This is a genomic window from Lysobacter sp. DMC104 (assembly GCF_056313665.1).
In genome coordinates, this window is sequence record NZ_JBQUZW010000006.1 from 171009 (window position 1) to 228679 (window position 57671).

The window sequence follows — 57671 nt, forward strand, 5'->3', positions numbered from 1 at the left end:
CTCAGGCCAGTGTCGCTTCCAGCGTCACCGGCACGGCCAGCGCGCGCGAGATCACGCAGCCGGCTTTCGCGGCTTGGGCGATCTGCTCGAACTGCGCGGCGTCGATGCCCGGCACTGTGGCATCGACGACCAGGTGCACGCCGGTGACGGTCGGGCCCGGGTCCATACCCGGTTCCATCGTCGCCTCGGCGCGGGTCTCGATGCGGGTCGGGGTGAAGCCGGCGCGGCCGAGCACGGCGCACAGCGCCATGCTGAAGCAGCCGGCGTGCGCAGCGGCGAGCAATTCTTCCGGATTGGTGCCGGTCTCGTCGCCGAAGCGCGTCTTGAAGGAATAGTTCTGGTCGGCGAACAGCCCGCTCTGCGGCGTGCTCATCGCACCCTTGCCGGACATCAGGTCGCCCTCCCAGCGGGCGGTGGCGATGCGTTTGAAAGCCATGGCGAAGCTCCTGTGAGGTCGACCGAGTCTACGCCGGAAAATGCGCCACCGCGTGCTCGATGAAGGCCCGCACGCTGGGGGTCAGGAAGCGCGCGCTGGGGAACACCGCGTGCACCGGCACGTCGTCGCCGCGCCACGCCGGCAGCACCGGCACCAGCCGGCCGGCAGCGATGTCGTCGGCGGCGATCGATTCGAGCAGGTCGGCGATGCCCAGGCCGTCCAGCGCAGCGTCGCGCTGGGCGAAGCGGCTGTCGACGCGCAGCCGCGGCGGCATGTCGATGTCGACGCGCTCGCCCGCCGGCCCGCGCAGCCGCATCGGCGCCACACGCCCGCCCGGCGCGAAGGCCACGGCGACGTGCCCGGCCAGCGCCACTGGGTCGTCCGGCGTGCCGCGTTCGCGCAGGTACGACGGCGCGGCGTACAGGCCGTAGCGCAGCGTGCCCAGCCGCCGCGCCGCCAGTCGGGAATCCTGCAGCGGCCCGACCCGGATCGCCAGGTCGAAGCCTTCGTGCACGAGATCGACGATGCGCGTGCTGCTGTCGACCTCGATCGAGAGCGCCGGATGCCGCGCCAGCAGCGAGCGCACCCATGCGAAACCGCCGAGCAGGCCGAACTCCATCGGCATCGTCACCCGCAGCAGGCCCTGCGGCTCGCCCCGGGACGCCTGCGCGACGCGTTCGGTGTCCTCGACGGCGGCGAGGATGCCCACCGCCCGCGCATGCACCTCGCGGCCGATCTCGGTCAGGCGCAGCGCGCGCGTGGTGCGCTCCAGCAGGCGCACGCCCAGCTCGGCCTCCAGTTCGCCGATCTGGCGGCTGACCCGCGCCTTCTGGGTGCGCAGCACGTCCGCGGCGCGGGTGAAGCTGCCGCTCTGGACGACGGTGACGAAGGCACGCAGGCGGGACAGCTCCATTGTTGTCTTTTTCGGCAACGAAATGTCTTGATGATCCTGATTTATCAGGAACCCGGCAACCCGGATGCTGCGCGCATCGCCTGCACCGGAGCCCGACCATGTCCTCGTCTTCGCACGCACCCGCCATCCTCGTCGACGAGCCGGCAATCGACGCCATCCTCGCTGACTGGCGCGACGCGATCGGGCCGGCGTTCGACGGCTACCGCGGCCACGTCTACCGGGTCTTCAACGTCTGCCTGCAACTGCGCGCCTGCAACGACGAAGAACGTCGCAAGCTGGCGATCGCCCTCGCCTTCCACGACATCGGCCTGTGGTCGGCGCAGACGGTCGACTACCTGCCGCCGTCCGAGGCCGAAGCCGCGGCCTGGCTCGCGCGCAACGGGCTGGCCGCGTGGACGGACGAGATCCGGCTGATGATCGGCCTGCACCATCGGCTCCGCCCGTGGCGCGACCCGGCGACGCCGCTGGTCGAGGTGCTGCGGCAGGCCGACCTCGTCGACTTCTCGCTCGGCGCGGTGCGCGCCGGGGTGCCGCGCGCGTTTCTGCGCCGGCTCTCGGCGACGTTCCCGAACGCCGGCTTCCACCGTTTCCTCCTCGCCCGCGCCCTCGGCTGGTGGCTGCGCCATCCGCTGCGGCCGATGCCGTTCCTGCGCTGGTGACGCCAGCGCGGGCGACCCTTTCTCCTTCCACGACACGGACTTCCGCCATGACCACTGCGTCCCGTCCCATCGCCATCCTCGGTGCTGGCAACGTCGGCACCGCCCTTGCCCGCAACCTGATCGCGCTCGGCGAGCGCGTGCGTTTCGGCGTGCCCGATCCCGGCAAGCACCGCGACCTCGCCGCCGCGCTCGGCGCGGACGTCGGCAGCGTCGCCGACGCCCTCGACGGCGCCGACATCGTCATCCTCGCCGTGCCCTACGCCGCGGCGCTGGAGATCGCCGTCGCCGTGCCGGACTGGCAGGGCCGCATTCTGGTCGACGCCACCAATCCGCTGGCGCCCGGGCTGTCGGGCCTGACCCTCGGCACCACCAGCTCGGCCGGCGAGCAGATCGCGGCACGCGCTGCCAACGCCCGCGTCGTGAAGTGCTTCAACGTCACCGGCGCCGAGAACATGGCCGACCCGCGCGCGCTCGACGCGCCGGTGTTCATGCCCGTCGCGTCCGACGACGCGGACGCGCGCGCGACCGTGCTCGCACTGGTCGCACGCATGGGCTTCGACGCGGTCGATGCCGGCGCGCTGCAGACCGCGCGCTGGCTCGAACCGTTCGCGATGACGTGGATCCATCTCGCCTTCGCCGCCGGCCACGGCCGCGCGTGGGCGTTCTCGCGCACACGACGCCACGCCTGAGCGCGGGCATGAAGCGATCGGCCACGCCGATTGACATCGATCAATTCCGCGACGCGTCGTGCCGCGGCGCGGCTTGACCCGCATCGACGAACTTCCGATGCTTGTCGGGCGCCAACAGGCGCCCCGCCATGACCGCCCGCCGAGCGCCGCTCGGAAGGCCGGGCTCCCACCGCGGACAGCCATGACGGCATTCCTTCACCGCCTTCGCGAAAGGAGCGTCGCTCATGTCCTACAGCACAGCACAAATCCGCAATGTGGCCCTCGCAGGCCACCCCGGCGCCGGCAAAACCACGCTCTTCGAAGCCCTGCTGCATGCCGGCGGCGCCGTCCAGACGGCAGGCACCATCGAACGCGGCACCACGGTGTCCGACTTCGATCCGATCGAGAAGGAACGCGGCCATTCCATCGACGCCGCCATCGCCAGCACGGATCACGCTGGCATCCATGTCAACCTGATCGACACCCCCGGCTATCCCGATTTCCGCGGCCCCACCCTGTCCGCGCTCGCGGCGGTGGAGACCGTCGCCGTGGTGGTCGATGCCGACGCCGGCATCGGCTACGGCACCCGACGCATGATGGAGTACGCCCAGGCCCGCCGCCTCTGCCGCGTCATCGTCGTCAACAAGATCGACCACGACGGCGCCGATCTCCGCGCCCTGCTCGACGAGTTGCGCGAGACCTTCGGCAACGAAGTCCTGCCGCTCAACCTGCCCGCACACGGCGGCAGCGCCGTCGTCGACTGCTTCGGCGCGCCCATGGGCGACAGCGACCTCGGCCCCGTCGCCGACTGGCACCAGCGCATCATCGACCAGGTGGTCGAGATCAACGAACAGGTGATGGACCATTTCCTGGAAGTGGGCGAGGAAGGCCTCGCCGGCCAGGAACTGCACGACGCGTTCGAGCAATGCCTGCGCGAAGGCCATCTCGTGCCCGTGTGCTTCGTGTCCGCGCGCACCGGCGCCGGCGTGAAGGAACTGCTCGACATCGCCGAGAAACTGTTCCCGCATCCGGGCGAAGCCAACCCGCCGCCGTTCGTGAAGGGCATCGGCGACGCCGCCGAAGCCATCACCGCCATGCCCGATCCCGCCGCGCACGTCATCGCCGACGTGTTCCGCATCGTCAACGATCCCTTCGTCGGCAAGCTCGGCATCTTCCGCGTCTACCAGGGCACGGTGAAGAAGGACACGCAGTTGTTCGTCGACGACGGCCGCAAGCCGTTCAAGGTCGGCCACCTGTTCAAGATGAAGGGCAAGGACCACGTCGAGGTCGATCACGCCATTCCCGGCGACATCGCCGCGGTCGCGAAGGTCGACGACCTGCATTTCGACGCCGTGCTGCACGACAGCCACGACGAGGACCAGATCCACCTCGCGCCGCTGGAATTCCCGAAGCCGATGTTCGGCCTCGCGGTCGAGGCGGCCAGCAAAGGCCACGAACAGAAACTCGCGATCGCGCTGCACAAGCTGGCCGAGGAAGATCCCTGCTTCCACGTCGAGCACGAGGTCGAGACCAACGAAACCGTGATCCGCGGCCTGTCCGACCTGCACCTGCGCATCCACCTGCAGCGACTGAAGGACCGCTTCAGCGTGGAGGTGACGACGCGTCCGCCGCGCATCGCCTTCCGCGAGACGATCGCCGCGAATGCCGAAGGGCATCATCGCCACAAGAAGCAGACCGGCGGCGCCGGCCAGTTCGGCGAAGTGTTCCTGCGCATCGAACCCCTGCCCCGCGGCACCGGCTTCGAGTTCGTCGACGAAGTGAAGGGCGGCACGATTCCCGGGCAGTTCCTGCCCGCGGTCGAGAAAGGCGTGCGCCAGGTGCTGGCCGGCGGCGCCGTCGCCGGCTACCCGATGCAGGACGTGCGCGTGATCGTGTACGACGGCAAGCACCATCCGGTCGACAGCAAGGAAGTGGCGTTCATTGCCGCCGGCAAGAAGGCCTTCCTCGACGCCATCCTCAAGGCCCGCCCGCAGGTGCTGGAACCGATCGTCGACCTCGAAGTCGCCGCGCCCGAAGCGCACATGGGCGACATCAGCGGTGGCCTGTCGTCGAAGCGCGCCCGCATCAGCGGCACCGATGCGCTGCGCGGCGGCGAGATCGTGGTGAAGGCGCAGGTCCCGCTGTCCGAACTCGAAGGCTACGCCGCCGAACTCAAGTCCATCACCGCCGGCCGCGGCCGCTACTCACTCGACTTCAGCCACTACGAACCCGTGCCCCCGCAGGTGCAGGCGAAGTTGGTGGAGGCTTACAAGCCTAGGCATGAGGAGGAGTGATCTGAGGTCATTCGATGTTTGCATCTTTAAGGCGGAATCGCCTGTGGCGATTCCGCCTCATCCCTGATAGGTATGCCTCAACCACCACATAGACCTTTATGGACCTAGTCGCCACGCTCAAGCATAAGATCGATGCGCTCGATGAAGGCGATTACATGCCTGGACTTCGAGCGGTGCTACTACATATCGAAACAGCGCATCGCCATTTGGCAAGAGGTCAATCCGGAGGGGATGAGACAGCATACACAGACGCAATATACAGAACGAATCAGGCGTTTGAAGGCAGCGTCAAAGAGGCGTACCGTGTACTAGCCGGACAAGACCCAACACACAAGCGTCCATACGACGTGGAAAAGTATCTTGAGAATAACCGTCTTTTCCGGGAACGCGTCCTCAGCCAACTGACGAACTACCGTACAGAATGGCGAAACCCGTCAACTCATGACTACAAGCTCGATTTTGACGAAAGCGAGGCCTTCCTCGCCATTGTCTCGGTGGCCGCCTTTGCGTGCATGATGATTGATCAGATCGCCGAGAGAATTTCTTTCATGAAAGCTCAGGCAGAAGCAGACGCACGCAAGGATGAACTCAGATCACACCTTGAGACCACGCGGGCATCTCGCCTTGTCGACCGCGCTGCCGATTTGCTCCAGCAGTTCGTTACCACAACGGCCCACACTGGCGGCACCCATCGATTCGAAATGCAGTATCTCGGCGCACTTCACGGGTTTCTTGCATCGATAGCACCTGACATACAAATCTCCATTGAGGAGAAAATTTCCACCGCTCACGAAATTCGTGCCGACCTACTACTTCGTCGCGGCGAAGAACAAGTTATTGTTGAATTGAAGCGATACTTCAAGAAGAACAAACAGATTGCAATTGCACAGGTGGAAAATTATATGCAATTCAGCGGAATTCGAGATGCAATACTTCTATTCGTTTCATCCGAACCCGGAACGGTTTCAATTCATGAACATTACCCCCCCCACATCCAGGGCCGACTCTTAATAATTGAGCCTCAGAGCCACTAAAAAATTCAGATCATGATGGTGGGCCAGAGCCTGAGGTATCCCCACAAATTTTCGCGGAATCCTCTGGCACTCATGTCTCGACGACATTCGTGAGCCGGTTTTGGTCTTGATCTGCCGGGGCCCCTGGTCGCGACGGGCTTCGCGGATCAGGCCCGAAGGGCGCGCGGCAGGAAGCCGCGCGTTTTTCGACCAGCACACGGACGTGCTGTCGAAAAACCCTGCGAAGACCGTGCACCCGACGCGCAGCGTCGGGCGCGACCGACGGGGTGTGCTTTCTTTGGGTCACCTTATCTTTACACAAGTAAAGAAAGGTGACTCGCTCGCGGCAGCGAGCGAAAAAAGGGAACAACGGCAGAGCCTTCAAAGCGGGATCCCGGCCTGACCAGCCGTTCGGCTGTTGAATGCCGCCGGGATGACGGAGGATAAGGTACCCGCCAGTAAGAAGCAGGTCCCTCGCTTGCGGCTCGGGGCGACACAAGATGGGCTAGTTTCCAGCTGTGCCCGGTCGTCACCGGCGGGGCATGCATCGCGTTGTCCGGGCGGGAGATGCTCGGGATCGGCGCCGTCGCGTTCGTGCTCGGCATGGCGTCGGTGATCGCCGGCGTGCGTCGATCGCGATCGCCGGGATCTGGAAGCGCATGAGCGAACCGGAGCGGCTGTCCGCCCCGGGCGGGAAACGACGTTGGGTTCGCAGATCGACACACCGCACCCACCCCGACAACCCGGAGGCGTTTCCATGAGTTCGCTGATTCTTCGCTACCGTCTGAAAGCCGGCGTGACGCCCGCGGATTTCGAGCAGTGGGTGCGGACGGTCGATCATCCGACCATGGGCGGTTTGCAGCGGGTGCAGCGATTCACGACCTACCGGATCGACGGGCTGCTGCTGGGTGAAGGCGCGCCGAGCTGCGATTACGTCGAAGTGTTCGACATCCCCGACCTCGCGGGCTTCACGTCGGAGGACATGCCCGGCGACACCGTGCAGGGCATCATGGGCCAGTTCATGGGCTTCGCCGATGCGCCGGAATTCCTGATCGCGAGCGTCGTCGCGGACAGCTGAAGCGACACCGCGCAGCGCCCGGGCGCGATGCGCCCGGGTCGCCGCGTGCATCACGACCGTCGACGCGAATCGACGGCCGGCCCGGCTCAGAACCCCGTCAGCGTCAGCTGCTGGTGGTAGTACGTGTTGTAGTCCTTGGTGACGAAGATCAGCGGGTTGTCGCCGATTTCTTCGTAGTTGTCGCCCACGACGGCGGCGTTGGCTTCGAAGAAGCTGTAGTAGTTGTTGCTGAGCAGGCTGAGGCCGTTCTGCTTCACTTCGCCGAGATTGCCTTCGAGGCCCGTCGGGCTGGCGAGGCTGGTGGTCCACGAGAACACGGCCTGGTAGCGGTAGCTGCCGTCGGGCTCTTTCGGCAGGCAGTACTTGCTGCCCAGCGTGACCCATTTGCCGTTGCGGTGCTTGCGCACGTTCATCGCGTACAGCAGCGAGCACCCGTCGGTGCGGCTCCAGAACACGTACGGCTGCTGCGGGCCGAAATTGCCCTGGTAGGTGTTGTGGTTCACGGCGGTCCAGCCGCTGCCGTTCCAGAACTGCCAGCCCTGCGGCGATGCGAGGTTGGTGGTGCGCAGCAGCGACACACCGTGGGACTGCGCGCCGGCCCGGAAGTTCGCGGTCGAGACGAACGCGTAGTAGTAGCTGCCTTCGCGCACGATGTTCGACGGATGCATGAAGCCGTAGGTGGCGCCGGAGAACCCGGTGGCGCTGGGTTCGGGCACCAGCACCAGTCGGCGCGATCCTTCGCTCTTCGGGCGCATGGTCCACGTCGCGCCGCCGTCGGCGGACTGCACCCAGCCGATGCCGGCGATCCACGGGTTTCCGTTCCGCAGGAACCCGGGCACGCCCGCGATGGTGTCGGTCTGCCCCGGTCGGTACCACTCGTGATGGGTCAGCCCGTACAGCTGTCCGCCGCTGTTGTAGACGGCGAACAGCCAATGGCGGTTGTTGTAGACCGATTCGAGCTGGTCGCGCTGCGCCGGCGAGACCGGCGCGCCGCTGCCGTTCGGCGAGGAAGATGCGGGCTCCATCGTCCACAGCGTGCGCGCGCCCCAGTTGTGGGCGGGAATCTTGATGCGATGGAACTCGGAATGCGGAATCTGGAAGTAGGTGCTGCCGCCGTACTTGTAGGGATTGAGCGGACCATCGGCCCAGGCACCGTAGGGCGCGGCCGGCAGGCAGCCGCCCGTGCCCTGGCTGACGTGCCGGTAACCGCAGGTGGTGAGGTAACCGTGATTGAGGTTCCCGGCGAAACCGAACAGCGGCGCAAGCGGCTGGGTCAGTTCGATCGCGGGCGCGGCCAGCGCGCTGCCGGAAACCAGCGCGAGCGCGCATGCGAGGCGGCACAGGCCGACCCGGATGCGCGAACGCCGGGACGAAACGGAAGTGATCATGCAGAAGCTCCTTGAAGGCGGGGGATGTCCATGCCGTGTCGCGCGGTGAAGACATCCACGCGCGAGGTCGGCGACCCGCATCCTAGGCGCGATGCACGCACCCGGACGAGACCGGCTTCCCGAAGGGGCAAGCCCGCTTTTCGTTCGTCTCGCGCCGCGCTTCGCCGGCATTCATCCGACGACGCTGCGCGAATCCGCCCGCCTGCTGCCGGCGGATTTCGCGGCGACTACAGTGTCTGCGCGAGCGCCAGCGCCTTCTTCACCTTCTCCGCGTTCGGCGAATCGAGATCGGAGACGTTGATCTGGATTTCGCTCTGGCCCTTCACGAAGAACAGGCGGGCCATGCCGGTGTCGGTGACGTTGTAGGCGTTCGCGCCGAGCGCGGCCTGCGGCTGGTAGCCGGAGGTGGTGGTCGCCGTCTCCGCACGCGAAGCGAGGTTCGAGCGGGCCTTCGCTTCGTTCGCGGCGGTGGCGACGAAGATCTCGACCGTATGCGTCGGCGCGTCCTTCGCGAAATCGATGCTGCCGACGCCGGCCCAGTAGACGCAGCGGGAATCCCACACGTAGCCGCTCATCCGCGGATCGACCTTCTGGTGGACCTCGAAGGCCTGGTCCGGATACACCGTCTTCAGCTTGTCCGGCGTGAGCAACGCGCAGGCATCGACCGGGGTGACGGCCTTCAGCTGTTCGAGTTCGGGGTCCGCGGCGGGGGCCGGCGCGGGAGTGGGTGTCGCGGTCGCGGCAGCCTGCCCGGGCGCGGTCGCCTCGCTGCCTGCGGGCGGCGTGCGATCGCAGGCGGACAGACCGAACAGGGCGACACCGGCCGCCATCATCATCAATCGACGCATGTTGCGTTCTCCATGGACAGGATGCGTGCGCGCAGTCTGGCGCCGGACCTTGCCCGGACTCAATGACCGCACGGATTCACCACCGCAATACGAGGCACGGCGCCCGCACAGGCCATCGACGCCGCCCCGGCGTTCCGGGCTATGCTCCGGGTCCGGTCGCGGCGTTTCCCGGCGGTGCCGCGGCGGGTCCCCTCGACGAAACAAGGCAGGCCACCATGCGCACGACACCGAAGGCGTCCCTGATGCTGGCCTGTTTGTGCACACTGGCCGCCTGTCGTCCGGCGGAAACACCGCCTCCCGCGGCCACGCCGGCCACATCGCCGGCACCGCCCGCGGCCTCCGCAGCGCCCGCAACCATGCCCGTCCCCGCACCCGCGACGCAGATACCGCCGCCCGCGCCGTCCGCCGCGGAGACGAGCGCGCCGGCGCTCGAAGCACTGCTGCGCGCGGATGACACGCTCGCGGCGGCGCAGGTGCGTCTGGGCAAAGGCAACGTGGTCGCGGAAACGTTGAACGGCGCCGAGGGCGAGACCTTCCCGGGCTGGGTGCTGTATCCGGACGACCCGATCCGTCGCATCGAGGTCTACCTCGACGAAACGGATGCACACCCGGCCGCGCTGCGCGTGTTCGCCGAGACCACCGTCTGGCGACGCGCCGACGGCATCGGCATGGGCACCACCAGCGCCGAGCTGCAGGCGAAGAACGGCAAGCCTTTCGAATTCCTCGGCTTCGACTGGGATTACGGCGGCGAGATCACCGATTGGCACGGCGGCGCACTCGACGACGGAAAACCGGCCGGCGCCGGCCTCACGCTGTGCCCGCCGGCGGATGCACCAGCGGACTATCCGTCCGGCGACACCGCGTTCTCGTCCGACGACAAACGGATGGTCGCGCACCCTGCCCGCGTCTGCGCCTTCACGGTCCCGGTCGCGCGCTGACGGTCGATTGCGCGACGGTTCGCCATCGACTGCATCGATCACGCACACCGCGATTTCGCGGTTGCGGCACGGTATCGCGCGAATGCATTGCGCGTCAGGCCAGCACGTGATAATCAGCCCACAGCTTCGGTGTCGAAGCAAACAGGGGAATGCAATGGGCGTTACCGGAATCGGCGGGTTCTTCTTTCGAGCGAAGGACCCGGAAGCGATGCGCAACTGGTATGCGCAACACCTGGGCGTGGGGTCTTCGCCCTACGGCCAGTGGGACACGCAATCGGGTCCCAGCGTTTTCACGCCATTCGCTGCTGATACGGATTATTTCGCGGCCGACCACGCATGGATGCTCAACCTGCGCGTGGACGATCTCGACGCCCTCTGCGCAAGACTGGCCTCTGCGGGGATCACCGTGATCACCAAGCCGGAGTGGGACATGCCGGGCGTCGGACGTTTCGCCCGACTGCATGACCCCGAGGGCAACCCCCTCGAACTCTGGCAGCCCGACGAGACCGACTGAACCGTGCGGCGGCCGGAGGGCCGCCGCATTTCACACCGCCTCGGCTTCGAGCACGCGCGCCTCGGCCGCCTCGCGGGCGGGATTGCGGAACTGCCGCGCGACCAGCCGCGCGTAGTGCGCGTTCGAGCGCAGCAACTCTTCGTGGCTGCCCTCACCGGAGATCCGCCCCCCATCGAGAAAATAGATGCGATCGGCGTGGATGATCGTCGACAGCCGGTGCGCCACCACGATGTTCGTCCGCCCCTGCATCAGCGCGTCCAGCGCCAGCTTCACCTGGTGCTCCGTCTCGCTGTCCAGGCTCGACGTCGCCTCGTCCAGGATCAGGATGTCCGGGTTGCGCAGGAACATCCGCGCGATCGCGATCCGCTGCCGCTGACCGCCCGACAGATTCCCGCCCTGCTCGCTCAGGATCGTGTCCAGCCCCTGCGGCATCTGCCGGATGAAGGTCAGCGCACCCGCCTTCTCCGCCGCCATCTGCACCTGCTCGTCCGAATATGCCCCGGCCAGCCCGTACAGGATGTTGTCCCGCACCGTCCCCGGCATGATCGGCGCGCTCTGCGCCACGTAGCCGATCCGCTCGCGCCACGCCGTCAGCGCGTACGCGTCGATCGGACGCCCGCCATAGACGATCTCGCCGCCGCTGGGCGCATAGAACCGCAGGATCAGCGACAGCACCGTCGTCTTGCCGTTGCCGCTCGCACCGACCAGCGCCGTGGTCGTCCCCGGCCGGAACGTCAGGTCGATCCCGTGCAGCACCGTGGTGTCGCGGCCGGGGTAACGGAACGCCACGTCGCGGAACTCCAGCGCCTCGTGCGTGTCCGGCAGTGCGTCGCCGCCGGCAGGCTCTTCCGCATGCACCAGCAGCGCCGCGATCCGCGCCGATGCACCGCGCGCCTTCTGCAACTCCTCCAGGAACGTCGTCAGCTGGATCATCGGCACCGCGACGTTCACGATGTACAGGATGAACGCCGTCAGCGTGCCGATGGTGATGCTCCCGTCGCTCACCCGCGAACTGCCGTACACCAGGATCACCAGGATCGCCGCCGTCAACGACAGGCTCGTCAGCGGCGCCAGCACCGAACTCACCTTCGCCACCTGGATGCCCAGACGACGGATGTCCTGGATCTCCCGACGGCTGCGCTCGCGCTCACGACCTTCCGCCGTGAACGCCTTCACCAGCCGGATCTCCGACAGCACGTGCGTCAGGATCCCGCCGAGCTTCGCCGTCCGGTCCTGGATGCTCCGCGCCAGCTTCTCCAGCACCGTGATCAGCGGGATCACCACCGCGAACGCCGCCACCACGCACCCCAGCATCGTCAGCGTCAGCCGCGCATCCAGGAACAGCAGCACCACGATCGCACCCAACAGCATCAGCGCGCCGCTGAGCAGGTTCGCCGCCTGCCGCGTCGCCAGTTCCGAGATCAACTGGCAGTCGTTGAGCACCCGGCTCACCCGCTCGCCGGTGCTCTCCTCGTCGAACGAGGCCACCGGCAGCTTCAGCAGCTTCTCCACCAGCATGCCCCGCAGCACCGCGATCATGTCGTAGCCGACCCGGTTCAGCAGGAACGCCGACAGCGCCGACGTCGCCGCCACCCCCACCATCACCCCCGCCAGTGCCATCACGCTGGCCGTGTCCAGCGCTCCCTGCGACAGCTTGTCCACCATCCCCTTGGTCAGCATCGGGAACACCAGCGTCCCCGCCGCGGCCAGCAGCGTCACCACCGCGGCCGCCGCAAGCAGCGGCCACGACGGCCGCGCCATCCGCATCAGCCGCAACAGGGACTCGAGCGACGAAGTGCGATCGTTCACGGGAGCAATTTCCGTTTGCATGCATCACGTCCATTTCATGCCCGCGCATGCGGGCCGGTTCCGGGAGCCGCGCGTCGCCCGGCCGGAGCAGCGCTCCGGGAGACAGGATGCGGGCGGCGTGTGTCAGCCGGGGCTTCCACGCCCGCGACGGACGCGAAAAGCATCCGGGCACACGTCCGAAGTCCGGGGGGCGAACGCGGCGGGTTCCTTCATGGCCGCAGACCCGCGGGTCGCGCGATCCGGCATGTGGCCGGGATCGAACGGACCTGACGGTACTCGCCCTGGCCCTCCAGCGTGACGGCGGACACAAGGCCGGCGAGTGTAGGGACATCGCATTCCTGCCGCAATTCAGGCCGGGGGCGGCGATGTCGCTGCATGCCGCATTCCCGGGCCCGGGCAGGCATCAGCCGTGGCGATCGACCGGCACGGGATCGGATCCCGGGCGGAATTCCGGTGACGAAATTTGATCCGGATCATTGACAGGCCGGGGACTGACAACAAGAATGATTCTCATTACCAAACGGAATCACCTCCCATGTCCCTGCCTCTCCGCCCGCTTGCGGCTGCCGCCGCGCTCGCCTTGCTCTCGATGGCCGGTACCGCCGCCGCCGACGAACAGATGCTCGGCTACACGCCCGGCGTCGAAACCCTGCCGCAAGGCGCGTCGGAAGCCTACCTCTGGATCACCCACAAGGAAGGCAAGCGCCGCGGCGACTACGCCCGCGACGAGATCCGTGCCGAATTCGAGCACGGATTCACCGACACGTTCTCCGCGTCGGTCTACCTCAACGGCTACCACTACGACTACGACTGCGGCCTCGGCTGCGCCGGGCCGCTGGATGACCCGGAAATCACCGGCAGCCGCAACGACACCCGCTTCAGCGGGATTTCGCTGGAAGCCAAGAAGATGCTGACCTCGCCCTTCCGCGACAAGCTCGGCGTCGCCCTCTACGGCGAGGTCACCTACGACAGCGTCGACAGCATCACCGGCGAGACCGGTCAGGGCTGGGAGGTCGAAACCAAGCTGATCCTGCAGAAGTCGCTGGCCGACGACCAGTTGCAGTGGGTCACCAACCTCGAGCTGGAAGCGGAATCCTGGCGCGCCGACGGCGAGAGCCGCACGGAGTACGCCGTGGCGCCGCGCCTGCGCACCGGCGTGTCGTATCGGTTCGCGCCGAACTGGTTCGTGGGCGTGGAAGGCTGGGCCGACGTCGAAGCCCTGAACCCGGTGGATGGCTCCTGGGAATTCGACCATTGGGACGCCTTCGCGGGCCCCTCGCTGCACTACGGCGCGAAGCGCTGGTGGGCGACCGCGAGCTGGGTGTCGCAGCTGGCCGGTTCCAACGAAAGCGAGGGCAACCACCTCGGCCGCCACTACGCCGATCACGAAGGCCACGAATTCCGGGTGAAGCTCGGCGTCAATTTCTGATCGCCGCGATCGCCGCATCCGTTTCCCGAGGAGTCCACGCATGTCCATGCCGGATCGATACCGCGCCACGTGGCTGCTGCCCGCGATGGCAGGACTGGTCGCCGCGCCCGCCGGTGCCGCCACCTATTTCACGCTCGAACAGGCGCAGCAGAAAATGCTGCCGGGCCGTGCCCTGCAGGCCGTCCCGATCACGCTGACCAAGGCGCAGATCGCCCGGATCAAGGCCGACTCCGGCGAAAACGTCCGCCAGCCGGCGCTGCGCGTCTGGCGCACCGCGGAGGGCGAGTGGTTCTACCTCGACCAGGTCCTCGGCAAGCACGAGTTCATCACGTATGCCGTCACGCTGGATCGCAACGGCGCGGTCACCGGGATCGAGATCCTCGACTACCGGGAGTCCTACGGCGATGCGGTGCGGCGCCCGCAATGGCGCGGCCAGTTCCTCGGCAAGCGCCACGGCGCACCGCTGCGCGTCGACCAGGACATCGTGAACCTGTCCGGCGCCACGCTGTCGTCGGTGCATCTGGCCGGCGGCGTGCGCCGGGTGCTGGCGACGCATGCGGTCGTCACGGCCACCGCCGTGGCCGGCGCCGCAGCGACGCCCTGAGCGCCCGCGCATGGCGACCACCCGCATGCAGCCGTGGCTGGGCACCTACGTCGCGATCCGGGCGAGCCGGGCCGACGGTGGCGATGCGACGGCCGCGATCGACGCGGCCTTCGCCGCCATCGCGGACGTGCATCGGACCGCGAGTTTCCATGCCGCGGATTCCGAGCTGACGCGACTGAACCGCGAAGGCGAAGTGCATGCGGGGCCGCTGCTCGCGCGCATCGTCCGCGCATCGCTGGCATTCGCGCGTGCCAGCCGGGGCGTGTTCGATCCCGTCGCGGCGGGCAGGCTCGCCGTCGACGCGCCGCCGGCCGCACTCGCGGGGGCGACGCCGCCGCATGCCGATGCCGACTGGCGCGATGTCCGCTGCCTCGCCGACGGTCGCATCGTGGCACGGCGCCCGCTGTGGATCGATCTCGGCGGCATCGCGAAGGGGTATGCCGTGGACCACGCCGTCCGTGCACTGCGCCGTTCGGGCGTCGACGCGGGCGTGGTCAATGCCGGCGGCGACCTGCGGGTCTTCGGCAGCGAGACGCGGACCATCCACGTGCGCCCGACCGCTCCGCATGCGCCGCCGGTCGCGCTGCTGTCGCTACGGGAAGGCGCCTGCGCCGGCAGCGGGCGCGAACTGCTGGACATGGACGCACCCTCCCCGTGGGTCGATCCCGACGCCGGTCGGCGTCCGGTCGATCCGTCCTCCGTCACCGTCACCGCGCCGCGGGCGATCTGGGCCGATGCCCTCGCCAAGATCGTGCTGTTGCGCGGCGAGGCCGCGGCGCCGCTGCTGCGCAGGCTGCGCGCGAGCGCGGCGATCCGCGAGGCTGACGGCAGCATCCGGTTCGTGGCGGCGCCATGACGCCTTCGCATGCCCCGGCACGCCTGCGGCTCCCCGTCTGGCTGCGACGATCGATCTACATCGTCGGCAGCGGCTGCGCGACTTCGGGCGCCTTGTGGCTGTGGCTGCATCATTTCGGGCAACGCGAGGGCGAATTCGGCCTGGAACCGCATCCCTGGGAGCATCCCGACCTCGTGGTGCACGGCACGACCGGGCTCCTGCTGCTGTGGCTGGCGGGCACGCTGTGGTTCCCGCACATCCGGGCAGGCTGGCGACAGCACGGGCTGCGCGCGACGGGCCTGCCGATGCTGGCCCTGTTCGCCCTGCCCGCCGGCACCGCTGCCGGCCTGTACTACCTCGGGAACGAGACGTGGCGCAGTTGGGCATCGCTGGCGCACTGGATCGCCGGCCTCGGTGCGATCGTCTGGTTCCCGGTGCACCTGTTCGCAGGGCGTCGTGCGCTGTCGCGGGGCCGCGCACGACGCCACGCGCACTGAGTCCGGGCACGTCGACGCCAGACCGGGACCGGACCCGATGGACCGACGACATGGTGGCGATCGGGGCTTGCAATCACGAAGAAGAAGCGCAAAGATGAGAATCATTCTCAATTGAGGGCTTCCAGCATGCCGGTACCGCCCTTCCCCACGGGCCTGCCCATCGCAACGAACGCGTCATCGCCGTGCGCGCCGGATCCGGGCCATGTGATCGACAGCCGCGACCTGCTCCACGGGCATGCCGAGGTCCTGATCCGCCACGGCACGGACCACTACCGCCTGCGACATACCCGCAACGGCAAACTGATCCTCACCAAGTAACCCCGTCGTTTCCCTCCACGCCTGCAAGCCACCGCTCCGGCGGACGCCAGCCCGGCGCTCTCTCTTCCAGACGAGCCCTCCATGCGTCCGAATCCGTTGTCCCTGGCCCTCGCCGGCTGCCTGTGCGCGCCCGCCGGCTTCGCTTCCGCTTCCGATACCGCGCCCGCGCCCGCGCACCACGACGTCACGGACCTCGATCGCGTGGTCGTCGTCGCCACCCGCACCGAACACGGCCTCGCCGATGTCCCCGCCACCGTCGACGCCATCGACCGCGCCGACATGGACGCCCGGCTCGTCCGCGACCTGAAGGATCTGTTCCGCTACGAACCCGGCCTCTCGGTCTCGTCGTCGTTCGGCCGCTTCGGACTGGGCGATCTCCGCATCCGCGGCCTCGGCGGCAACCGGGTGCTGATCCAGACCGACGGCATCCCGGTGTCCGATGCCTTCACCATCGGCAGTTACGCCAGCGCCAATCGCGATTTCGTCGACCTCGACACACTCAAGCAGGTCGAAGTGCTGCGCGGCCCGGGCAGTGCGCTGTACGGCTCCGACGCGCTCGGCGGCGTGGTCTCGTTCCGCACCAAGGACCCGGAAGACTATCTGCGCGACGGCCGCACCCGTCACGTCGGCCTGAAGCTCGGCTACGAGGGCGAGACCGACGGGATCTTCGGCGGCGCCACGCTGGCGGGCAGCGGCGATCGCTGGTCGTGGCTGGTCACGGCCTCGCATCGGGAAGGCCATGCGCAGGAGAACCAGGGCGATCGCGACGTCGACGGCGCGCTGCGGACCACGCCGAATCCCCAGTCGCACGAGGGCGACAGCGTGCTGGCGAAGCTGGTGTACGCACCGGACGGCAGGCAGCGCCTGCGGCTGACCATCGAGGGCAACGAGGGCGCGACCACCACCGACATGCGTTCGGGGCTCGGTTTCTCGCCGCTGACCGGCGCCACCGTGCTGTCGCTGGCCGGCGACGACCGGCAGCGCCGGACGCGCATCGGCCTGGTCCACGAGATCGATGCCACCGGCTGGCGCTGGGCCGACACCGTTCGCTGGACGGCCTATCACCAGGACAGCCACACCGAACAGGACACCGACGAGGTGCGGCGCACCGCCGGCGGCACGCTGCAGCGGCGCGAACGAGCCTTCGATTTCGACCAGCGGCTCGTCGGCATCGACGCGGTGTTCGGCAAGGACGTGACGATCGGCGGCACGCAGCATGTGTGGACGTGGGGCGTGGAGGCGACCCGCACCGAGACCCGCCAGCGGCGCGACGGTCTGGCGACGAACCTCTCGACCGGCGCGAGCACGCCGTCGATCCCGCCCGATGTCTTCCCGGTGCGCGATTTCCCGAACAGTCGCGTCGACAAGACCGCGCTGTTCGTGCAGGACGAGATCGGCTTCGGCGACGGCGCGCTGCGCCTCGTGCCCGCGGTGCGGGTCGATCGCCATGCGTTGCATCCCCGGGTCGATGCAATCTTCGCGGCCGACAATCCGGGCGTGGTCGTGGTCGACGTGACCCGGACGCACGTGTCCCCGAAGCTCGGGCTCGTGTGGCGTTTCGCGCCCGACTGGTCGCTGTTCGCCGGCCATGCGCAGGGCTTCCGCGCACCGCCCTACAGCGACGTGAACATCGGCTTCACCAACCTGGCCTTCGGCTACACCGCGATCGCCAATCCCGACCTCAGGCCCGAGACCAGCCGCGGGCTCGAAGCGGGCGTGCGCCATGGTGGCCGCGCGGTCTGGTTCTCGCTCACCGCCTACGACAACCGTTACCGCGATTTCATCGAATCGATGCGCTTCATCGGCGTGAACGACGCCGGGCTGATGGTCTTCCAGTCGCAGAACGTGGCGGATGCGCGCATCCGCGGCGCGGAGCTGAAGGCCGGCGCGGACCTCGGCGCCATCGACGCGCGCCTGCGCGGCTGGTCGCTGCGCGGCGCCGCGGCGTACGCGCATGGACAGGACCGCACGGCCGATCGCCCGCTGGACACGGTGGACCCGCTGCGCGGCAGCCTCGGCCTGGCCTACGAGCGCGGCCGCTGGGGCGCGGAACTCGCCGGCACGTTCGCGGCGCGCAAACGGCGCGTGTCCGATGCCGCGCTGTACCGCCCGGCAGGCCATGGCGTCTGGGACCTGTTCGCGCACTGGGCCATCGCTCCCGGCGCGCGCATGGACCTGGGCGTCCTCAATCTGGGCGACAAGCGCTACACCGACTGGGCCGACGTCCCCGGCGTGGCCGCCGACAGCGCCGTCCTCGATCGCTACACGCGGCCCGGCCGTTCTCTGGCCGTGAGCCTGGCGCTCTCCTGGTGAGCGCGCACGCGCCCCGGACGCGCACGGCAAGGGATCGCCTGCCGAGCGTCGCCGCCTTGTCGGCACTCGGGCCGCTGCTGTGCCTGTCGCTGGCCCGCGACCGACTGCTCGCGGGCTGGCATCGCGCGCGCAGCTGCGACTACCTCGCCCATGTCGGCAGCGACGGCCTGCGCGAATGCCTGCGTTTCCGCGATGCCGCGGGCGAGCCGTGCTGGTGCCTGCATGCGCTGCCGGAGGACGACTTCCTCGCCTGGGAGCGCGTCATCGCCCGGGTGCCGGCCGCTGCCGCCAACGATCCCTGCTGTGGCCTGGTCGACCGTCTCTGGCGCGATCTCGCGGCAGCGCTCTGCGGCCATCGCTGGCAGGCACAGGTCATCCGCATCCATGCCCCGGACCCGTGCCATGGCGAGGATCGCTGGCGCCTGGCCGTCAGCCAGCCCGCGATCGCGCGCTTCAGCCACGACGTCGCGCAGCGCATCGCGCTCGCCGAAGGCGCGACGCTCCTGCCCGATGCACGACGGTCCGCACCGGCGACGCCCCCCTTCGCCCGAAGCGCGCACCGACACGACCGCGCCGTCGACACCTTGCCCACCTTCCTCAACGGACATTCGCCATGACCCACCGCCGTTCCTTCCTCGCCGGCGCATGCGCGCTCGGCCTCGGCCTGCTTCCCGCCTGCGCGGTGCGCGCCGGCAACCCGCCGGCCGAGGATCGCACCGCGATCCTCGCCATGCAGGGCGATTACCTCGTCGATTTCGACTTCACCGAGACCGTGGTCTTCCAGCCCGGCTACGTGCGCAAGCCGCACAAGCACAGTGGCGGCAACGAGACGGTGATCGTCGTGGAAGACACGCCGGGGCACATCGTGTTGCAGCACCTGCTGGTCTCCGACGACGGCAACCTCGTGACCAAGCACTGGCGACAGGACTGGACCTACGAAGCGCCGGATCGCTTCGAGTTCACGGCCGACCAGACCTGGACGCGACATCCGCTGCCGTCGGCGCAGACACGCGGCGCCTGGACCCAATGCGTCTTCGAAGTGAGCGACGCCCCCCGCTACTGCGGAACGGGTCGCTGGGAGCACGGACTCGGCGTGTCGACGTGGACCTCGGATCGCAGCTGGCGCCCGCTGCCGCGCCGGGAGTACACCACGCGCAGCGACTACAACGCGGTCGAGGCGATCAACCGCCACGTGATCACGCCCGACGGCTGGTCGCACGAACAGGACAACACCAAGACGATCCGCGACGCCACGGGCCGGCCCGCGGCCGTGATCGTGCGGGAAACCGGCTTCAACGACTACCGCAGGACCACCACGTTCGATTTCACGCCGGCGCGGCGCTACTGGGAACGCACCGCCCCGTTCTGGGCACGCGTGCGCATGCGATGGGAGCGCCTGCTCGCGCAAGGCGGCGTGCACCTGCGGACAAAGATCGACGGCATGACGATGATCCTGCCGCTGTTCGACCAGGCGGCTCGCGTCGAAGCCGGCGAGCCGGTCACCGACGTCGAAATCGACGCCCTGTTCGCGCAGTGGACGTCCCCGACCGCGCGGTGATGAGACATTCGCCGCGGGTGGCCCGGCCGGTGAAGTCCGGGCTCACGCGGCGAAGCCCAGCCGCTCCGCCAGCGCCCGCGCATGCACACCGCGGATGCCGGTCATGTGATTGCCCTCGCCGCACAGCAACTGTACCCGCAGCGCATGCGCCGACCAGCCGTCGCGCCGCGCCAGCGCGGCGTGCTGGTTCGCTTCGGCATCCAGCGCGGGATTGCGCAGGTGCACCACGCGCAGCGTCCCGTCGTAGTTCCCCGACGGGACGTAGCGCGTGCGCATGCAGGCCGCGAACATGCGCAGCGCACCGACGATCGACGACGGTTCCGAACGCAGCGGCAGCAGGCCGGCCTCGCCCATGCGCCGGTGGACGAGTTGCAGTCGTGCCGACGGCGACAGCGGCCGCAACGTCTCCGCATCGAGCCCCAGCCGGCGATCGGCCGACAGCTCGAGCAGCATCGCCCAGTGCACCAGCACCGAGAGGTCGTCCCATTCGCGATGGTCTCGCGCCGGATCGGGCGTGCGCGAATCCAGCAGGTCCAGGCTGACGATCGTGCGCCCCGCCGCACGCAGGCGCAGCGCGGCCTCGAATGCGATCCAGCCGCCGAACGAATGGCCGACGAGGCGCAACGGCCCCTGCGGCAGGAGTTGTCCGATCTGCATGACGACCGCGTCGGCCGCCGTCTCGACGGTCGTGCACGGGGGCGCAAGGCCGTCGATGCCGCGCGGCTGCATGCCGTGCACCGTGGCCTGCGGATGCGCCGCCTGCGCGAGATCGAGCAGGCTCACCACGCTGGCACCGGCGCCGGGGATGCAGACGATCGGCGTGCGCTGCGGTCCGCCGAGCTGGAGCGGCAGCGCCATGACCGCGGGCGGCGGCGACGGCATCGGCGCAGCGGTCGCGGTGCGGAGGATCCAGGCCGCCACGTCCACGCCCGCTGCCGGACAATGCTGCATCGGCAGCATCGCCGGTTCCGGCGGCGCCCACGCGGCGCAGGCGACGGCGAGTCGTTCGTCGAGCGCGGTCTGGCCTGCGGTGGGCAGCGCCGCATCGGGCACCAGTGCCACGCAGGCCACGCGGCGATCGCGGCCGAGCAACTCCAGCGCCAGCGCCTGCGCGAACGTCGACGCGCACGTGCCCAGCGCCGCGAGCGCGATGCCCGGACACGACGACGCGTCCGGCAGCTGATCCAGCCGGTCACGGGCCATGCCGGGCAGCGTCGACAGCGCGGGATCGGCATCGTCCACGCGCAACGTGCGCACCGCGAATCCGCAACCGTGCAGATCGAAAGCGGGCGCTTCGCCGGCATGCAACAGCACGAGCATCGGCGCACGCCCCTGGCGCGCCATCGTGCTCATGCCGTCGTGCCCGCGGCATCGTCGACGGCCGCGTCCGTGGAGCCCGACCCTGCTGCGGGCGCGCGACGGAATCGCCGCAGCAGCCGTTGCTCCACGTCGTCGACCAGCGTGAACGCCGCCGGGACGACGACCAGGCTCAGCGCGGTCGACGAGATCAACCCGCCGATCACCGCGATCGCCATCGGCGCGCGGAACCCCGAATCGGCCGCGAAGCCGAACGCGATGGGCGCCATGCCCGCACCCATCGCGAGCGTGGTCATCAGCACCGGCCGCGCACGCTTGCGGCAGGCATCCAGCAGCGCCTCGTGCCGGCCCATGCCCAGTCGGTCGCGCGCGATGACCGCGTAGTCGACCAGCAGGATCGAGTTCTTCACCGCGATGCCGATCAGCATGATCAGACCGATCAGCACCGGCAGCGAGATGTCGGTGCCGGTGACCAGCAGCGCCGCGACCGCACCGGTCGCGGCAAGCGGCACCGCGACCAGGATGGTGACCGGCTGGCCGACGTGGTTGAACAGCAACAGCAACACGGCGTAGACACAGAAGATGCCCGTGAACATGGCGACGACGAAGCCGACCATCATCTCGACGAACACCTTCGCGTTGCCGGCCCGCTGCAGCGAGACGCCCGGCGGCAGGTCGCGCAGCGCCGGCAGCGCGTGGATGGCGTCCTCCACCTCGCCCATCGGCCGGCCGTCGAGGTCGACGGTGATGGTGACGTTGCGCTTGCGGCCGAAACGGTCGATCTGCGATGGCCCGCTGCCGGCCTCGATCGACGCGACCGCCGACAACGGCACGGCGTCGCCCGACGCGGTGGGCACGCGCAGCTGCGCGAGCAGTTCTGGATCGGACAGCGCGCCGCCGGCGAGTTTCACGCGGATCGGCACCTGCCGCCCGGGCAGGTTGAGCTTGGCGAGGAACTGCGCGTAGTCGCCGCGGGTGGCGACGCGCGCGGCGGCGGCGATGTCGGCCGTGGACACGCCGAGGTCGGCGGCGCGCGCGGCATCGGGACGGACGATGACTTCGGGCCGCACCAGCGCGGCCGTCGAGGTGACCGCACCCAGCCCGGGCTGCTGCCGGATCGCACGCTCGACCTCGCGCGAGGCGCGCGCGAGCGTCGCCGCATCGTCGCCGGCGAGCACCAGTTGCAACGCGCGACCCGGCTCGCTGCCCTGGAAGCCGACGCGCACCCCGGGCAGGTCGGCGAGGCGCGTGCGGACTTCGGCTTCCAGCGCTTGCAGCGTGCGTTCGCGGTGCGGCTTCCACTGCACTGCGAGCGTGGCCCGCCGTACTTCCTCGACGTCGGCCCCGCCCTCGCCGTCACCGCTGCCCGCACCGGCGGTGGCGAAGACGTGCGCCAGTTCCGGCATGCCGGCGATGCGTTGGCGCGCATCCTCGGCGGCCGCCTGGGTGATCGCCAACGACGTGCCGGGCGGCAGTTCGAGCACGACGCTGCTCTGATTGCCGTCGTCGGGCGGGATGAAGGTGGTCTGCAGCAGCGGTACCGCCGCGATCGACGCGACGAACAGCGCCGCCGACAGCAGCAGCGTGCGGTTGCGGTGCCGCAGCGCGCGATCCACCCAGCGCAGGTACCAGCGCATGGTCGCGGTGTCCTCGCGCGGCGCGGCCGTCGCCTTCAGCAGGAAAGCGGCCATCATCGGCGTGATCAACCGCGCCACCAGCAGCGAGAACAGCACCGCGGTCGCCGCGGTCCAGCCGAATTCGCGAAAAAAACGGCCGGGGATGCCCGGCATGAACGCCACCGGCACGAACACTGCGGCCAGCGCGCACGAGGTGGCGACGACCGCCAGCCCGATCTCGTCGGCCGCTTCCAGCGCCGCGGCCCGCGGCGACTTCCCCATGCGCAGGTGGCGATCGATGTTCTCGACCTCGACGATCGCGTCGTCGACGAGGATGCCGACCACCACCGCGAGCGCGAGCAGCGTGACCACGTTGAGGCTGAAGCCCAGCCAGTGCATCGCGGCGAAGGTCGGGATGATCGACAGCGGCAGCGCGATCGCCGAGATGAAGGTCGCGCGCCAGTCGCGCAGGAACCACCACACCACCAGCGTCGCCAGCAGCGCGCCTTCCCAGAGCATCGCCATCGACGCGGCATACGACGCCTCGACTTCCGGCGTGGTCGACGCGACCTCGGTGAAGCGCAGGCGCGGATACGCCTTCGCGAGTGCCGCAACCTCGGCGCGGACCGCGTTGCCGACATCCACTTCGCTCGACTCGATCGTGCGCTGCACGGCGAATCCGATCGCCGGCCGGCCGTCGAGACTGGCGCGCTGCACGGGTTCGGCGGTGCCGTCGTGCACGTCGGCGATGGCCGACAGCCGCAGCGGGCGGCCGTCGGGCGTGAAGATCGTGAAGTCGGCGAGATCGGACGCCGTGGACACGGTGCCGACGGTGCGCACCGCCTGTTCGTTGCCGCCGACCGTCGTCCGTCCGCCGGGCTGCTCCTGCTGCAGGTTCGCCAGTTGCTGCGACAACGTCGCCGGGCTCACGCCCAGCGCCTGCAGCGCCTCAGGCCGCAGGTCGACGCGCACTTCGCGCTCGACGCCGCCGATGCGGTGCATGGCACCGACCCCCGGCACGCCGAACAGCCGCTTGCCGATGACATCGTCGATGAACCAGCTCAGTGCCTCGTCGTCCATGTCGTCGGCGGCGACGGCGAAGGTCACGACGTCCTCGCCGTCGACGTTCGCCAGCGCCACGACCGGCGCCTCGATCTCCCTGGGCAGGTCGGCGCGGATGCGGTCGACCGCGTCGCGCACCTCGTCCTTGGCGATGTTGCCGTCGCGGTCGAGCTCGAACTTGACCGAGGTGATCGACACGCCCTCGTTCACCGTCGAGCGCATCTCGTCGACGTGCGGCACGCCGGCCAGCGCGTCCTCGATGCGCCGCGTGACCTGCGTTTCCAGGGTGCTGGGCGATGCACCCGGCAGGCCCACGGTCACCGTGACCACCGGCACGCTGATGTCCGGGAATTCGGAGATCGCGAAGCGGAAGAAGCCGAGGCCGCCGGCGGCGACCAGCAGGATGAACGCCAGGATCGCGGGCAGCGGACGGCGGATCGACCACGCGGAAACGTTCATGTCATCGCGCCGCCGGAACAGGTTTCGCCGCGCCGCCGGCGCCCGGCGCGACCACGCGGACGAGATCGCCATCGTTGAGGAATCCGGCGCCGCGCGTGACCACGCGATCACCGGACCCCAGGCCATCGCTGACGTCGATGCCGGTGCCGACCGCGCCGGCGGTGCGGATCGGACGCTCACGGGCGTGGCCGCTCGCGTCGACGACATAGGCATAGGCGCGGCCGTCGCGGCGGACCACGGCGTCGACCGGGATCACCAGGCCCCGCGCTTCGCCCAGGACGATGCTGCCCGCATTGAACATGCCGGCACGCAGCGATCCCGGTTGTGGCAGATCTGCATAGACGAGGCCGGTCATCCGCCGCGCGTCGATGCCCGGCGCGACCTTGCGCACGCGGCCTTCGACCGGCACGCCGTCCGCGCCGACGAGGCGCACCGGCATGCCCGGCGTGATCCGGGCGAGGTCGGCGCCGGTGACCTCGGCGCGCCATTCGAGGCGGCCGTCGCGGATCAGTTTCAGCAGCTCGTCCGATGCGCCCGTCACCTGCCCCGGCTGCACGCTGCGCGCGGAGATCGTCCCGCCCTGCGGCGCGCGGATCTCGGTGAAGCCCAGCTCGATCCGCGCCGCATCCAGCGCGGCGCGCAGCGTGCGCAGCTGCGCTTCGGCGCCGATCGCTTCGGACTCGGCCTGGTCGGCGTCCTGTCGCGACACGAAGTCGCGGGACGCGAGTTCGCGGGTGCGCTTCGCGCGCTTGGCCGCGACCGCCGCGCTGGCCTGCGCCTGCGCAAGTGCGGCTTCCGACTGCGCGACCCGTGCCTGCTGCGTGCGCGCATCCAGCCTGACCAGCAGGTCGCCGCGACGCACGGTGTCACCGACTTCCACCGCGACCTCGGTCACGCGCAGGCCGGAGACTTCGGCGCCGACGGCGATTTCCTCCCAGGCCGCGACCGTGCCGGAGGCGCGCACTTCGCGCGGAACGGCCTGCACGCGCGGGGACGCGACTTCGACGGCCAACCCGGGCGTGGCCGGCATCGCCGCGGGCGCGTCGCATCCGCCCAGCACGAACGCGCACGTCAGGCCCAGCGCGAAGGCGCGAAGCGGCGCGAGGAGGCGGTCGTCAGGCACGGCCATGGATCCGGCCCATGCCCACCAGGATCTTGCGCGGGCCGGAGAATGGCTGCCGGCCGTGCGTGTAGAGCATGTTGTCGAGCAGGACGACGTCGTCCTTCTGCCAGTCGAAATGGAATTTCACGTCGTCGTAGACGGCGCGGATGATGTCGAGGTCGGCGACGTCGATCGGCGAGCCGTCACCGAAGTAGACGTTCCGCGGCAGCTCCTCCTCGCGATACACCGACAGCATGTCGCGCGAGACATCGCTGGCCAGCCCGGAGACATGGAACAGGTGCGCCTGGTTGAACCAGATCTTCTCGCCGGTGACCGGATGGATCTCGGTCGCGGGCGTCACCTGGCGCGTGCGCAGGCCGTTGTCGCCGATCCATTCGAAGGCGATGTCGTGCGCCGCGCAGAACGCCTCGACCTCCTGCCGGTCCTCGGTCTGGAACACTTCGCTCCACGGCAGATCGACGTTGCCGTAGTTGCGCACGTACTGCAGCTGCTTCGATTCGAATTTCCCGACGAGCTCCGCCGGCAACCGCGCCAGCACTTCGCGACTGTCGGCCAGCGGCGTGGCACCACCGAGGCCGGGGCCCGGCGGCACCATGCAGAAGAAGCCGATCTGCATCGGCCACACGTTCGCGTACGCGGATTCGTTGTGCTGCGGGATCGTCTCTCCGGGATGGTATTCGGTCGCCGTGTAGACGTTGCCGCCCAACTTCGTGCGCGGCGTCGAACGGTAGGTGTACTCGGCCAGGTCGTTGCCGAAGATCGCTTCGAGGAACTGGCCGAACTGCTTGGTGCCGTGGAACCGCAGGCCGCGGACCAGCAGCGCGCCCTGATCGCGCAGGATGTCCTGCACGTCGTCCCGATGCTCGCTGGCCCAGACCAGCGACGCGGTCTGCGGCTTCACCTGGGCGAGGATCCTTCGCCCCGCCACGTCCTGTAGCTCGTCACGCATGTTCATGTGGATGTCCTGTCCTGGAATATGTCTGGAAAACATTCGATCGCCCCGGTACGACCGGGACTGGAACCGGTGCACCTCGCCTCACACCGCCTCTGCTTCGAGCACGCGCGCCTCGGCCGCCTCGCGGGCGGGATTGCGGAACTGCCGCGCGACCAGCCGCGCGTAGTGCGCGTTCGAGCGCAGCAACTCTTCGTGGTTGCCCTCACCGGAGATCCGCCCCCCATCGAGAAAATAGATGCGATCGGCGTGGATGATCGTCGACAGCCGGTGCGCCACCACGATGTTCGTCCGCCCCTGCATCAGCGCGTCCAGCGCCAGCTTCACCTGGTGCTCCGTCTCGCTGTCCAGGCTCGACGTCGCCTCGTCCAGGATCAGGATGTCCGGGTTGCGCAGGAACATCCGCGCGATCGCGATCCGCTGCCGCTGACCGCCCGACAGGTTGGATCCCTGCTCGCTGAGAATGGTGTCCAGGCCCTGCGGCATCTGCCGGATGAAGGCCAGCGCACCCGCCTTCTCCGCCGCCATCTGCACCTGTTCGTCCGAGTATGCCCCGGCCAGCCCGTACAGGATGTTGTCCCGCACCGTCCCCGGCATGATCGGCGCGCTCTGCGCCACGTAGCCGATCCGCTCGCGCCACGCCGTCAGCGCGTACGCGTCGATCGGACGCCCGCCATAGACGATCTCGCCGCCGCTGGGCGCATAGAACCGCAGGATCAGCGACAGCACCGTCGTCTTGCCGTTGCCGCTGGCACCGACCAGCGCCGTGGTCGTCCCCGGCCGGAACGTCAGGTCGATCCCGTGCAGCACCGTGGTGTCACGGCCGGGGTAACGGAACGCCACGTCGCGGAACTCCAGCGCCTCGTGCGTGTCCGGCAGCGCGTCGCCGCCGGCAGGCTCTTCCGCATGCACCAGCAGCGCCGCGATCCGCGCCGATGCCCCGCGCGCCTTCTGCAACTCCTCCAGGAACGTCGTCAGCTGGATCATCGGCACCGCGACGTTCACGATGTACAGGATGAACGCCGTCAGCGTGCCGATGGTGATGCTCCCGTCGCTCACCCGCGAACTGCCGTACACCAGGATCACCAGGATCGCCGCCGTCAACGACAGGCTCGTCAGCGGCGCCAGCACCGAACTCACCTTCGCCACCTGGATGCCCAGACGGCGGATATCCTGGATCTCCCGACGGCTGCGCTCGCGCTCACGACCTTCCGCCGTGAACGCCTTCACCAGCCGGATCTCCGACAGCACGTGCGTCAGGATCCCGCCGAGCTTCGCCGTCCGGTCCTGGATGCTTCGCGCCAGCTTCTCCAGCACCGTGATCAGCGGGATCACCACCGCGAACGCCGCCACCACGCACCCCAGCATCGTCAGCGTCAACCGCGCATCCAGGAACAGCAGCACCACGATCGCACCCAACAGCATCAGCGCGCCGCTGAGCAGGTTCGCCGCCTGCCGCGTCGCCAGCTCCGAGATCAGCTGGCAGTCGTTGAGGACGCGGCTCACCCGCTCGCCGGTGCTCTCCTCGTCGAACGAGGCCACCGGCAACTTCAGCAGCTTCTCCACCAGCATGCCCCGCAGCACCGCGATCATGTCGTAGCCGACCCGGTTCAGCAGGAACGCCGACAGCGCCGACGTCGCCGCCACCCCCACCATCACCCCCGCCAGTGCCATCACGCTGGCCGTGTCCAGCGCCCCCTGCGACAGCTTGTCCACCATCCCCTTGGTCAGCATCGGGAACACCAGCGTCCCCGCCGCGGCCAGCAGCGTCACCACCGCGGCCGCCGCCAGCAACGGCCACGACGGCCGCGCCATCCGCATCAGCCGCAGCAGGGACTCGAGCGACGAAGTGCGGTCGTTCACAGCAGCAGTTCCCGTTTTCCGTACAGCACTTCCGCCTGGCGGCCCTGCGCGCGCACGGTCGATTCCAGGATCCGCGCTTCCTTGAACTGCGGAAGTTCCTCGGAATAGAGGATGCTGGTGATGTGTGTCAGCCAGGGTTCCGCACCCATGGCATAGACGAAGATATGTCCGGGGTCGAAGAAGCGATGCATCTCCAGCGCCTTCGTCGAGTCGCAGCCGTCGAGCCGGCGAGACTGGTCCTCGCCGCGCGTCAGCATCTTCTGCAGCAGCGGCCCGTAGAGCCACGTGGCCGGCGCACCGACGCACTCCATGCCCAGGAACAGGCAGTCGATCTTCGGCATCAACCGCTTCAGCGGTTCGTAGAACTCCGCCATCGGCGGATTGGAGTCGGCGAAGAACAGGCAACTCCTGTCGTGCATCTGCACGCCGAAGGCGAGCTTCGAGCGGATGTCGAGGTCGGCGTGTTCGCCGTAGAACGGTGCACCGATGATGCGACCGGACTCGAACTCGATGGTTTCGTACTCACCGAGTTCGATCACGCTGTCGAAGCCGCAGTGGTTCAGCATCAGCTTCAGCGACACGTCCGGCAGGTGGCCACCGCCCGATCGCCCGACCACCACGTGCCCGACCTTGTCGCGCAGGCGCAGCAGCGTCTCCAGCACCACGTGGTCCTGGTGCGGATGGGTGATCAGCACGTAGTCGATGCGCGCCGGCAGATCGTCGAAGGTGAAGTGGTCGAGCGTGGACTCGCCGGGATAGCTGATCAGCGGATCGACCAGCACGCTGGTGCCGGCGCATTCGACCAGCACGCAGGCATGGCCGAAGTAGCGCACGCGCACGCTGCCGGCGGGGACATCGTCGGCCTGCGTGCGGGTCGGATGGTCGATGAACATGCCTTCGAGGAACGCCATCTCGCTGGCGTCGCCGACGTGTGGGCGCAACATCTCCATCAGTTCGCCCAGCCCGTGCCGGCCGCTGCTCATGTGGTTCCACAGCGGATCGCCGAACGGCAGGCGCAGTTCCACCGACGCGGGCTGGCGCCGGATCTGCGGCGTGCTGAGCACGAAGGTGCGCGGCTCGTAGGTCGCCTTCTCGAGGATGCAGGTCTGCAGCGAGGGATCGTAGAGCGGACTGTCGTACAGCACCTTCTCGATGATGCGCGCGACCGGCTGCTTGCAGACGTCGTACGACAACTCGACGCCGTGGCGGATCGACGGATCGATCTGCGCGTACAGGCCCGGCACCCCGGCGCCCTTGGCCTGCGCGAGGATCATCTGGTACATCGCGTTGATCGATTCGGCGGCATGCAGCTGGCGCGCGCAGCGCTCGCGGGTCTGGTCGCGGAAACGCGCCATGTCGGCCGGATCGCCGGTGTAGTTGATGAACGGACCGCCGATCAGTTCCGGAATCTTGATCGATTCCAGGTGCTGCGAGGGATCGTCGACGAACGATTCGAGCAGGTCGAGGTGGTACTGCGTGTAATGGCCGAACGTCGACGGCGCGACCAGGTACATGTGCGCGAACCACGAATTGATCAGCGGGATGCTGCGGATCCCCGGCGCCAGGGATTTGAGGGTGTTCTGGGTCATGTCCTGTCCTCAGGAAAGAGAGAGATCGACGCTGCGCGAAACGGCGGGAACGGCTCGCGGCGACGAGGCGCCGATATCGAGCAGCGCGTGGTTCATCGGGCCGGCGATCCGTGCGAGCAGGGTTTCGTCCTGCATCATCGCCATGTGCGTGCCACCGACCTCGACGACGTCCAGCCGCGCGCCGAGCAGCGTCGACCAGCCGTTGCTGCGGTCGTCGCGGACGGGCTCCTGCGCGCTGAAGAGGCTGACGTCGATATCGATCGGCGGCGGTACGTACTGCACGCTGGCGCGTGCGATGTCGTTGGCGACACGGAAGCGGCGATCCATCTCGTGGCCGGTCACGTCCGGGCCGAGCCAGCCGTTGCGGTGGCATTCGGCCACCATCGCGTCGAGGTCGCCGAAGGCAAGCAGGCCGCGCAGGACATCCGGCGTCAGCTCCGGCCGCAGGTACTGGAGGATACGGATGAGGAAGTGCTTGGTCTGGGCGATGTCGCCTTCCATGTCCTCCGGCGAAAGCCGGTAGGTATCGATCATGCCGAGATAGCCGACGGATTCGCCGTTTTCCAGCAATTGGCGCGCGACTTCGTAGGCGATCAGGCCGCCACCCGACCACCCGGCGAGGCGATAGGGCCCGACGGACTGCACGGACCGGATCTGGCGGAGGTAGTCGCGCGCCATCTCGACAAGCGTCCGGTAGACCGGCGGGTCTTCGTGCATTGCCCTGGCTTCCAGGCTGTAGACCGGAACGTCGGCATCGATGAAGCGCGCGAGACGTTCGTAGGCCAGGACACTGCCGAATCCTTCGTGGAAGCAGAACAACGGGCGTCGCGATCCTGCGATGCGTACCGGGATCAGGCAGGTCGGCGTGTCCTCGCCCTCCCCGCCCTGCGTGACGACGGCGGCAAGGCCGGCCAGCGTAGGAGCATCGAATACCTGCCGCAGATCCACCAGCAGTCCACGTCGACGCGCACCATCGATCAGGCGCGTGACCAGCATCGAATGCCCGCCGAGGTCGAAGAAATTGTCGTGCCGGCCGACGCGCTCCACGCGCAGCAGTTCGCACCAGATCGCCGCCAGCGTGGTCTCGACCTGCCCTTCCGGCGCTTCGTATGCGCGCTGCGCGAACGCTGCGCCCTCCGGTGCCGGCAGCGCACGCCGGTCCAGCTTGCCGTTCGGCGTCAGCGGCAGGCGATCGAGTGTCACGTACGCCGCCGGCAGCATGTATTCCGGCAACTTCCGCGACAGCGTTTCGCGCAGGCGCTGCGGCTCCGGCGCTTCGCCGTCCGCGACCACGTACGCCACCAGCCGCACTTCGCCCGGCGCGTCCTGGCGCGCGATCACCGCCGCTTCGCGGATGCCTTGCTGCGCCGCCAGCTGCGCCTCGATCTCGCCCGGCTCGATGCGCAGCCCGCGCAGCTTCACCTGGTGATCGTTGCGTCCGAGGTATTCGATCGTGCCGTCCGCACGCCAGCGGCCGAGGTCACCGGTGCGGTACATCCGCGCACCCGGTTCGTCCGAAAACGGATCGTCCAGGAACCGCGCCTGCGTCAGTTCGGGGCGATTGAGATAACCGCGCGCCACCTGCGCACCGCCGATGTACAGCTCGCCCGGCGCACCAATCGGCACGGGCTTGCCGTGGCGGTCGAGCAGGTAGAGCTTCGTGTTCGCGATCGGGCGACCGATGTGGATCACCGTGTTGTCCGGCGAGATCACCCCCGACGTCGCCACGACCGTCGTTTCGGTCGGGCCGTAGTTGTTCACGAGCGCGAATGGCAGGTCCGCCGTCGGCAGGCGATTGAGTCGATCGCCGCCGGTCAGCAGCGAACGCAGGGTCTTCTTGTGGGTCAGCCCGCGCGCCAGCGCCGCGTCGGCGAGCGCGGTGACGAGGAAGCTGCTCTGCAGATCCTGCGACGTCCACCAGTCCAGCAGCGCCGACGGATCGCCGTGCGTGCGCGACGGCGGCAGCGCCAGCGTCGCGCCCTGCGCGAGCGCCGGCCACACTTCCCACGTGCAGGCGTCGAACGCCACGCCCGCCGTGCTCGACGTGCGTTCGCCGCGCGCCAGAGGGAAGGTCTCCGAATGCCACGCGATCAGGTTCGCCAGGTGGCGGTGTTCGACCATCACGCCGTTCGGCCTGCCGGTCGAACCGGAGGTGTAGATCACGTAGGCGAGACGGTTCGGATCGGCGGCGATGCGGGCAGGCTGCAAGGCCGTCTCCGCCAGCGGCGGCAGCGCGTCGAGTTCGAGCACGCTCCAGTCGCCCGAAAGATCGACCTGCGCCGACAGCTCGGACTGCGTCAGCACCACGCGCGGCGCAGAGTCGGACAGCATCTCGCGCAGGCGCTCCGCTGGTGCGCCCGGATCCAGCGGCACGTACGCACCGCCCGCCTTCGGCACCGCCAGCATCGCGCGGATCAGGTCCGGCCCGCGACGCAGCAGCAGCGCCACGCGCGTCTCCGGGCCCACGCCGAGCGCGCGCAGCCGCTGCGCGAGCGCATCGGCCTGCGCGTCGAGCTCGCCGTAGGTGACGGTGTCGCCTTCGAACGCGATCGCGATCGCCTCCGGCGTCTCGGCCGCATGCCGCTCGAACCACTGATGCACGCAGAGGTCGCGCGGAAAATCGCGCCGGGTGTCGTTCCAGGCCTTCAGCACCAGCTGGCGCTCGGCACTGTCCATGAGGTCGATCGCGTCCACCGGCTGCGCGTCGTCGCGCACCATACCGCGCAGCAGCGCTTCGAGATGACCGACGTGTCGCTGCATCGTCGACAGGTCGTACAGCGCCGTCGCGAAGCACAGCGTGCCGACGATGCGATCACCCGACTCCTGCAATTCCAGTGTCAGGTCGAACTTGGCGGTGGCCGGGGGCAGCGTCAATTCCTCCAACTGCAATCCCGGCATGTCGAACGCGGATTCGGACGCGCCCTGCCAGGTGAACATCAGCTGGAAGACGGGCGTGTGCGCCATGGTGCGCTTCGGCCTCAATGCCTCCACGACTTGCTCGAACGGCAGCTCCTGATGGTTCTGCGCCTCCAGCACGGACTCGCGTACCTGCGCCAGCAGTTGCGCAACGCTGGGTTGGTCGTCGAGATCGACGCACAGTGCCAGCGTGTTGACGAAGAAACCGATCAGCGGTTCGACCTCCGTACGCGTTCGATTGGCGACCGGCGTGCCGATCACCACCTGGTCCTGTCCTGCCAATCGCGCCACGAGCGCGGCCCAGGCCGCGAGACAGGTCATGAACAGCGTGGTTCCGTGCCGCTGCGACAGCGCCTTCAACCCTGCACTCAACTGCGGATCGAACGCGATCGACAGGCTTTCGCCGCGGTAGTCCTGCACTGCCGGGCGCGGGCGATCGGTCGGCAACGCGACGAGTTCCGGCGCGGTCGCAAGTCGATCGCGCCAGAACGCCAGTTGCTGCGCCTGCATGCGGCCGGACAGCCAGTCGCGCTGCCACACGGCGTAATCCGCGTACTGCACGGCGAGCGCGGGCAGCGGATCGCTCTCGATCGAGAGCCCCTGTGTCGCATATGCCGCGTAGAGGCGAGCCAATTCGTCCATCAGCACGCCCAGCGACCAACCATCGAACACGATGTGGTGCATGGTCAGCAGCAGCACGTGGTCGTGCTCGGCGAGCCGCAGGAGCCGGCCGCGGATGAGCGGGCCATGTTCGAGGTCGAACGACGTCTCGGCCTCGATCGCCTGCCAGTGCGCAATGGCATCTTCGGGCGACGCATGGCCATCGCCGGTGTCGTGCCGTTCGAGCGCAAAGCGCGCTGGCGCATCGATGCGCTGCACCGGCTGGCCACCGACGATCTCGAACCGTGTGCGGAGTGCTTCGTGGCGGGCCACGACGCGGTCGAGCGCCGATTGCAACGCGGCGACGTCGAGCGCACCACGCACACGCAAGCCACCCGGCATGTGATAGGCGCCACTTGCCACCGCGCCCATCTGCGCGATGAACCACAGGCGCTGTTGTGCGAACGACAGCGGCATCGCACCGGTGCGCGCCGCAGGCCGCAATGCCGGCAACGCGCTGGCCGGCGCCTCCGCCAACGCGGCGGCGAACGCGTGCATGACCGGATGCGTGAACAACTGCGAGACCGTCATTTCCAGCCCCAGCCGCTGCCGCACGCGCGACATCATCTGCACTGCCATCAGCGAATGCCCGCCGAGGTCGAAGAAATTGTCGTGCCGGCCGACGCGCTCCACGCGCAGCAGTTCGCACCAGATCGCCGCCAGCGTGGTCTCGACCTGCCCTTCCGGCGCCTCGTACGCGCGCTGCGCGAACGCCGCGCCCTCCGGTGCCGGCAGCGCACGCCGATCCAGCTTGCCGTTCGGCGTCAGCGGCAGACGATCGAGTGTCACGTAAGCCGCGGGCAGCATGTATTCCGGCAGCGTCCTCGACAGCCCGTCGCGCAGGCGCTGCGGCTCGGGCGCATCGCCGTCAGCGACAATGTAGGCGACGAGGCGCACTTCGCCCGGCGCGTCTTCGCGCGCGATCACCGCGGCTTCGCGGATGCCTTGTTGCGCCGACAACTGCGCCTCGATCTCGCCCGGCTCGATGCGCAGCCCGCGCAGCTTCACCTGGTGATCGTTGCGGCCCAGGTATTCGATCGTCCCGTCCGCACGCCAGCGGCCGAGGTCGCCCGTGCGGTACATGCGCGCACCGGGTTCGTCCGAGAACGGATCGTCGAGGAACCGCGCCTGCGTCAATTCCGGCCGATTGAGGTAGCCGCGCGCGACCTGCGCACCGCCGATGTACAGCTCGCCCGGCGCACCAATCGGCACGGGCTTGCCGTGGCGGTCGAGCAGGTAGAGCTTCGTGTTCGCGATCGGGCGACCGATGTGGATCGTCGTGTCGTCCGGCGAGATCACGCCCGACGTGGCCACCACCGTCGTTTCGGTCGGGCCGTAGTTGTTCACCAGCGCGAACGGCAGGTCCGCCGTCGGCAGGCGATTGAGTCGATCGCCGCCGGTCAGCAGCGAACGCAGCCCCTTCCGGTTCGATTGCCCGCGTGCCAATGCCGCATCCGCGAGCGCGGTGACCAAGAAGCTGCTCTGCAGGTCCTGCGACTCCCACCAGTCCAGCAGCGCCGACGGATCGCCCTGCGTGCTCGACGGCGGCAGCGCCAGCGTCGCGCCCTGCGCCAGCGCCGGCCACACTTCCCAGGCGCAGGCATCGAATGCGACACCCGCGGTGCTCGACGTGCGTTCGCCTTGACTCAGCGGGAAGGTCTCCGAATGCCACGCGATCAGGTTCGCGAGGTGACGATGTTCGACCATCACGCCGTTCGGCTTGCCGGTCGAACCGGAGGTGTAGATCACGTAGGCAAGGTGCTCGGGCTGCAGGCCCGTCGCCTCGCGGCCGGGCGCGGTCGCCGGGCGCTGCTGCCAGGTCGGCTCGTCCAGCACCAGCACGGCGGCGGTTCGCAGCGCGCGGCACGACGGCAACTGGTCCTGCAACGCCGCCTCGGTGAGCACCACGCGCGGCCGGCTGTCGTCCAGCATGTAAGCGAGGCGCTCCTGCGGGTACGCCGGATCCATCGCGACGTACACGCCACCGGCCTTCAGGACCGCGAGCCAGGCGGTGACCAGCGCCGGGCCGCGCGCAGCGACCACCGCGACGCGCGTCTCGGCGCGCACGCCCTGCGCGATCAGCTGGTGCGCGAGGCGGTTGGCGTCCGCGTCGAGCGTGCCGTAGGTGATCGACGCGCCTTCGAAGGCGATGGCCACCGCCTCCGGCGCTTCGGCAGCATGGCGCTCGAAACGTTCGTGCACGCAGACGTCGAGCGCATAGTCGCGGCGGGTATCGTTCCACCTCGCCAGCACCCGCTCGCGCTCGACTGCGTCCAGCAGGTCGATGGCATCGACCGGCTGTGCATCGTCACGCACCATGCCGCGCAGCAGCGCTTCCAGATGGTCGCGAAAGCGCACCACCGTGTCGCGTTCGTAGAGCGCACGCGAAAAACCGAGCGTGCCGGCGATGCCGTCGCGCGTCTCGTGCAGGTCGAGTTCGAGATCGTACTGGGCGTTGTGCTCGCCGTTGCGCGGCGGCAGCACGCTCAGCTGCAGGCCGTCGAGTTCGAGCGCTTCCTCCGGCGTGTTCTGCCACGCGAAGGTGACCTGGAAGATCGGCGTGTGCGCCAGCGTGCGCTCCGGCTTCAGCGCGTCCACCACCTGCTCGAACGGCAGATCCTGGTGGCTGTGCGTCGACAACACGCGTTCGCGCACCTGCGCCAGCAGTTGCGTCACGGTAGGCTGGTCGCTCAGGTCGATGCGCAGCGCCAGCGTGTTGACGAAGAAGCCGATCAGCGGCTCCATCTCGGCGCGTGTGCGATTGGCGACCGGCGAGCCGATCACCACCTGGTCCTGCCCGGCCAGCCGGCCCACCAGCGCGCCCCACGCCGCCAGCAGCGTCATGTAGAGCGTGGTGCCGTGCCGCTGCGACAGCGCCTTCAGGCCCGCGGCCAGTTCACCGTCGAACGCGACCGGCAGCAGTTCGCCGCGCGAATCCTGCACCGGCGGACGCGGGCGATCGGTCGCCAGCCCGACCAGCGCCGGGGCGCCGGACAACTGCTCGCGCCAGAACGCCGCCTGCCGCTGCTGCACCTCGTCGGTGAGCCATTCGCGCTGCCACAGCGCGTAGTCCGCGTACTGGATCGGCAGTGCCGGCAGCGGGTCGACGTCGAACGCCACGCCCTGCACGGCATAAGCGCGATACAGCGTGTCCAGTTCGTTCGCGAGGATGCCCATCGACCAGCCATCCGAGACGATGTGGTGCATCTTCACCAGCAGCACGTGGTCGTGCTCGGCCAGTCGCAGCAGGCGGCCGCGGATCATCGGCCCGTGCTCGAGATCGATCGGCGTGGACGCTTCCTCGCGCTGCCAGCGATCGATCATCGCCGCGGCCTCACCGCCTTCCTCGGCCAGATCGTGGTGCAGCAGCATGAAACCGGCGGTTTCGGAGATGCACTGCACCGGCTGTTCGCCCACGACCTCGAAGCGCGTGCGCAGGCCTTCGTGGCGGCGGACGATGCGGTCCAGCGCCGCCTGCAGGGCGGACTTGTCGAGCGGGCCACGCAGGCTCAGGCCGAAATGCAGCATGTGCGCCGTCGGCCACATGTGCGCGATGAACCACAGCCGCTGCTGCGAGAACGACAGCGGCCAGTGCGCGCGCGGTGCGGTCCGCGCGGGAATGCCGACCGGGCGACCGGCGGACTTCGGTTTGCCGCGCCCAGCCTGCGCCGCCAGGAGCAAGGCCTCGCGCTCGGCGCGCGTCATGGTCTTCAGAGTGGCGTTGTTCATTGGACGAGGCCTTGTTGCTGGGCGACGATCGTGTCGAGGTAGTCGGCATCGAACTGCGCGAGCTGGCAGTCGACGATGGCTTCGGAGAACTCGCTCAGGCGCGGGTTCGAGAAGATCGTCATCAGCGACAGCTCGATGTCCCACTCGCTGCGGACGCGCGAGATCAGCCGCGTCGCCAGCAGCGAATGCCCGCCGAGCTCGAAGAAGTGGTCCTGACGTCCGACTCGCTCGATGCCCAGCAGTTCGCTCCAGATCTGCGACAGCGTGGTCTCGGTGACGCCTTCCGGCGGTTCGTACGCGGCCTGCGCGACGCCCGCCTGCGACGGCAGCGGCAACGCCTTGCGATCGACCTTGCCGTTCGGCGTGACCGGCAGGCTCGGCAGCACCACCCATGCCGCCGGCACCATGTAGTCCGGCAGCGCCTGCGCGAGCGCGCGACGCAGCGCCTGCGTGTCGAGTTCCCCGTTCGCGCCGTCGGCCACGTAGGCGACCAGTTGCCTGTCGCCGGTGACGTCCTCGCGCGCCAGCACCAGCGCTTCGCGCACGCCGGCCTGGGCCAGCAGCTTCGCCTCGATCTCGCCCAGCTCGATGCGGAAGCCGCGGATCTTGACCTGGTGGTCGTTGCGGCCAAGGAAATCGAGGGTGCCGTCGGCACGCCAGCGTGCGAGGTCGCCGGTGCGGTACATGCGGGCATCGGCTTCGCCAGCGAACGGATCAGGCACGAAGCGCTCGTCGGTCAACGTCGCGTTATTGAGGTATCCGCGCGCGACCTGCACGCCGCCGATGTGCAACTCGCCGGCCACGCCGATCGGCGCGGGACGACCGTGCGCATCGAGCACGTAAAGGCGGACGTTGGCGATCGGCCGGCCGATCGGCGGTGGCTCGCTCGACGCCGGATCGCACTCGTGCATGCTCGCGCACACCGTGCCTTCGGTCGGGCCGTAGGCGTTGATCAGCCGGCGTCCCGGCGCCCAGCGTCGCACCTGTGCGGCGCTGGTGGCCTCACCGGCGAGGATCAACGTGCGCAGGTGTGGCAGCACGGCATCATCGGGCAGGCTCGCCAGCAGGGCCGGCGGCAGCGTCGCATGGGTGATGCGCTGCGCGTCGAGCCACGCCACCAGTTCCCGGCCCGCAAGCGGACCCGGCGGTGGCAAGTGCAGGCTGGCACCGCACAGCAGCGCCATCATCACCTCGGAAATGCAGGCATCGAAGCTGAAGGATGCGAACTGCACCACGCGACTGTTCGCCTGCACGCCGAAGCCCGCGATCTGCGCCTGCGCCAGGTTGCACAGGCCGCGATGCGTGGCCATGACGCCCTTCGGCACGCCTGTGGAACCGGAGGTGTAGATGACGTAGGCCAGATGCGCGGGCTGCAGGCCGAACGAGGCCGGATCGATCGCCTCGGACGACAGCGACTGCCACTGTTCGGCTTCGGTCATGTCCACCACGGGTGTACGCCAGAGGATCGGACTCGCCGGCAGCTGATCCTGCAGCGCCGCGGTGGTGATCAGCACGCGCGGGCGGCTGTCACGCAACATGAAGTCGAGGCGGCCCTGCGGATACGACGGATCGAGCGGCACGTACGCGCCGCCGGCCTTCATCACCGCCAGCATCGCGACGATCGTGTCGACGCTGCGCTGCAGGCAGATCGCGACCTTGTCGTCGGGCTTCACGCCGAGGCCGCGCAGATGGTGCGCCAATCGGTTGGCGCGCGCGTCGAGTTCGCGATAGGTCAGCCGTTCCTCGCCCTGCGCAAGCGCCAGTGCCTCCGGCGTGGCCTGCACCTGGCGCTCGAACAGCGTCTGCACGCATGCGTCCGGATGCGGCCATTCGTGGCCGGTGCGGTTCCAGTCCTCCAGCACCTGCCGGCGTTCGTCCGCATCCAGCACCTCGACCCGCCACGACGGCCGTTGCGATGCACTTTCGAGTGCGTCGGCCAGCGATTCCAGCGCGGTCTGCAGGTACGCGCAGATCCGCTCCGGCGCGACCGGCCGCTCGACCAGTGCCTTCAGCTCGAAGTCCTCGCCGAGGTCGTCCACCGCCATGATGTACGGCACGTGGTTCGTGCGCTCCACTGCGGACAGCATCTGCATGCCGTGCGCCCAGTCGGGCGTTTCGGTCTCTGCGGCGGCGTCGACGCTGTGGCGATAGTTCAGCACCGCCGAGAACAGCGGCGTGCTCGACGACAGCGCGCTGCAGCGTTGCGCCAGCGCCAGCGAGGCGTGCTCGTGGCCCAGCAGCTCCGACAGCAGCGCGTGCGTCTGCTGCACGCCGTCGCGCACGCCGGTCTCGCCCAGTCGCACGCGGATCGGCAGCGTGTTGATGAACAGGCCCATCGCGCGTTCCGCACCCACGCCGCCCTGCAGGCGACCGAACAGCACGGTGCCGAACACCACGTCCTCGCGGCCGGTGGTCCGCGCCAGCACCTGCGCCCACGCCCAGTGGAAGAGGCTGGCCGTGCTCACGCCGAGGTTGCGCGCCTGCTGGCGCAGGCGCTTCGACAGCGTGCGCGGCAACGCACGCTGCGCCTCGCGGACATGCGCACCCTCGTCTTCCACCTTCAGGATGCCGAACGGTGCCGTCGGCTCTTCCACGTCGCCCAGCATGCGTCCGAAGAACGCCTCGTGCTCCGCCTCGCTCACGCCCAGGCGGGCCTGCGCAACGAAGTTGCGGAACGGCACGGGTTCGGCCAGTTCGTGCGCGCGACCGCCGAGGATCAGGCCGATCTCGTGCAGCAGCACGTCCAGCGCGGTGTGATCGAGCACCAGATGGTGGTGGACCAGCTGCAGCAGCCAGCGTTGGTGCGCCGCGTCGTACGCCGCATGGCCCTGCATCAGCGGCGCGTGGCTCACATCCAGGCGGATGTGCAGCGGATCGGTGAGTTCGGCGAGACGCATCGCCACGTCACCGGCAGGCAGCATCGGCGTGCGCACTTCGAAGCGGGCATGGCGCCACACCACCTGCACGGGTTCGGCCAGGCCTTCCCACAGCACGGCGGTGCGCAGCACGTCGTGGCGATCGATCACCTGCTGCAGCGCGCCCACGAAGGCATCGAGCCGCACCTTCGTGTCGAACGCCAGCGTGGTCGACAGCAGGTAGGCGTCACCCTGTGCCTGCAGCAGGTGATGGAACAGGATGCCTTCCTGCAGCGGCGCCAGCGGATAGAGATCCTGCACGTTCGCCGCCCCGCCCGGCACCGCCGCGACGATCCGCGCGATCTGCGCGGCGTCGAGCGAAATCAGCGGCAGCATCTCCGGCGTGATGGCCGTGCAGCCCGACGGAATGCCGTTCGGCGGCACGACCACGTCGGTCGACGCGCCGCGTTTCGCGTCCTCCACGGCCTGTGCCAGCGCGGCCAGCGTCGGCTGCGCGAACAGCGCGCGGATGTCGATGTTGAGCGATTCTCGCCGCAGGATGCCCATCAGGCGAACGGCCAGCAGCGAATGTCCGCCGAGCTCGAAGAAATTGTCCTGCCGCCCGACGCGCTCGACGCCGAGCAGTTCGCTCCAGATGCCCGCCAGCAGCGTTTCGATCGCGCCCTGGGGCGCCTCGAAATCGCGCTGCGCGAAGGCCACGTCGCCGGGCGCGGGCAGCGCCTTGCGATCGACCTTGCCGTTGTTGGTCAGCGGCAGTGTGCCCAGCGATACATACGCCGCCGGCACCATGTATTCCGGCAGCGACTGCGACAACGCCTCGCGCAGCACGTGCGCCTCCGCCGTCGCACCTTCCGCCGGCACCATATACGCGACCAGGCGACGATCGCCCGGCGCGTCCTCGCGCACCAGCACCACCGCCTCGCGCACCGTCGGCTGCGCCACCAGCGCCGCCTCGATCTCGCCCAGCTCGATCCGGAACCCGCGGATCTTCACCTGGTCGTCGATGCGACCCACGAACTCCAGTTCGCCATCCGGCAGCAGGCGCACGAGGTCGCCGGTGCGATACAGACGGCCGGTCCCGAACGGATGGTCGACGAATCGCTCCGCCGTCAGTTCCGGCCGGTTGAGGTAACCGCGGGCCACGCCCGCGCCACCGATGTACAGCTCGCCGATGCTGCCCATCGGCTGCAACTGCCCGTGCGCGTCCAGCACGTACAACTGCGTGTTGCCGATAGGACGGCCGATCGGCGTCGCCGCCGCGCCTTCGAGCTTCGAGAGCTGCGACTGTTCCGACAGCGTCCACACGCTGCAACCCACCACAGTTTCGGTCGGGCCGTATTCGTTCACGAAGGTCGCGTTCGGCAGAAGCTCGCCCTTCCAGCGACGCAGCGTCGACGCCGGCAACTGTTCGCCGCCGACCACGATGCAATGCGGCGCATCGCAAGCAGTGACATCGCGTTCGAGGTACGACAGCGCATCCAGGTGCGCCGGCGTGATCTTGAACAGCCAGCCCTCGCCTTCGGCGAACAGCCGCGTCGACAGCCGCGCCAGCGTCTCCGTGTGCGATTCGTCCGGCAGCAGCCACACCGGCTTGCCCGCCAGCAGCGGCGGCAGCAGCGTCGTCAGCGTCGCGTCGAAGCACAGCGGCGAGCTCACCACGGACCCGGCAACCTTGGGGAGGTACGCCTCGACCGCATGCGCGAGATAGTTCGACAATCCGCCGTGTTCGACCATGACGCCTTTCGGACGACCGGTCGAACCGGAGGTGTAGATCACGTAGGCGACATCGTTCGCCGAGATCGACGGCAGTTCGCCTTGCGTGAACTCGCCCAGCCAGTCGGCTTCAGTCGCGGCGCCGTCCATCAGCACCACGTCGACGCCCGACAGCGGCAGTTCGTCCATCGTCGCCGCTTCCAGCAGCGCCCAGCCGATGCCGGCGTCCTGCATCATGTAGCCCAGTCGCTCCTTCGGCAGCTTCGGCTCCAGCGGCACGTACGCCGCACCGGCCTTCAGCGCACCGAGCACCGCGATCACGAGTTCCGGCGAACGCGACAGGTACAGGCCCACGCGCGATCCGGGCGTCACGCCCGACTCGATCAGGTAGCGCGCGAGGCGATCGGAACGCGCATCCAGTTCGGCATAGCGCAGCTCGACGTCCTCGAACCGCAGCGCCACCGCCTCCGGCGTGCGCGCCGCCTGCGCCGAGAACTGCGCATGCACGCAGGCCGTCGGATACTCGCGATCGGTCGCGTTCCAGTCGCGCAGCAGGAAGTCGCGCTCGGCATTGTCGAGCAGCGACATCTCGCATAGCCGCGCCTGTGGCGTGGCCGCGACGGCGTCGAGCATGCGGCCGAAGTGCGCGGCCAAGCGTTCGATGGTCGCCGGTTCGTACAGTGCGGCGTCGTATTCGTAGGCGATGTCGATCGCACCGTTGCGCTCGTTGACGTAGAGCGTGAGGTCGAACTTGACCGTGTGCTCGGCGAGCGGCAGTTCTTCCATCTCCAGTTCGGGCAGGCGCACCACCGGATCGGGCACGCTCTGCATCTGCACCATCACCTGAAACACCGGCGGCACGCCGGGGCTGCGGACCGGTTTCAGGTCCTCGAGCAATCGGTCGAACGGCAGATCCTGGTGCAGGTAGGCCTGGATCAGCGTGGCTCGCACCTGCTCCAGCAGCGACGTGAAGCTCTGCTCCGGGTCGAGCCGGGTGCGGATCGCCTGCGTATCGAGGAACAGGCCGATCAATGGCTCGACCTCGGCCCGACTGCGATTCGCCACCACGGTGCCGACGTTGAGGTCGGTCTGGCCGGTGCAGCGCGACAGCACGACGTTGAACGCCGCCATCAGCACCATGAACAGCGTGCTGGAATGGCCCGCAGCGAGTGCGTTGAGCGCCGCGGTGGTCGCCTGCGGCACGTGCGCGTGGACCATGCCGCCGACGAAGCCCTTGATCGGCGGACGAGGATGGTCGGTCGGCAGCGTCGACAGCGGCGCACTGCCGGCGAGCTGATCGCGCCAGTACGCGAGCAGGTGCGCCTGCACGGCATCGTCCATGCACTGGCGCTGCCACAGCGCGTAGTCGGGATACTGCACCGGCAGCGGCGACAGCGGATCGACCGACGTCGGCACGCCATCGACGGCGTAGGCACGGTACAGCGCGCTCAGCTCCTCGGCGAGCACGCCCAGCGACCAACCGTCGGAGACGATGTGGTGCATCGTCAGCAGCAGCACATGGTCGCGTTCGTCGAGCCGCAGCAGGCGGCCGCGGAACAGCGGGCCGCGATGCAGGTCGAACGGCTCGCGCGATTCCAGCAGGCTCCAGTGCGCGATCGCGGCGTCACGTTCGGCGACGTCGAGGTCCAGCGGCTGGAACACGAGCCCGAACGGCGCAACCGGCGCGATGCGCTGCACCGGGCGGTCGTCGACGAGTTCGAACCACGTGCGCAACGATTCGTGGCGACGCACGATCCCGTCGAGCGCCGCCTGCAGCGCGGCACGGTTGAGCCGGCCGCGCAGGCGCAGCCCGATGGGCATGTGGTAGGCGGCGCTGGCCTCTTCGCCGAACTGCGCCGCCAGCCACAGCCGCTGCTGCGCGAACGACAGCGGCATGTCGTCCGGACGCGGCATCGGCGCGAGCGCAGGCAGCGCGGTCGTCTGCGCCTGGCCGGCCATCTGCGCGAAATCGTGCAACACCGGGTGTGCGAACACGGTCGACAGCGCCAGGTTGAGGCCGAGCGACTGGCGCAGGCGCGAGATCATGCGCACGACCAGCAGCGACTGCCCGCCGAGTTCGAAGAAGCTGTCGTGGCGGCCGACGCGGGCGACGCCCAGCACCTCGCTCCACACGCCCGCGATCGCGGTCTCCAGCGGTCCCTGCGGCGCGACGAAGGCCTGCTGCGTCTGCATCGGGTCGCCGGGCGCGGGCAGCGCCCTGCGGTCGACCTTGCCGTTGTTGGTCAACGGCAGCATGCCCAGCGCCACGTACGCCACCGGCACCATGTACTCCGGCAGCGACTGCGACAGCGCCTCGCGCAGCGCATGCGCTTCGATCACAGCGCCCTCCGTCGGCACCACGTAAGCGACCAGCCGGCGATCGCCCGGCGCGTCCTCGCGCACCAGCACCACCGCCTCGCGCACCGACAACTGCGCCACCAGCGCCGCCTCGATCTCGCCCAGCTCGATCCGGAACCCGCGGATCTTCACCTGGTCGTCGATGCGGCCGACGAACTCCAGCTCGCCATCCGGCAGGTGCCGCACGAGGTCGCCGGTGCGATACAGACGGCCGGTCCCGAACGGATGGTCGACGAAGCGCTCCGCCGTCAGTTCCGGCCGGTTGAGGTAACCACGGGCCACGCCCGCGCCACCGATGTACAGCTCGCCGATGCTGCCCATCGGCTGCAACTGCCGATGCGCGTCCAGCACGTACAGCTGCGTGTTGCCGATCGGACGACCGATCGGTGTCGCCGACGCACCGTCCAGCCGCGCCAACTGATCCCGCGTCGACAGCGTCCACACGCTGCAGCCCACCACCGTCTCGGTCGGGCCGTATTCGTTCACGAACGTCGCGTTCGGCAGCAGTTCGCCCTTCCAGCGACGCAGCGTCGATGCCGGCAACTGTTCGCCACCGACCACGATGCAGTGCGGTGCATTGCAAACGGCGACATCGCGTTCGAGGTACGACAGCGCATCCAGGTGCGCCGGCGTGATCTTGAACAGCCAGCCCTCGCCTTCGGCGAACAGCCGCGTCGACAACCGCGCCAAGGTTTCGGTGTGCGATTCGTCCGGCAGCAGCCACACCGGCTTGCCCGCCAGCAGCGGCGGCAGCAGCGTCGTCAGCGTCGCGTCGAAGCACAGCGGCGAGCTCACCACAGAACCGGCGAGGCCCGGCAGGTACGCTTCGATCGCGTGCGCAAGATAGTTCGACAATCCGCCGTGTTCGACCATGACGCCCTTCGGGCGACCGGTCGAACCGGAGGTGTAGATCACGTAGGCGACATCGTTCGCCGAGATCGACGGCAGTTCGCCTTGCGTGAACTCGCCCAGCCAGTCGGCTTCGGTGGCGGCGCCGTCCATCAGCACCACGTCGACACCCGACAGCGGCAGTTCGTCCATCGTCGCCGCTTCCAGCAGCGCCCAGCCGATGCCGGCGTCCTGCACCATGTAGCCCAGTCGCTCCTTCGGCAGCTTCGGCTCCAGCGGCACGTAGGCCGCACCCGCCTTCAGCGCACCGAGCACCGCGATTACGAGTTCCGGCGAGCGCGACAGGTACAGGCCCACGCGCGATCCGGGCGTCACGCCCGACTCGATCAGGTAGCGCGCGAGGCGATCGGAACGCGCATCCAGTTCGGCATAGCGCAGCTCGACATCCTCGAACCGCAGCGCCACCGCTTCCGGCGTGCGCGCCGCCTGCGCCGAGAACTGCGCATGCACGCAGGTCGTCGGATACTCGCGATCGGTCGCGTTCCAGTCGCGCAGCAGGAAGTCGCGCTCGGCGTCGCCCAGCATGTCGATCTGCCACGACGGCGTCCGCGGCGCATGCTCCAGCGCATCGACCAGACGCGCCAGCACGTGATGCAGGTAGTCGCAGACGCGCTCCGGCGCGACCGGCTCCTCGATCTGCGCGCGCAGCTCGAAGTCCTCGCCCAGGTCGTCCACCGACAGCGTGAACGAGTAGTTGGTGCGCTCGCGCACCGACAGCAGTTCCACGCCCTGTGCCCAGTCCGGCACGGTATCGCCGGCCGGCGTGGTGTGGCGGTAGTTCAGCAGCGACGAGAACAGCGGCGCATTCGTCGGCAGCGCGCTGCAACGCTGCGCGAGCGCCAGCGGCGCGTGCTCGTGGCGCACCAGCCCCGACAGCACGGCGTGCGTCTGCAGGATGCCGTCCTGCACGCCGAGATCGCCCAGATGGACACGCATCGGCAACGAGTTCATGAACAGGCCGACCGCACGATCCGCGCCCTCGCCGCCCTGCAGGCGACCGAACAGCACCGTGCCGAAGACCACTTCATCGCGACCGGCGCTCTTCGCCAGCACCTGCGCCCACGCCCAGTGGAACAGACTCGCCGTGCTCACGCCGAGCGTGCGCGCCTGCTGCCGCAGTCGCAGCGAGAGATCACGCGGCAGCTTCAGTTCCGACTCGCGGACGTTGTCGCCGTCGCCGTGCACCTCCAGCATGCCGAACGGTGCCGTCGGTTCGTCGACATCGCCCAGCATCTGCCGGAAGAATGCCTCGTGCTCCTGCGCACTCACGCCCAGCCGCGTCTGCGCGACGAAATTGCGGAACGGCACCGGTTCCGGCAGGGCATCCGCGCGGCCGGTGCGGATCATGCCGATCTCCTCGAAGATCAGTTCGACCGCCACGTGGTCCATCGCGAGGTGATGCTGCAGCAGCAGCAGGATCCAGCGCTGGCTGCGCGAGTCGAAGGCGGCCACGCCGCGCATCAGCGGCGCCTGGCGTACGTCCATGCGCGCATCGCGGGGGTCGGCGATCTCCGCCAGCCGCGCCGCGGCATCGCCGTCGGCGACCTCGATCGTCTCCACGGCCATCGTCGCCTGGCGCCAGACCACCTGCACCGGCTCGGGCAGGCCGTCCCACAGGATCGCGGTGCGCAGCACGTCGTGGCGATCGACGACCTTCTGCAGCGCCTGCACGAAATCGTCGAGCGCCGCGCGCGATTCGAACGACAGAAGCGTCGACAGCAGGTACGGATCGCCGCGCGTCTGCAGCAGGTGGTGGAACAGGATGCCGTCCTGCAGCGGTGCCAGCGGATAGATGTCCTGGATGTTCGCGGCGCCGCCCGGCACCGCGGCCACGATGCGCGCGATCTGCGCCGCGTCCAGCGCCACCAGCGGCAGCATCTGCGGCGTGATCGCCTCGCATCCCGGCGGAATGCCGTTGGCGGGTGCAATGACCCCGCGCTCGCCGGCCCGCTGCGCGTCTTCGACCGCCTGAGCCAGCACCGACAGCGTCGGCTTGGCGAACAGGACGCGGATGTCGGCGTGCAGGCCTTCGCGGCGCAGGCGTTCCATCAACTGCACCGCGAGCAGCGAGTGGCCGCCGAGCTCGAAGAAGTTGTCGTCGCGGCCGATACGGTCGACGCGCAGCAGTTCGCTCCAGATCCGCGCGAGGGTCGTTTCCGTGCGGCCCTGCGGCGCCTCGAAGGCGCGCTGCGCGAACGCCGCGTCGTCCGGCGCCGGCAGCGCGCGACGATCGAGCTTGCCGCTGGGCAGCAGCGGCAATGCAGGCAGCCGCACGTAGGCCGACGGGATCATGTACTCCGGCAACATCTGCGCCAGCGCATCGCGCAGCGCCTGCGGATCGTGCGCGTCGCCGTGCGAAGCCTGTTCGCTCGCGACCAGATAGGCCACCAGCCGCTGCTCGCCGGGTGCATCGGCGCGCGCGAGCACCAGCGCATCGCGGATACCGGGCAGGCGCGACAGTCGTGCCTCGATTTCGCCCAGTTCGATGCGGAAGCCGCGGATCTTCACCTGGCGATCATTGCGACCGAGGTAGGCGAGCGTGCCGTCGGGTTGCCAGCAGCCGAGGTCGCCCGTGCGGTACATGCGCGCGCCGGGCGTGGCCACGAAGGGATCGGCGACGAAGCGCTCCTCGGTGAGCGCGGGGCGATCGAGGTAGCCGCGCGCCAGTCCGGCGCCGGCGATGTGGATTTCGCCGGGCACGCCGAACGGTGTCGGCTGGCCGTGCGCGTCGAGCAGGTAGATCGCGAGGTCGCCGACAGGCCGGCCGATGTGGACGTCCTCGGCCGAGCGGACGTCCTGCACCGTCGCGGTGATGACGGCCTCGGTGGGACCGTAGGCGTTGAACAACTGCGGCCGGTGGCCGGGACGCGCTGCCCAGGCGCGGATGGCCTGCGCCTCGACTGCTTCGCTGCCGATGACGACCATGCGCACGGTCTCGGGGATCGCGATCGACGGATCGGCGCTCACGTACTGCCAGAACTTGGTCGGCAGTTCGGCGATGGTGATCCGCGCCTCGGCGCACAGCTGCCAGAAGCGCGCAGCATCGGTCTGCCACTCGGGCGTGCGCAGCACCAGCGTCGCGCCGACGGTCAGCGCGCCCAGGATTTCCTCGATCGACACGTCGAAGTTGATCGAGGCGAACTGCAGCACGCGGTCGTCCGCGCGGAAACCGTAACGTGCGGTCAGCGCCGGGATGCGGCGCGCCAGCGGGCCGTGTTCGACCGCGACACCCTTGGGCTCGCCGGTGGAACCGGAGGTGTAGATCACGTAGGCCAGATGGCGGGGTTCTAGGCCCGTTTCGGCCGACGCGAGGTCACTGTCCGGCAGCGACGCCCACGGTGCCTGCGGATCGTCCATCCGCACGACCGGCAACGCGGCCTCCCGCGCGAACGCGAGGTCGACGTCGCCCTGCGCGAGCAGCGCGCAAGGCCGGCTGTCGCGCAGCATGTAGGCGAGGCGTTCCTGCGGATACGACGGATCCAGCGGCACGTAGGCGCCGCCGGCCTTCAGCACCGCGAGGATCGCCGTCACCATGTCGACGCCGCGGTGGAGGCAGATCGCGACCTTCGCCTCCGGCGCCACGCCGAGCGTGCGCAGGTGGCGTGCGAGGCGGTTCGCGCGGGCGTTGAGTTCGCCGTAGCGCAGGCACGCGCCCTCGTGTTCCAGCGCGATCGCATCCGGATGCGCCTGCACGTGCCGCTCGAACAGCGCATGGATGCAGTCGTCCGTCTGCGAGGCGCGAGCATGCGCGGCAAACCCACCGGCCAGCACCTGGCGGCGTTCATCCGCATCGAGCGCCTCGATTCGCCAGGACGGCGTGAGCGGTGCGGACTCCAGCGCGTCGGCCATCGCGACCAGCACGGTCTGCATGTAGCCGCAGATCCGCCGCGGATCGAGCGGCGCGGTGGCCTGTGCGGTCAGCTTGAAGTCGTCGCCGAGATCGTCGACGGACAGATCGATCGGATAGCTCGAACGTTCGCGCACCGACACGAGTTCGGTGCCCGGCGCCCACGCGGACATGTCGGCGACACCGGCGCCGTGGCGATAGTTCAGCAGCGTCGTGAACAGCGGCGTGCTCGCCGGCAGCGCACTGCAGCGCTGTGCGAGCGCCAGCGAGGCATGTTCGTGGCCCAGCAGTTCCGACAGCAGCGCATGCGTGCGCTGCACGCCGTCGCGCACACCGGTCGCCCCCAGCGTGACCCGCAGCGGCAGCGTGTTGATGAACAGGCCCATTGCGCGTTCCGCACCGGCCGTTCCCTGCAGGCGGCCGAACAGCACGGTGCCGAACACGACATCGTCGCGGCCGGTGGTCTTCGCGAGCACCTGTGCCCACGCCCAGTGGAACAGGCTGGCGGTGGTGACGCCGAGGCGGCGCGCCTGACGGCGCAGGCGCTGCGAGAGTGCAGTCGGCAGCATGCTCCCGACTTCGTTCGCCTGCTCGCCGTTGCCGTGCACTTCCATCAACCCGAACGGCGCGGTGGTCTCGTCGATGTCGCCCAGCATCCGCGTGAAGAACGCTTCGTGCGCCTCGGCGCTCGTGCTCAGTCGCGCCTGCGCGACGAAGTTGCGGAACGGCACGGGCTCCGGCAGCGCCTGCGCGCGATCGCGCAGGATCATGCCGATCTCGCGCATCAGGATGTCCAGCGCGGTGTGGTCGAACACCAGATGGTGATGGACCAGCCGCAGCAGCCAGCGGTCGTTTTTCTCGTCATGCGCGACGAGGCCGCGCATCAGCGGCGCATGCCGCAGGTCGAGTCGGCGCGAGGCATCGTCGCGTTCCAGCTCGGCGGCGATGTCGTCGCCGGCCAGCGCCAGCGTCTGCACGTCGATGCGCGCGTCGCGCCATACGACCTGCACCGGCGCGTCGAGCCCTTCCCACAGCACGGCGGTGCGCAGCACGTCATGGCGATCGACCACGTGCTGCAGCGCGCCGACGAAACCATCGAGCGCCGCGCGGTCGCCGAAGCCCAGCGTGATCGAGAGCAGGTACGGATCGGCTTCCGGCTGCAGCAGGTGATGGAACAGGATGCCTTCCTGCAGCGGCGCGAGCGGGTAGATGTCCTGCACGTTCGCCGCACCGCCCCGCACCGCCGCCACGATGCGCGCGATCTGCGCGGCATCGAGCGCGACGAGAGGCAGCATGTCCGGCACGATCGCCGTGCAATCGGCCGGGATGCCGTTCGGCGGCACCGCAACCTCGCGAAGCCCGGCCTGCATCGCTTGTTCGATCGCGCGCGCCAGCGCGGCCAGCGTCGGACTCGCGAACAGCGCGGAGATGTCGGCGGCGAAGCCTTCCTGCCGCAGGCGCTCCATCATCTGTACGGCCAGCAGGGAATGCCCACCGAGCTCGAAGAAGTTGTCGTGCCTGCCGACGCGCTCCACGCGCAGCAGTTCGCACCAGATCGCCGCCAGCGTGGTCTCGACCTGCCCTTCCGGCGCCTCGTATGCGCGCTGCGCGAACGCCGCGCCCTCCGGTGCCGGCAGCGCACGCCGGTCCAGCTTGCCGTTCGGCGTCAGCGGCAGGCGATCGAGTGTCACGTACGCCGCCGGCAGCATGTATTCCGGCAGCGTGCGCGCCAAGCCTTCGCGCAGGCGCTGCGGCTCCGGTGCTTCGCCGTCGGCGACGACATACGCCACCAACCGTACTTCGCCCGGGACGTCCTCGCGCGCGATCACCGCCGCTTCGCGGATGCCTTGCTGCGCCGACAACTGCGCCTCGATCTCGCCCGGCTCGATGCGCAGGCCGCGCAGCTTCACCTGGTGGTCGTTGCGGCCGAGATATTCGATCGTGCCGTCCGCACGCCAGCGACCGAGGTCACCCGTGCGGTACATGCGCGCACCCGGTTCGTCCGAGAACGGATCGTCGAGGAACCGCGCCTGCGTCAATTCCGGCCGATTGAGGTAACCGCGTGCGACCTGCGCGCCACCGATGTACAGCTCGCCCGGCGCACCAATCGGCACGGGCTTGCCGTGGCGGTCGAGCAGGTAGAGCTTCGTGTTCGCGATCGGGCGACCGATGCGGATCGCCGTGTCGTCCGGCGAGATCACACCCGACGTGGCCACGACCGTCGTTTCGGTCGGGCCGTAGTTGTTCACCAGCACGAACGGCAGGTCTGCCGTCGGCAAGCGATTGAGTCGATCGCCGCCGGTCAGCAGCGAGCGCAGCTTCGTCCGACCGCCCTGCCCGCGTGCCAACGCTGCATCCGCGAGCGCGGTGACGAGGAAGCTGCTCTGCAGATCCTGCGATTCCCACCAGTCCAGCAGTGCCGACGGATCGCCCTGCGTGCGCGACGGCGGCAGCGCCAGCGTCGCGCCCTGCGCCAACGCCGGCCACACCTCCCACGTGCAGGCGTCGAACGCGACACCGGCGGTGCTCGACGTGCGTTCGCCTCGACTCAGCGGGAAGGTCTCGCTGTGCCACGCGACGAGATTCGCGAGGTGACGATGTTCGACCATCACGCCGTTCGGCTTGCCGGTCGAACCGGAGGTGTAGATCACGTACGCGAGCCGGTTCGGATCGGCGGCGATGCGTGCAGGCTGCAAGGCCGTCTCCGCCAGCGGCGGCAGCGCGTCGAGTTCCAGCACGGCCCAGTCGCCCGAAAGATCGACCTGCGCCGACAGCTCGGACTGCGTCAGCACCACCCGCGGCGCGCTGTCGGCCAGCATCTCGCGCAGGCGCTCGGCCGGCGCCGACGGATCGAGCGGCACGTACGCACCGCCGGCCTTCGGCACCGCCAGCATCGCGCGGACCAGGTCCGGGCCGCGACGCAGCAGCAGCGCCACGTGCGTCTCCGGACCGACGCCCAGCGCGCGCAGGCGCTGCGCCAGCGCATCGGCCTGCGCATCGAGCTCGCCGTAAGTGACGGTGTCGCCTTCGAACGCGATCGCGATCGCTTCCGGCGCCTCGGTCGCATGCCGCTCGAACCGCTGATGCACGCAGTCGTCTTGCGAATAATCGCGCCGGGTGGCGTTCCAGGCCTTCAGCACCAGCTGGCGCTCGGCACTGTCCATGAGGTCGATCGCGTCCACCGGCTGCGCGTCGTCGCGCACCATACCGCGCAGCAGCGCTTCGAGATGACCGACGTGTCGCTGCATCGTCGACAGGTCGTACAGCGCCGTCGCGAAGCACAGCGTGCCGACGATGCGATCTCCCGACTCCTGCAATTCCAGCGTCATGTCGAACTTGGCATCGGCCGACGGCGACGGCAGCGCGGTCGTCGTCATGCCTTCCAGCGCGAACGCCGTCTGCGGCACGTTCTGCCACGCGAACGCCAGCTGGAAGATCGGCGTGTGTGCGAGCGAGCGCTGCGGATTCAGCGCTTCCACCACCTGCTCGAACGGCACGTCCTGGTGCGCCTGCGCCGACACCACGCGCTCGCGCGCCTGCGCCAGCAGTTGCGCGACGCTGGGTTGATCGCCGAGATCGAGGCGCAGTGCCAGCGTGTTGACGAAGAAGCCGATCAGCGGTTCGACTTCGACGACCGTGCGATTGGCAACCGGCGTGCCGATCACCACTTCGTCCTGGCCGGCCAGTCGCGCCACCACGGCGGCCCATGCCGCCAGCAACGTCATGTAGAGGGTCGTGCCGTGGCGCTGCGACAGCGCCTTCAGCGAGACAGTCAATGCGGGATCAAGCGCGATCGGCAACAGTCCGCCGCGATAATCCTGCACCGCAGGACGCGGACGATCGGTCGGCAGCGCGACCAATGCCGGCGCACCATCCAGCGCCTTGCGCCAGAAATCCAGCTGCTTCTGCTGCACCTCGCCCGCCAGCCACGCCCGCTGCCACGCGGCGTAATCGGCATATTGTGCGGGCAGCGCAGGCAGCGGATCGAGAGCCGGCGAAATGCGATCGACGGCGTAGGCGCGATAGAGCGCATCGAGCTCGCGGGCCAGCACGTCCATCGACCAGCCGTCGGACACGATGTGGTGCATCGTCAGCAGCAGCGCGTGGTCCTGTTCGGACAACCGCAGCAGGCGGCAGCGGATCAGCGGGCCGCGTTCGAGGTCGAACGGTGTCTCCGCCTCGATCGCCTGCCAGTGCGCGATCGCGTCTTCATGCGATGCATGGGCATCACCGATGTCCTGCGTCGACAGCGCGAAACCCGACGCGGCGTCGATGCGCTGCACCGGCTGACCATCGACCAGTTCGAACCGCGTGCGCAGCGCTTCGTGGCGTTCCACGATGCGATCGAGCGCTGCCTGCATGGCGGCTTCGTCGAGCATGCCGTGCAAGGCAAGCGCGCAGGACAGGTGATACGCCGCGCTGGCCCGGGCGCCCATGCGGGCGATGAACCACAGGCGCTGCTGCGCGAACGACAGCGGCAGCGCGTCGGTGCGCGCCACCGCCCGGAGCTCGGGCAGCGCGTCCGCGGCCGGTCGATCGACCAGCGCCGCGGCGAGATCACGCAGCACCGGATGTGCGAAGAGATCGGGCAGGACCACCGGCACACCGAGGTGCTGGCGCACGCGCGCGACCATCTGCATCGCCAGCAGCGAGTGTCCGCCGAGCGCGAAGAAATGGTCGTCCCGGCCGACGCGTTCCACCCGCAGCAAGGACTGCCAAATCGTCGCGAGCGCGGTTTCGAGTTCGCCCCGCGGCGCCTCGTATGCTCGCTGCGCGAGCGCGCTGTCCGTGGGCGCCGGCAAGGCGCGGGCGTCGAGCTTGCCGTTCGGCGTGCGCGGGAGATCAGGCATCGCCACGTAGGCCGCGGGAATCATGAATTCCGGCAACGTGCGCGACAGTGCATCGCGCAGCGTCTGCGGATCGGTCGCGCCGGCATCGGCGACCAGATAGGCCACCAGACGCCGGTCGCCCGGGACGTCCTCGCGCACGCGCACCGCGGCTTCGCGGATGCCGGGCTGCGCCAGCAGCTGCGCTTCGATCTCGCCGAGCTCGATGCGCAGGCCGCGCAGTTTCACCTGGTCGTCGCTGCGGCCAACGTAGTCGAGTGTGCCGTCCTCGCGCCAGCGGACGATGTCGCCGGTGCGGTACATGCGCGCATCGGCCTGCGCGACGAACGGATCCTGCACGAAGCGTTCCTGCGTCAATTCCGGGCGATGCAGGTAGCCGCGCGCCAGTCCGGCACCGCCAACGTACAGTTCGCCTTCGACGCCGATCGGCAGCGGCCGGCGGGCGTCATCGAGCACGTACACCCGCGCATTGGCGATCGGCCGCCCGATCGGCGGGCGCCCGGTCATCGGTGCCTCGCAGACATGCCACGTCGCCCACACGGTCGTCTCGGTGGGGCCGTAGGCGTTGACGAAGCAGCGGCCCGGCGCCCAGCGCTCGACCAGCGCCGCCGGGCAGGCCTCGCCGGCGACCACCAGCGTGCGCACGCTCGCCATGCAGGCCGGATCGTCGATCCCGGCCAGCACCGACGGCGTCAGCGTCGCATGGGTGATGTGGTGTTCGATCAGCAGATCGCGCAGCACGGGACCCGCGACGACCGCGCCTGCCGGCGGCAGATGCAGCGATCCACCGTTGCACAGCGCCATCACCGTCTCGAAAACGCAGGCGTCGAAACTGAAGGAGGCGCACTGCAGCACGCGGCAGTCGGCGTCCGCCGGGAAGGCGCGGCGCTGCGCGATGGCGAGATTGACCACGCCGCGATGTTCGACCATCACGCCCTTCGGTTGTCCCGTCGAGCCCGAGGTGTAGATCACGTAGGCAAGATGCCGCGGCGCAAGCCCGATCTCCTCCGGCAGGAGGCGCGTGCACGGCAGTGCGACCATGCCTTCACGCTCGGCATCCATGTCCAGGAAGGCGGCCTGCGACGCCGACGCTTCGCGCAGGATCGAACGCACGTCGTGTGTCACGCCGTCATGGGTGAGCACCACGGCGGGGGCGCTGTCGTGCAGCAGGTAGCGCAATCGTTCGGCGGGATACGCCGGATCCAGCGGGACATAGGCACCGCCCGCTTTCCACGTCGCCAGCATCGCGACGACACGATCGATGCCGCTGGGCATGCAGATCGCGACGCGCGCGTCCGGGCCGACGCCCAACGCGCGCAGCCGATGCGCGAGCCGGTTGGCCTGCGCATCGACCTCGCCGTAGGTCAGTGTTGCCTCTGCGGACGCCAACGCCTTCGCCTGGGGCGCGCGATCCACCTGCGCCTCGAACAGCGCATGGATGCTCAGCCCATGCGGTACGTCGCAAGCCGTATCGTTCCAGGAGGCCGGAGGCTGCGGCTGCGATGCGGAAGACGACGTCGAATCACCGGCTTGCGACACGGGAAGCTGCGCGGAAGACGCGAGGTTCGCTTCCCTGGACGACAGGGTCTCGGAGCACGCTTCGTGCTTGTTCATCTCAAGAAATCCTTTTCATGTGGTCATCCGGATCGCATGTGCATCCGGAAACGTGTCCTGGGCGATCCACGGCATGCCGCTTCGCGCCGTCCTTCCTGGAAGGGCCATCAATGGAACCGCATCGTCACCATGCGGAACCGATTTCCTCGATCAAGTAGAGCGCTCGCATGTTGCAGTTTCGTGCGCATCGCCGCCGGGGACGGCCATCGATGCACATATCCGGACCATCATGCGGCAGCGAAGTCGCAAGCCACGAGACTGCCGGCGATCATGCCGACATCCGGCCATCGTCTTCGCATGCCTGTCGTGATTCACCGTCGTTGCGCGCGGCCCCCTTGCCACCCACGCGCGCATCGCAATGTGCTGTCGAACCCCCGGCCCGCTCGAAATGCATGCGAAGCCGGGATGGCCTTGTCCATGCCATGCCCCCGACGACACGTGAATCCATCGCATCGGGTGTCGATCAAGATCCGGGAAGAGCAGAACAGCGCGACACCGCGAACATGTCGCTGCTGCAATCCTCCGTTTTCAACGCCTTTCCGTGGCACTCCGTATTCGGAACCATTTCCATTCGGCGGCCTAAGCTAATGGCTGCGGGTTGCCAGTGCAATAGGAGCGGATGTCCGGAAAATGGAATCCGAGCGATCGTCACACTGCCGCAAAAGAACGGCAGGCACCCCTGTTTTTCGTGATGAACCTCCGGATTTCCATTCACGATCGCGACGAATTGCCGAATGCAATCGTTGCCGCCACGACATGCATGCGCAACGCGAGTCGCCTCATCGTGTTCATGAAGATGAGCCTTCGCGAACCCGATGACGCCAGGCATTCATCATCCACCGACCCGCATCGCTCCCGGATGGTTCCCGATGCGGAATGCGCAACACGTCTATCGTGTTTTCCCATCACCGCAAGCGGGACGATCGATGCCCGCGCGCATCATCGGCTTGCGGATCTTCCACACGACGGATGTGAACCGGGCCATCTGGATCGACTGCAGCATCGACGCATCACGCATGACACATCCGCCACCGCGCACAAGAAAAATCCCGGCGGGCGCGAGGCCGACCGGGATTTCGTGTGCACCGCCTGGCAGTCGAATTCAGAACGGAATGTCGTCGTCCGAGAAATCGTCCATCGGCGGCGGGCTGCTCGCCGCCGGCGCCTGGCGCTGACCACCGCCGCCGCCACTACCGTAACCGCCACCGCGCTGGCCGCCGCCGTAGCCGCCGCCACTGCCGCCACCGTATCCACCCCCTTCGCTGCGCTGGGCGCGGGCCGGGCGATCGCCACCGCCGCTGCCGCCTTCGCTGCGACCGCCGAGCATCTGCATCTCGTCTGCGATGATGTCGGTGAAGTAGCGCTCGACGCCGTCCTGACCGGTGTACTTGTCGTAGCGGATCGAGCCTTCGACGTAGACCTGCGAACCCTTGCGCAGGTATTCGCCGGCGATCTCGCCGAGCTTGCCGAAGAACGTCACGCGGTGCCACTCGGTGCGTTCCTGCTGGTTGCCGTCACGGTCCTTGCGGACACTGGTGGTGGCCAGACGCACCTTGGTCACGGCCATGCCGCCCTGGGTGTACTTGGTTTCGGGGTCGTCGCCGAGGTTGCCGACGAGGATGACCTTGTTGATGCCGCGTGCCATGAACGTACCTGCCGTTGTGCCGTGGGTGGCGCAGAACATTGGATTATAAGCCCGGCGTCCCGGAATCGGGACTTCCCGCGGCCGAGGGTCGGGGTTCCCCGACACCGGGCAGGGCCTTCCACGGCGGCGCCTTCTATAATTGCGCGTTCTCCACGTCCGGACCCCCCATGCACGCGACCTCGGCGACCCCTGCGCTCGACCTGCCCGCCATCCAGGCGCTCGCCGCCACCGACATGGCCGCGGTCGACGCCCTGATCCGCCGCCGGCTGGCCTCGGACGTGGTGCTGGTCAACCAGGTCGCCGAGCACCTCGTCGCCGCGGGCGGCAAGCGCCTGCGGCCGATGCTGCTGCTGCTCGCGGCGCGGGCGCTGGGCCACGGCGGACCGGACGCGCACCAGCTCGCGGCGGTGGTCGAGTTCATCCACACCGCCACCCTGCTCCACGACGACGTGGTCGACGAGTCC

General features: G+C 68.9%; 30 protein-coding genes (1 of these 30 only partly in view). 16 read left to right on the forward strand and 14 right to left on the reverse strand.

All coding sequences use genetic code 11. From position 1 onward, the window contains the following. Position 1: 1 nt before the first annotated feature. Both ACT53R_RS09945 and ACT53R_RS09950 read right to left on the reverse strand, forming a co-directional pair. A complete protein-coding gene (locus ACT53R_RS09945) occupies positions 2-436 on the reverse strand; it encodes an OsmC family protein (RefSeq protein ID WP_476171712.1) in 435 nt (144 codons plus the stop codon). Between the two features lie 28 nt (positions 437-464). After that, entirely contained in the window at positions 465-1349 is an 885-nt protein-coding gene (locus ACT53R_RS09950) for a LysR family transcriptional regulator (protein ID WP_476171713.1), read from the reverse strand. Between the two features lie 98 nt (positions 1350-1447). On the opposite strand from ACT53R_RS09950, the gene ACT53R_RS09955 reads away from it, so the two are divergent. The 5 genes from ACT53R_RS09955 to ACT53R_RS09975 all read left to right on the forward strand — a co-directional run bounded on the left by ACT53R_RS09955 (position 1448) and on the right by ACT53R_RS09975 (position 7061). Next, positions 1448-2008 (forward strand): hypothetical protein, encoded by a 561-nt coding sequence (locus ACT53R_RS09955; protein ID WP_476171714.1) that lies wholly within the window; start codon positions 1448-1450, stop codon positions 2006-2008. Positions 2009-2055: 47 nt separating this feature from the next. Next, positions 2056-2697 (forward strand): NADPH-dependent F420 reductase, encoded by a 642-nt coding sequence (locus ACT53R_RS09960; RefSeq protein ID WP_476171715.1) that lies wholly within the window; start codon positions 2056-2058, stop codon positions 2695-2697. A gap of 224 nt (positions 2698-2921) precedes the next feature. Then, positions 2922-4970: an elongation factor G gene (fusA, locus tag ACT53R_RS09965; protein WP_476171716.1), complete on the forward strand. Its 2049-nt coding sequence runs from the start codon at positions 2922-2924 to the stop codon at positions 4968-4970. A gap of 98 nt (positions 4971-5068) precedes the next feature. Continuing rightward, a complete protein-coding gene (locus tag ACT53R_RS09970) occupies positions 5069-6004 on the forward strand; it encodes a GxxExxY protein (RefSeq protein WP_476171717.1) in 936 nt (311 codons plus the stop codon). A gap of 736 nt (positions 6005-6740) precedes the next feature. Next, positions 6741-7061 carry a hypothetical protein gene (locus ACT53R_RS09975; protein ID WP_476171718.1) on the forward strand — a complete coding sequence of 107 codons (321 nt, stop codon included), beginning with the start codon at positions 6741-6743 and terminating at the stop codon, positions 7059-7061. A gap of 86 nt (positions 7062-7147) precedes the next feature. On the opposite strand, the gene ACT53R_RS09980 is transcribed toward ACT53R_RS09975, so the two are convergent. Then, on the reverse strand, positions 7148-8449 hold the full coding sequence (locus ACT53R_RS09980; protein ID WP_476171719.1) for a hypothetical protein: 1302 nt from the start codon (positions 8447-8449) through the stop codon (positions 7148-7150). A 227-nt stretch (positions 8450-8676) separates the two neighbouring features. Continuing rightward, a complete protein-coding gene (locus tag ACT53R_RS09985) occupies positions 8677-9297 on the reverse strand; it encodes a hypothetical protein (RefSeq protein WP_476171720.1) in 621 nt (206 codons plus the stop codon). Between the two features lie 356 nt (positions 9298-9653). On the opposite strand from ACT53R_RS09985, the gene ACT53R_RS09990 reads away from it, so the two are divergent. Both ACT53R_RS09990 and ACT53R_RS09995 read left to right on the forward strand, forming a co-directional pair. Beyond that, positions 9654-10235 (forward strand): hypothetical protein, encoded by a 582-nt coding sequence (locus tag ACT53R_RS09990; protein ID WP_476171721.1) that lies wholly within the window; start codon positions 9654-9656, stop codon positions 10233-10235. Positions 10236-10389: 154 nt separating this feature from the next. Further along, a complete protein-coding gene (locus ACT53R_RS09995; protein ID WP_476171722.1) occupies positions 10390-10749 on the forward strand; it encodes a VOC family protein in 360 nt (119 codons plus the stop codon). A gap of 30 nt (positions 10750-10779) precedes the next feature. Here ACT53R_RS09995 and ACT53R_RS10000 read toward each other — a convergent pair whose 3' ends face one another. Continuing rightward, positions 10780-12558: an ABC transporter ATP-binding protein gene (locus ACT53R_RS10000; protein WP_476171723.1), complete on the reverse strand. Its 1779-nt coding sequence runs from the start codon at positions 12556-12558 to the stop codon at positions 10780-10782. Positions 12559-13093: 535 nt separating this feature from the next. Between ACT53R_RS10000 and ACT53R_RS10005 the strand changes: the two genes are divergently transcribed. From ACT53R_RS10005 to ACT53R_RS10040, 8 genes are all read left to right on the forward strand, one after another. Beyond that, on the forward strand, positions 13094-13987 hold the full coding sequence (locus tag ACT53R_RS10005; protein ID WP_476171724.1) for a DUF6662 family protein: 894 nt from the start codon (positions 13094-13096) through the stop codon (positions 13985-13987). A 40-nt stretch (positions 13988-14027) separates the two neighbouring features. Then, a complete protein-coding gene (locus tag ACT53R_RS10010) occupies positions 14028-14591 on the forward strand; it encodes an FMN-binding protein (protein ID WP_476171725.1) in 564 nt (187 codons plus the stop codon). 10 nt (positions 14592-14601) lie between these two features. Then, positions 14602-15447, forward strand: a complete 846-nt coding sequence (locus ACT53R_RS10015) for an FAD:protein FMN transferase (protein ID WP_476171726.1) — start codon at positions 14602-14604, stop codon at positions 15445-15447. After that, positions 15444-15923, forward strand: coding sequence for a hypothetical protein (locus ACT53R_RS10020; protein WP_476171727.1), 480 nt, complete (start codon positions 15444-15446; stop codon positions 15921-15923). Before ACT53R_RS10015 ends, ACT53R_RS10020 begins: the two co-directional genes overlap by 4 nt. 204 nt (positions 15924-16127) lie before the next feature. After that, the gene (gene hemP, locus ACT53R_RS10025) at positions 16128-16241 is read left to right on the forward strand and encodes a hemin uptake protein HemP (protein ID WP_476171728.1); all 114 of its coding nucleotides are present in this window, start codon (positions 16128-16130) and stop codon (positions 16239-16241) included. An 81-nt stretch (positions 16242-16322) separates the two neighbouring features. Then, positions 16323-18554, forward strand: coding sequence for a TonB-dependent hemoglobin/transferrin/lactoferrin family receptor (locus tag ACT53R_RS10030; RefSeq protein ID WP_476171729.1), 2232 nt, complete (start codon positions 16323-16325; stop codon positions 18552-18554). A gap of 56 nt (positions 18555-18610) precedes the next feature. Further along, positions 18611-19171 (forward strand): hypothetical protein, encoded by a 561-nt coding sequence (locus ACT53R_RS10035; RefSeq protein WP_476171730.1) that lies wholly within the window; start codon positions 18611-18613, stop codon positions 19169-19171. Beyond that, a complete protein-coding gene (locus ACT53R_RS10040; protein WP_476171731.1) occupies positions 19168-20112 on the forward strand; it encodes a DUF6607 family protein in 945 nt (314 codons plus the stop codon). Before ACT53R_RS10035 ends, ACT53R_RS10040 begins: the two co-directional genes overlap by 4 nt. Positions 20113-20154: 42 nt before the next feature. Here ACT53R_RS10040 and ACT53R_RS10045 read toward each other — a convergent pair whose 3' ends face one another. The 9 genes from ACT53R_RS10045 to ssb form a co-directional block, all read right to left on the reverse strand. Continuing rightward, complete coding sequence (locus tag ACT53R_RS10045; protein ID WP_476171732.1) at positions 20155-21465, reverse strand: alpha/beta fold hydrolase; 1311 nt, start codon at positions 21463-21465, stop codon at positions 20155-20157. Further along, positions 21462-24566 carry an efflux RND transporter permease subunit gene (locus tag ACT53R_RS10050; protein WP_476171733.1) on the reverse strand — a complete coding sequence of 1035 codons (3105 nt, stop codon included), beginning with the start codon at positions 24564-24566 and terminating at the stop codon, positions 21462-21464. Before ACT53R_RS10050 ends, ACT53R_RS10045 begins: the two co-directional genes overlap by 4 nt. A gap of 1 nt (position 24567) precedes the next feature. Continuing rightward, complete coding sequence (locus tag ACT53R_RS10055; RefSeq protein ID WP_476171734.1) at positions 24568-25689, reverse strand: efflux RND transporter periplasmic adaptor subunit; 1122 nt, start codon at positions 25687-25689, stop codon at positions 24568-24570. Then, positions 25682-26644: a TauD/TfdA family dioxygenase gene (locus ACT53R_RS10060; protein WP_476171735.1), complete on the reverse strand. Its 963-nt coding sequence runs from the start codon at positions 26642-26644 to the stop codon at positions 25682-25684. Before ACT53R_RS10060 ends, ACT53R_RS10055 begins: the two co-directional genes overlap by 8 nt. Before the next feature lie 81 nt (positions 26645-26725). Next, positions 26726-28504: an ABC transporter ATP-binding protein gene (locus tag ACT53R_RS10065; protein WP_476171736.1), complete on the reverse strand. Its 1779-nt coding sequence runs from the start codon at positions 28502-28504 to the stop codon at positions 26726-26728. Next, positions 28501-30093, reverse strand: coding sequence for an MBL fold metallo-hydrolase (locus tag ACT53R_RS10070; protein ID WP_476171737.1), 1593 nt, complete (start codon positions 30091-30093; stop codon positions 28501-28503). Before ACT53R_RS10070 ends, ACT53R_RS10065 begins: the two co-directional genes overlap by 4 nt. Positions 30094-30102: 9 nt before the next feature. Continuing rightward, the gene (locus tag ACT53R_RS10075) at positions 30103-37398 is read right to left on the reverse strand and encodes an amino acid adenylation domain-containing protein (protein WP_476171738.1); all 7296 of its coding nucleotides are present in this window, start codon (positions 37396-37398) and stop codon (positions 30103-30105) included. Beyond that, positions 37395-55562, reverse strand: coding sequence for a non-ribosomal peptide synthetase (locus ACT53R_RS10080; RefSeq protein ID WP_476171739.1), 18168 nt, complete (start codon positions 55560-55562; stop codon positions 37395-37397). The genes ACT53R_RS10075 and ACT53R_RS10080 overlap by 4 nt, the downstream gene beginning before the upstream one ends. Positions 55563-56664: 1102 nt before the next feature. Next, positions 56665-57207, reverse strand: coding sequence for a single-stranded DNA-binding protein (ssb, locus tag ACT53R_RS10085; protein ID WP_476171740.1), 543 nt, complete (start codon positions 57205-57207; stop codon positions 56665-56667). 167 nt (positions 57208-57374) lie between these two features. On the opposite strand from ssb, the gene ACT53R_RS10090 reads away from it, so the two are divergent. Beyond that, positions 57375-57671: the 5' end (the start) of a polyprenyl synthetase family protein gene (locus tag ACT53R_RS10090; protein WP_476171741.1), read on the forward strand. 699 nt of this gene lie beyond the right edge of the window; only the first 297 of its 996 coding nucleotides appear in the window; the start codon lies at positions 57375-57377; its stop codon lies beyond the right edge, outside the window.

What these genes read in the sequence shown, in the direction of transcription:
- ACT53R_RS10040 (WP_476171731.1), top strand. Translation starts at nt 19,168, where the DNA reads ATGACCCACCGCCGTTCCTTCCTCGCCGGCGCATGCGCGCTCGGCCTC.
- fusA (WP_476171716.1), top strand. Translation starts at nt 2,922, where the DNA reads ATGTCCTACAGCACAGCACAAATCCGCAATGTGGCCCTCGCAGGCCAC.
- ACT53R_RS10050 (WP_476171733.1), bottom strand. Translation starts at nt 24,566, where the DNA reads ATGAACGTTTCCGCGTGGTCGATCCGCCGTCCGCTGCCCGCGATCCTG.
- ACT53R_RS09970 (WP_476171717.1), top strand. Translation starts at nt 5,069, where the DNA reads ATGGACCTAGTCGCCACGCTCAAGCATAAGATCGATGCGCTCGATGAA.
- ACT53R_RS10015 (WP_476171726.1), top strand. Translation starts at nt 14,602, where the DNA reads ATGGCGACCACCCGCATGCAGCCGTGGCTGGGCACCTACGTCGCGATC.
- ACT53R_RS10030 (WP_476171729.1), top strand. Translation starts at nt 16,323, where the DNA reads ATGCGTCCGAATCCGTTGTCCCTGGCCCTCGCCGGCTGCCTGTGCGCG.
- ACT53R_RS09955 (WP_476171714.1), top strand. Translation starts at nt 1,448, where the DNA reads ATGTCCTCGTCTTCGCACGCACCCGCCATCCTCGTCGACGAGCCGGCA.
- ACT53R_RS09995 (WP_476171722.1), top strand. Translation starts at nt 10,390, where the DNA reads ATGGGCGTTACCGGAATCGGCGGGTTCTTCTTTCGAGCGAAGGACCCG.
- ACT53R_RS10070 (WP_476171737.1), bottom strand. Translation starts at nt 30,093, where the DNA reads ATGACCCAGAACACCCTCAAATCCCTGGCGCCGGGGATCCGCAGCATC.
- ACT53R_RS10045 (WP_476171732.1), bottom strand. Translation starts at nt 21,465, where the DNA reads ATGAGCACGATGGCGCGCCAGGGGCGTGCGCCGATGCTCGTGCTGTTG.
- ACT53R_RS09975 (WP_476171718.1), top strand. Translation starts at nt 6,741, where the DNA reads ATGAGTTCGCTGATTCTTCGCTACCGTCTGAAAGCCGGCGTGACGCCC.
- ACT53R_RS09950 (WP_476171713.1), bottom strand. Translation starts at nt 1,349, where the DNA reads ATGGAGCTGTCCCGCCTGCGTGCCTTCGTCACCGTCGTCCAGAGCGGC.
- ACT53R_RS10010 (WP_476171725.1), top strand. Translation starts at nt 14,028, where the DNA reads ATGTCCATGCCGGATCGATACCGCGCCACGTGGCTGCTGCCCGCGATG.
- ssb (WP_476171740.1), bottom strand. Translation starts at nt 57,207, where the DNA reads ATGGCACGCGGCATCAACAAGGTCATCCTCGTCGGCAACCTCGGCGAC.
- ACT53R_RS10060 (WP_476171735.1), bottom strand. Translation starts at nt 26,644, where the DNA reads ATGAACATGCGTGACGAGCTACAGGACGTGGCGGGGCGAAGGATCCTC.
- ACT53R_RS09960 (WP_476171715.1), top strand. Translation starts at nt 2,056, where the DNA reads ATGACCACTGCGTCCCGTCCCATCGCCATCCTCGGTGCTGGCAACGTC.
- ACT53R_RS09990 (WP_476171721.1), top strand. Translation starts at nt 9,654, where the DNA reads ATGCCCGTCCCCGCACCCGCGACGCAGATACCGCCGCCCGCGCCGTCC.
- ACT53R_RS09980 (WP_476171719.1), bottom strand. Translation starts at nt 8,449, where the DNA reads ATGATCACTTCCGTTTCGTCCCGGCGTTCGCGCATCCGGGTCGGCCTG.
- ACT53R_RS09945 (WP_476171712.1), bottom strand. Translation starts at nt 436, where the DNA reads ATGGCTTTCAAACGCATCGCCACCGCCCGCTGGGAGGGCGACCTGATG.
- ACT53R_RS10075 (WP_476171738.1), bottom strand. Translation starts at nt 37,398, where the DNA reads ATGAACAACGCCACTCTGAAGACCATGACGCGCGCCGAGCGCGAGGCC.
- ACT53R_RS10080 (WP_476171739.1), bottom strand. Translation starts at nt 55,562, where the DNA reads ATGAACAAGCACGAAGCGTGCTCCGAGACCCTGTCGTCCAGGGAAGCG.
- ACT53R_RS10005 (WP_476171724.1), top strand. Translation starts at nt 13,094, where the DNA reads ATGTCCCTGCCTCTCCGCCCGCTTGCGGCTGCCGCCGCGCTCGCCTTG.
- ACT53R_RS09985 (WP_476171720.1), bottom strand. Translation starts at nt 9,297, where the DNA reads ATGCGTCGATTGATGATGATGGCGGCCGGTGTCGCCCTGTTCGGTCTG.
- ACT53R_RS10020 (WP_476171727.1), top strand. Translation starts at nt 15,444, where the DNA reads ATGACGCCTTCGCATGCCCCGGCACGCCTGCGGCTCCCCGTCTGGCTG.